The 57,671-nt window shown below is 49.8% G+C and carries 46 protein-coding genes (1 of these 46 running past the window's edge); 30 read left to right on the top strand and 16 right to left on the bottom strand.

Translation table 11 applies throughout. The features are described 5' to 3' along the window. The 8 genes from N7387_RS03365 to N7387_RS03330 form a co-directional block, all read right to left on the bottom strand. Positions 1-1,051, bottom strand: the 5' portion of a protein-coding gene (locus N7387_RS03365) for an SGNH family hydrolase (protein WP_262881806.1). It extends 140 nt beyond the left edge of the window; the window shows 1,051 of its 1,191 coding nt (coding positions 1-1,051); its start codon is at positions 1,049-1,051; the stop codon falls past the left edge of the window. Beyond that, complete coding sequence (locus N7387_RS03360; RefSeq protein WP_279796893.1) at positions 1,038-2,456, bottom strand: MBOAT family O-acyltransferase; 1,419 nt, start codon at positions 2,454-2,456, stop codon at positions 1,038-1,040. Before N7387_RS03360 ends, N7387_RS03365 begins: the two co-directional genes overlap by 14 nt. Before the next feature lie 163 nt (positions 2,457-2,619). Then, positions 2,620-3,411 (bottom strand): protein bax, encoded by a 792-nt coding sequence (locus tag N7387_RS03355; protein WP_279796892.1) that lies wholly within the window; start codon positions 3,409-3,411, stop codon positions 2,620-2,622. 298 nt (positions 3,412-3,709) lie between these two features. Continuing rightward, positions 3,710-4,777 (bottom strand): fimbrial protein, encoded by a 1,068-nt coding sequence (locus N7387_RS03350; RefSeq protein ID WP_279796889.1) that lies wholly within the window; start codon positions 4,775-4,777, stop codon positions 3,710-3,712. 14 nt (positions 4,778-4,791) lie between these two features. Continuing rightward, positions 4,792-7,281 (bottom strand): fimbrial biogenesis outer membrane usher protein, encoded by a 2,490-nt coding sequence (locus N7387_RS03345; protein WP_279796887.1) that lies wholly within the window; start codon positions 7,279-7,281, stop codon positions 4,792-4,794. A gap of 11 nt (positions 7,282-7,292) precedes the next feature. Then, complete coding sequence (locus tag N7387_RS03340; protein ID WP_262881803.1) at positions 7,293-8,006, bottom strand: molecular chaperone; 714 nt, start codon at positions 8,004-8,006, stop codon at positions 7,293-7,295. A 35-nt stretch (positions 8,007-8,041) separates the two neighbouring features. Next, positions 8,042-8,596: a fimbrial protein gene (locus N7387_RS03335; RefSeq protein WP_262860111.1), complete on the bottom strand. Its 555-nt coding sequence runs from the start codon at positions 8,594-8,596 to the stop codon at positions 8,042-8,044. 697 nt (positions 8,597-9,293) lie between these two features. Continuing rightward, a complete protein-coding gene (locus N7387_RS03330; protein ID WP_025152541.1) occupies positions 9,294-9,476 on the bottom strand; it encodes a hypothetical protein in 183 nt (60 codons plus the stop codon). Positions 9,477-9,549: 73 nt separating this feature from the next. On the opposite strand from N7387_RS03330, the gene N7387_RS03325 reads away from it, so the two are divergent. Then, on the top strand, positions 9,550-10,005 hold the full coding sequence (locus tag N7387_RS03325) for a regulatory protein RecX (RefSeq protein ID WP_274370707.1): 456 nt from the start codon (positions 9,550-9,552) through the stop codon (positions 10,003-10,005). 12 nt (positions 10,006-10,017) lie between these two features. Here N7387_RS03325 and N7387_RS03320 read toward each other — a convergent pair whose 3' ends face one another. Then, positions 10,018-10,389 carry a DnaJ family domain-containing protein gene (locus N7387_RS03320; RefSeq protein ID WP_262860109.1) on the bottom strand — a complete coding sequence of 124 codons (372 nt, stop codon included), beginning with the start codon at positions 10,387-10,389 and terminating at the stop codon, positions 10,018-10,020. Between the two features lie 1,190 nt (positions 10,390-11,579). On the opposite strand from N7387_RS03320, the gene N7387_RS03315 reads away from it, so the two are divergent. After that, positions 11,580-18,866, top strand: a complete 7,287-nt coding sequence (locus tag N7387_RS03315; protein WP_279796881.1) for an autotransporter outer membrane beta-barrel domain-containing protein — start codon at positions 11,580-11,582, stop codon at positions 18,864-18,866. A 112-nt stretch (positions 18,867-18,978) separates the two neighbouring features. Here the strand turns inward: N7387_RS03315 and N7387_RS03310 are convergent, their stop codons facing one another. Continuing rightward, a complete protein-coding gene (locus tag N7387_RS03310; protein ID WP_262861592.1) occupies positions 18,979-20,382 on the bottom strand; it encodes an MFS transporter in 1,404 nt (467 codons plus the stop codon). 562 nt (positions 20,383-20,944) lie between these two features. Here N7387_RS03310 and N7387_RS03305 point away from each other — a divergent pair. The 4 genes from N7387_RS03305 to N7387_RS03290 all read left to right on the top strand — a co-directional run bounded on the left by N7387_RS03305 (position 20,945) and on the right by N7387_RS03290 (position 26,954). Then, positions 20,945-22,165 carry an ABC transporter substrate-binding protein gene (locus N7387_RS03305; RefSeq protein ID WP_262861597.1) on the top strand — a complete coding sequence of 407 codons (1,221 nt, stop codon included), beginning with the start codon at positions 20,945-20,947 and terminating at the stop codon, positions 22,163-22,165. After that, the gene (locus N7387_RS03300; RefSeq protein ID WP_279796878.1) at positions 22,162-24,165 is read left to right on the top strand and encodes an ATP-binding protein; all 2,004 of its coding nucleotides are present in this window, start codon (positions 22,162-22,164) and stop codon (positions 24,163-24,165) included. The genes N7387_RS03305 and N7387_RS03300 overlap by 4 nt, the downstream gene beginning before the upstream one ends. Continuing rightward, entirely contained in the window at positions 24,158-25,405 is a 1,248-nt protein-coding gene (locus N7387_RS03295; RefSeq protein ID WP_262881796.1) for a sigma-54 dependent transcriptional regulator, read from the top strand. The genes N7387_RS03300 and N7387_RS03295 overlap by 8 nt, the downstream gene beginning before the upstream one ends. 400 nt (positions 25,406-25,805) lie before the next feature. Further along, positions 25,806-26,954 carry a porin gene (locus N7387_RS03290; protein WP_025152549.1) on the top strand — a complete coding sequence of 383 codons (1,149 nt, stop codon included), beginning with the start codon at positions 25,806-25,808 and terminating at the stop codon, positions 26,952-26,954. Between the two features lie 427 nt (positions 26,955-27,381). On the opposite strand, the gene N7387_RS03285 is transcribed toward N7387_RS03290, so the two are convergent. Further along, a complete protein-coding gene (locus tag N7387_RS03285) occupies positions 27,382-28,332 on the bottom strand; it encodes a nucleoside hydrolase (protein WP_279796874.1) in 951 nt (316 codons plus the stop codon). A 179-nt stretch (positions 28,333-28,511) separates the two neighbouring features. Next, positions 28,512-29,075, bottom strand: a complete 564-nt coding sequence (locus tag N7387_RS03280; RefSeq protein WP_262861211.1) for a tyrosine-type DNA invertase — start codon at positions 29,073-29,075, stop codon at positions 28,512-28,514. Positions 29,076-29,728: 653 nt separating this feature from the next. Between N7387_RS03280 and N7387_RS03275 the strand changes: the two genes are divergently transcribed. The 9 genes from N7387_RS03275 to N7387_RS03235 all read left to right on the top strand — a co-directional run bounded on the left by N7387_RS03275 (position 29,729) and on the right by N7387_RS03235 (position 37,183). Continuing rightward, the gene (locus tag N7387_RS03275; protein WP_025152552.1) at positions 29,729-30,256 is read left to right on the top strand and encodes a fimbrial protein; all 528 of its coding nucleotides are present in this window, start codon (positions 29,729-29,731) and stop codon (positions 30,254-30,256) included. 69 nt (positions 30,257-30,325) lie between these two features. After that, positions 30,326-30,883, top strand: a complete 558-nt coding sequence (locus N7387_RS03270) for a fimbrial protein (RefSeq protein WP_045138877.1) — start codon at positions 30,326-30,328, stop codon at positions 30,881-30,883. Between the two features lie 21 nt (positions 30,884-30,904). Continuing rightward, entirely contained in the window at positions 30,905-33,562 is a 2,658-nt protein-coding gene (locus N7387_RS03265) for an outer membrane usher protein (protein ID WP_279796869.1), read from the top strand. Further along, positions 33,559-34,317: a fimbria/pilus periplasmic chaperone gene (locus N7387_RS03260; RefSeq protein ID WP_262862377.1), complete on the top strand. Its 759-nt coding sequence runs from the start codon at positions 33,559-33,561 to the stop codon at positions 34,315-34,317. Before N7387_RS03265 ends, N7387_RS03260 begins: the two co-directional genes overlap by 4 nt. Before the next feature lie 18 nt (positions 34,318-34,335). Beyond that, the gene (locus N7387_RS03255; RefSeq protein WP_279796867.1) at positions 34,336-34,872 is read left to right on the top strand and encodes a fimbrial protein; all 537 of its coding nucleotides are present in this window, start codon (positions 34,336-34,338) and stop codon (positions 34,870-34,872) included. Between the two features lie 11 nt (positions 34,873-34,883). Continuing rightward, a complete protein-coding gene (locus N7387_RS03250; RefSeq protein WP_025152557.1) occupies positions 34,884-35,366 on the top strand; it encodes a fimbrial protein in 483 nt (160 codons plus the stop codon). Between the two features lie 10 nt (positions 35,367-35,376). Further along, the gene (locus tag N7387_RS03245) at positions 35,377-35,922 is read left to right on the top strand and encodes a fimbrial protein (protein ID WP_262861206.1); all 546 of its coding nucleotides are present in this window, start codon (positions 35,377-35,379) and stop codon (positions 35,920-35,922) included. A 19-nt stretch (positions 35,923-35,941) separates the two neighbouring features. Then, complete coding sequence (locus N7387_RS03240) at positions 35,942-36,760, top strand: adhesin (protein ID WP_279796862.1); 819 nt, start codon at positions 35,942-35,944, stop codon at positions 36,758-36,760. A gap of 66 nt (positions 36,761-36,826) precedes the next feature. Next, positions 36,827-37,183: a helix-turn-helix transcriptional regulator gene (locus N7387_RS03235; RefSeq protein WP_262861204.1), complete on the top strand. Its 357-nt coding sequence runs from the start codon at positions 36,827-36,829 to the stop codon at positions 37,181-37,183. A gap of 150 nt (positions 37,184-37,333) precedes the next feature. Here the strand turns inward: N7387_RS03235 and N7387_RS03230 are convergent, their stop codons facing one another. Continuing rightward, a complete protein-coding gene (locus tag N7387_RS03230; protein ID WP_025152572.1) occupies positions 37,334-37,669 on the bottom strand; it encodes a zinc ribbon domain-containing protein YjdM in 336 nt (111 codons plus the stop codon). 388 nt (positions 37,670-38,057) lie between these two features. On the opposite strand from N7387_RS03230, the gene nikA reads away from it, so the two are divergent. Genes nikA through nikE form a run of 5 tightly spaced genes read left to right on the top strand, consistent with a single transcriptional unit; the run spans position 38,058 to position 43,041 of the window. Then, a complete protein-coding gene (nikA, locus tag N7387_RS03225) occupies positions 38,058-39,632 on the top strand; it encodes a nickel ABC transporter substrate-binding protein (RefSeq protein ID WP_279796853.1) in 1,575 nt (524 codons plus the stop codon). Positions 39,633-39,645: 13 nt separating this feature from the next. Beyond that, a complete protein-coding gene (gene nikB, locus N7387_RS03220; RefSeq protein WP_025152574.1) occupies positions 39,646-40,590 on the top strand; it encodes a nickel ABC transporter permease subunit NikB in 945 nt (314 codons plus the stop codon). Between the two features lie 5 nt (positions 40,591-40,595). Further along, positions 40,596-41,450, top strand: a complete 855-nt coding sequence (gene nikC, locus N7387_RS03215) for a nickel ABC transporter permease subunit NikC (protein ID WP_197539461.1) — start codon at positions 40,596-40,598, stop codon at positions 41,448-41,450. Then, the gene (nikD, locus tag N7387_RS03210) at positions 41,441-42,235 is read left to right on the top strand and encodes a nickel import ATP-binding protein NikD (RefSeq protein WP_262881791.1); all 795 of its coding nucleotides are present in this window, start codon (positions 41,441-41,443) and stop codon (positions 42,233-42,235) included. Before nikC ends, nikD begins: the two co-directional genes overlap by 10 nt. Further along, positions 42,232-43,041, top strand: a complete 810-nt coding sequence (nikE, locus tag N7387_RS03205) for a nickel import ATP-binding protein NikE (protein ID WP_262881790.1) — start codon at positions 42,232-42,234, stop codon at positions 43,039-43,041. Before nikD ends, nikE begins: the two co-directional genes overlap by 4 nt. A 57-nt stretch (positions 43,042-43,098) precedes the next feature. Here nikE and N7387_RS03200 read toward each other — a convergent pair whose 3' ends face one another. Beyond that, positions 43,099-44,031: a VWA domain-containing protein gene (locus tag N7387_RS03200; protein ID WP_262861200.1), complete on the bottom strand. Its 933-nt coding sequence runs from the start codon at positions 44,029-44,031 to the stop codon at positions 43,099-43,101. Between the two features lie 182 nt (positions 44,032-44,213). Further along, positions 44,214-44,552: a helix-turn-helix transcriptional regulator gene (locus N7387_RS03195; RefSeq protein ID WP_262881788.1), complete on the bottom strand. Its 339-nt coding sequence runs from the start codon at positions 44,550-44,552 to the stop codon at positions 44,214-44,216. Between the two features lie 960 nt (positions 44,553-45,512). On the opposite strand from N7387_RS03195, the gene N7387_RS03190 reads away from it, so the two are divergent. Next, positions 45,513-47,387, top strand: a complete 1,875-nt coding sequence (locus N7387_RS03190) for an autotransporter outer membrane beta-barrel domain-containing protein (protein WP_279796847.1) — start codon at positions 45,513-45,515, stop codon at positions 47,385-47,387. Then, a complete protein-coding gene (locus tag N7387_RS03185; RefSeq protein WP_279796845.1) occupies positions 47,381-48,199 on the top strand; it encodes an autotransporter outer membrane beta-barrel domain-containing protein in 819 nt (272 codons plus the stop codon). The genes N7387_RS03190 and N7387_RS03185 overlap by 7 nt, the downstream gene beginning before the upstream one ends. A 74-nt stretch (positions 48,200-48,273) precedes the next feature. Here the strand turns inward: N7387_RS03185 and N7387_RS03180 are convergent, their stop codons facing one another. Further along, positions 48,274-48,519 carry a YmjA family protein gene (locus N7387_RS03180; protein ID WP_045137977.1) on the bottom strand — a complete coding sequence of 82 codons (246 nt, stop codon included), beginning with the start codon at positions 48,517-48,519 and terminating at the stop codon, positions 48,274-48,276. Between the two features lie 361 nt (positions 48,520-48,880). On the opposite strand from N7387_RS03180, the gene N7387_RS03175 reads away from it, so the two are divergent. From N7387_RS03175 to N7387_RS03140, 8 genes are all read left to right on the top strand, one after another. Then, entirely contained in the window at positions 48,881-49,660 is a 780-nt protein-coding gene (locus tag N7387_RS03175) for an arylamine N-acetyltransferase (RefSeq protein ID WP_279796841.1), read from the top strand. A gap of 11 nt (positions 49,661-49,671) precedes the next feature. Continuing rightward, on the top strand, positions 49,672-50,244 hold the full coding sequence (locus N7387_RS03170; protein WP_262881785.1) for an alpha/beta hydrolase: 573 nt from the start codon (positions 49,672-49,674) through the stop codon (positions 50,242-50,244). Then, complete coding sequence (locus tag N7387_RS03165) at positions 50,237-51,418, top strand: MFS transporter (protein ID WP_279796838.1); 1,182 nt, start codon at positions 50,237-50,239, stop codon at positions 51,416-51,418. The genes N7387_RS03170 and N7387_RS03165 overlap by 8 nt, the downstream gene beginning before the upstream one ends. Before the next feature lie 30 nt (positions 51,419-51,448). Further along, complete coding sequence (locus tag N7387_RS03160; RefSeq protein ID WP_279796836.1) at positions 51,449-52,354, top strand: diiron oxygenase; 906 nt, start codon at positions 51,449-51,451, stop codon at positions 52,352-52,354. 359 nt (positions 52,355-52,713) lie between these two features. After that, positions 52,714-53,979 carry an ATP-grasp domain-containing protein gene (locus tag N7387_RS03155; RefSeq protein WP_279796834.1) on the top strand — a complete coding sequence of 422 codons (1,266 nt, stop codon included), beginning with the start codon at positions 52,714-52,716 and terminating at the stop codon, positions 53,977-53,979. Between the two features lie 654 nt (positions 53,980-54,633). Beyond that, entirely contained in the window at positions 54,634-55,152 is a 519-nt protein-coding gene (locus N7387_RS03150; RefSeq protein ID WP_025152584.1) for an Hcp family type VI secretion system effector, read from the top strand. A gap of 110 nt (positions 55,153-55,262) precedes the next feature. After that, the gene (gene tssI, locus N7387_RS03145) at positions 55,263-57,317 is read left to right on the top strand and encodes a type VI secretion system tip protein TssI/VgrG (protein ID WP_279796830.1); all 2,055 of its coding nucleotides are present in this window, start codon (positions 55,263-55,265) and stop codon (positions 57,315-57,317) included. After that, on the top strand, positions 57,310-57,612 hold the full coding sequence (locus N7387_RS03140; RefSeq protein ID WP_279796828.1) for a DUF4123 domain-containing protein: 303 nt from the start codon (positions 57,310-57,312) through the stop codon (positions 57,610-57,612). The genes tssI and N7387_RS03140 overlap by 8 nt, the downstream gene beginning before the upstream one ends. Positions 57,613-57,671: the final 59 nt, after the last annotated feature.

The following is a 57,671-nucleotide window of genomic DNA, read 5'->3' as shown; positions in this document are numbered from 1 at the left end:
TAAAGTGAATACCGTCGCCGCTGCGCAGCTTGATAGTGCTGCTGCCGTCACCGGGGTAATCTGAATAGATCTTATCCTGATATTTGAAAATGGTATTGGCGGACAACCAGATTTCACCGGCATTATTAATTTCCGACTGATAGATCCCGCTCAGATAGTGTACACCACCTGACAGCTTGTCTTTGCGCATATTCGGCGGTCCTATCCAGATGACGTCCACATCCTGTATCCGGGCCGTTAACAGAATATCCTGAATCCGTTTGCGATACTGCGCTTCCCACTCCGGCGACATAAAGCGCAGATAGCGCCCGCCGCCTTCCGGCGGCATGTCCCACGGGTCATTCGGGCCAAGGAAAACCACCATCAGGCGGATATCCGGGTTGGCGGCCAGCGTGGTTTTGATAGTCTCCGGCCAGTTGAAAAACTTCGGATACGTCAGGCCGGTACTCTGTTTGCTGAGGTTGATACTTTCAATGCCGTAGGTTTTGGCCAGACGGGATTGTAACACAGGCGCAACCCCCTGCATGAGGGAATCGCCGACGAAGAAAACTTTATCACCGGCGTCCAGAGCAATTCGTGATTTCGGTGCTTTTTTCGTCAGTATGTGTTCTGCAATCTGTTCCGGATTCAGCTTCAGCACCGGACTGCCGGTTGCCGGACGTTCCCGGTTCAGCAGTTCAGGGAAGGTCACAGACAGTGCGGCAGCCGGATAACGGTAGCCGTTGATAAAATGCAGCCCGACCGGAAACTCCTCCGGAAACGCGGTATTGCCCGGAACAGCCTCTTCCGTTTCCTCAACGATATGGTTGCCCTGAGCATAGGCCCACAGTGTCTCTCCGGCCGCCACCACGCCTTCCTGAAGGTAACCCCCGAGCTCCCATCCGTAATGCCCTTCCAGCTTCGCCCACGGCGCAGGCTGGTGGTAAGTCTGTTCCCAGTACCGGGCAAGCGGGTTCTGGTTCAGCCAGACCAGTGCCACTGCTGCTGTCAGCACAATAAAGACGACCTTCAGTGCCCGTTCGAGATTTTCGGTAAAATCAAAAATTCGCATAGATAAAACCCGGCATGCCTGAAGGAGAGAAAATAAAGACCAGCGTCATAAAGAGAGCCAGCGGTAAAGGATACCAGAACCACGGGATCCGCCGGTAATAGTGTCCGGCACGGTGATACAGACTGACACACTGCGGATAAATAAACAGCAGCAGCCAGAAGGCGATAATCAGCGGCGCACTGGCCATGACAGAGGCAATAAAGCCGTCAGCGGTCAGTTGTGTCAGCATGGTGACGGCATCACTGAGCGTGGCGCTGCGGAAGAAAATCCAGGTCAGACACAGCACATGAAAGGTGAAAATCCGGGCGGTCCAGACTCCGGTTTTCTGCCACAGCGTTTCCGCCGGATCGGTGCGCGGCGGCAGCAGTTTGTGTTTGATATTCATCAGCACAATCCCCAGCCCGTGCAGTGCCCCCCAGATGATAAACGGCAGCCCGACACCGTGCCAGATCCCGGAAATCACCATGGCGATAAAGGCGTTGAGGTTCATCCGCAGCCAGCCCTTGCGGTTACCGCCGAGCGGGATATAAATATAATCACGGATGAAGGTCGACAGACTGATGTGCCAGCGTGCCCAGAACTCTTTCAGGTTGGTGGCAAGGTACGGCGCATTGAAGTTCAGCGGTACCCTGAAACCGATCAGCATGGCAATCCCGGTGACCAGGTTGGTGTAACCGGAGAAGTTGAAATAGATATTCCAGGCATAGGCGTACACCGCCACCAGAATCTCACCGGCGCTGTAATTGACCGGCGAACTGAAGACCGGGTTGGCGAAATTTTCTGACAGATAGGCACTGAATAAAAACAGTTTCACCATCGCCAGGATGATCAGTAACAGGGCTTTTTTGTAATCAATAATTTCCCGTGAAACTGCCTGTATTTGCGGCATGAATGCTTTGGCGCGGTTTATCGGGCCGGCGACAATGCTCGGGAAGAAGCAGAGATAGAGCACCACATCCAAAAAGGGCGCTTTTTCAATCTCCTTGCGGCAGACCGACACCACATAACTGACGGAATGGAACGCGTAGAAGGATAAACCCAGCGGTGCCAGTACCGAAAGTACCGGCAGCTCAGCCTCCACACCGGCCTGCAGCAGCGCACTTTGCAGTGATTCCTGCATAAACCCGTAGTATTTGAACACCGTAAAACAGCCGATAATCCCTGCTGCCAGCAGGGTGTATACCGACTGGGCGGACAGGCGGCTGCTCAGAACATTCGTCAGCAGATAAATAAACAGGGTATACCCGGCCAGCACATACGCGAAGCTTGCCTGAAATGAGAAAACAAACAGATAACTCGCCGCAATTAAAAGGATATTCTGTAAACGGGTCTTTTTTTGACAGAGCCAGTAAACCAGAAAAAAGGCAGTAAAGGAGGCAAGAAATTCAAATGAAAAGAAATTCATATCAGGCTCTGTGCAGGCTTGTTGGGAATATCATAATTAGCGTGCTGAGTATAATATAAGTTATCAACCACGATTCAATAAGAATGATGATAAGCCATAAAAAAACCCGCGTAATCTTCAGATTAGTGCGGGTTTCCGGTGTCTGCCACAGTGAACAGAACGATTAGGTGTTTTGGGCGACCTTCTGTGCCGATGTGATCAGTGTTTTGTTACTGTCGTACATCTGGCGGAGGTAACGGTTATAGGCATCTCCCTTTTGCGAATAACCTTCCAGCTGACTGATAAGTTCCGGTGTGCTCAGTGAGTCATCATCACCCAGACGCTGTTTTGCCCTTTCTGAACGCAGTGAATTATAAGCACGGTGCGTATTCAGATTTTTCATATAGGACGTGACACTATCCTCAATAGTGTTGTATGCGTAGTAGCCCTGAACCTGTCCGGCTTTGGCACTACAGCCCCGTCCGCAACGCATACCAAAAAGGTTGTTGTTGGACTGAGCCAGTTTTGATGTTCCCCAGCCTGACTCGGTTGCCGCCTGTGTGGCAACGAAGTGGGTGGGCAGGATATCGACACGGCTCAGCAGCGCGTTCCAGTCGGTGCGCTTAGGCGAGCTGCATGTCATATCATAGCTCCGGCAAAGCTTTCCGAGCTTTGCAATATCACTCTGTGACCAGTGTTTGGCATTCCGGCGTTCCAGTAACCAGGTGCGGTCATTCATGATTTCGCGATTCACTTTGTCAATCGCGGGGACAATGGCATTTAAAAACGCTTTCTTACGGGGTGTACCTGACGCGTATTTTTTCAAATCAGGCAGCGTTTTTTGTAACTGCTGCGTGTTTTGATGCGAATACGGCAAGCTTGTCGTGGTACTGGTTGAGGCAAAGCCTGAACCGGTAAAGAATAGTAAAATCAAGAAAGCGAAGACTGCATTTGTCCTCATCGAAAGAGAGGGCATTGCTTTTTCCTCGTTTTATTGTCTGAACAAAAATCGAACGAATACTAGCAAAATATAAAAACCAAGGCCAGCCTTATTATCCATCGTTTAATATTAATCGGGTATGTTTTGGCAGGATAAAATTCTGTTTTTTGATTTTATGTATGACTATTAGTAAGTTAAAACGGACATTAAACGATAGCGGATTTCAGCAAAAATGGCGGAATTATCCGGAAAATTAATGTTTTTCACGCGGTGACCGGCCATTTTTCCCCTTTTTTCTGCGGTTTTTACCGGTCATGTTTATCCGGATTTGCCCTCAGTAGTACTCGAAATTGAGGATTGCCGTGGTATTGATGCGGCCGGCACTGAGCCGGGCAGCATCATACACATAGTAGTAAGCCCAGAGACTGAAGCCGTTGTTTACTTCAATAAATTTGTCCTTTCCCCATTCAAACAGATAGGAATCAGCGTGCGGCTGTCGTCCCGGCGGATTGATGACCAGCGCACTGTTGTCATTGGTATCCGCATAACGACCGACCCGGATCCCGACTCCCTGAGCCGCACCCTGTGAGGTATCAATGAGGGTTTTCATATCCCGCAGCCAGACCTGATTGCTGGCCAGATAGGCTTTTACCGGACGGCTGGCGCGACCGTTCAGGCGATCCCGGCAGGAGATATCCAGATAAAAGCGGGTCATTCCGGCGGTTTTGTTGCGTACCAGCTGCGCTCTGTCCACCTGCGGCAGTTCGACTAATAAATCTGCGTTATCAAAGGTGCAGGTGGTTTCACGCGGCTGATAAATGACATCCAGCGGCTGCAGGAACAGATCTTCATTGTGCTCCGGCCAGTGTCCGCTCAGCAGATAGGTGAGGATATCCAGCCCGAGACGGATAACGAACTGAAAGATCCCGACCCGTGTGGTGTCGGCGGCAATCACTGCGCCGTCAAAACGGTACTGGCTGCCGGGTACCGTCACATCACTGCGTGAGCCCTGCGGCATCACCCGGGCGCTGAGAGTAAAACGTGCCTGAAGGTTCCCCGCCGGATACGGATTTCGGCTGTAACCGAATTTTTGGCTGCCGCCGGGCTGGAGGTCAATCACCCTGAACTCGACCGGATAGCGCCCGTTCTGAAAACCGACCACCACGGCGCGTTTTTGCAGGTAAGAGGCGTTGGAAACACTGCTGCTGTAGCCGTTACAGCTGAATTCCCCGCTGTAGCGGGTATTTAAATAAAGCGTGGTTTCCGTCTGACGGTAAAAGGTTTCCGACAGATCAGCTATCAGCGGCGGTGCCTGTTTGTTGCCGTCGTTGGTACACTCCGCCTGCGCATAACCGGCGATCAGCATCAGCAGGCCGGTAAAAAGAGGGGTTTTTCTGAGCATCGGTGATGTTTCCTTTATTCTGTACAGGGCAGCGGCGTACTCTGCGGATCCGGTGTGAGTGTGATGCGGCAGTAGCCGTTGTCCGTATCCGTCAGGCGGACATTGATCTGTTCCGGCCGTGTTTCGCTTCTTATATAAATGAGGCTGTTCTGCCCGACATAGCCGATGCTGTTATTGTTCCCGTCAGTGACTTCTGTGCCGAACGGCAGTGGTTTACCGTTTTGGCGCACGGCATGCAGATAAAATTCCTGCCGGGTATCCGTTCTGAAGTTCACGAGTGTCACCGCCCCGGCGTAAGGCACGATATCCTGCACATTACCCAGCAGTTCCGCTGCATTTTCCGGTGCCTGTGAGGCATCCAGGATCAGCGCATTTTTGCGGTAGGCGGACAGATACGGCACCAGAACCTGACCCTGAGTGTTGGTGGTGACATTACGGTCATTGTTTACGATGGCATTGGCGGTGCCCGGCACATTCACCACCGCAAAGGTTTCCCCCGGCTGATTGGCGGTGAGAATACCGCCGGACCAGGCCACCACGCTGCCGGTGGCACCGGCTCCCAGCTGGCGGTAACGGCCGGATTCACTGTAAGAGGCATTCAGTGTCGCCGGGGCTGCCCGGTAAGCGGCGCTGGTGCTGAAGGTGGTGCCGCCGGATTGCTGATGCGCGGCATTGACGTTATAACTCAGCGCGTTGCCCTGCCCGGCGGTGCCGCTCAGGCCGATATTGCTGCTCTGATAGCGGCCTTCTTCTGTCATGCTGTTTGCGGTCAGATACACCTTGTGCCCGGACAGGGTCAGCGGAACGGAGAGGGTCAGATTTATCCGCGTTTCTTCATTATTACTGTTTGCCGGATTGTTGCTGTCTTTGCTGTAACGGGTCCGGCCTGCGCTGAGAGTGTAATTGATATCCCGCCAGTTATTGGCATAACCCAGCTGATATTCGCGGGTGCTGCCCTGGCCGCCCCAGTAATCACGCAGCGTACCGGCGAGATAAACCGATCCGTAATCCGCACCGATCCGCTGGTTGATGTTGACATTAAAGGTACTGCGCTGGCGGTAACTCTGTGACTGCGGGGAGAGATCGCCGGTCAGATCCTGCCGGTTAAGCAGTTCCTGATACTGCACCGCATCTGCCAGACTGAAATAACCGCTGGTGGAATAACGGTAAGCCGCCAGCGAAAAATTGGTATTGGTCTGATGAATGAAACGGCTGTAGGCCACCTTGTAGCTCTCGCCCCGGTAACGCGACATGTCCTGTCCGAACTGGGCATCGGAGTGCGTAACATCCACGGATAATGCACCGATCGGCAGGTTAAACCCGCTGCCGAGCAGAAACGCCTGATAATTTTCCGCCGCAATCACACCGCCGTAGCCGGTCAGCGTGTTATTAATGCCATACTGAAGATTCAGTTGTGCAAAATCCGGATGGTAAGCGGTATCCGTCAGACGGACTTCACCGGTATTCAGCTCATATTTGAAGAGGCCTTCCTTTAACATATTCGGCACAGCGGAGAAGGGCACCATAAAGCGGTTGATTTGCCCGTCCGCTTCATTCACTTCCACCTGCAAATCCCCGCCGGATCCGGTCGGCAGCAGGGAATCGACCACAAACGGACCGGGCGGAACACTCTGCTGCCAGATTAGCTGTGCATCCTGATAGATTCTGACCAGGGCATTGGTCTGTGCCACACCGCGCACGACGGGAGAGAACCCCTGCCAGGCATCGGGATACATACGCATATCTGTTTTCAGGGTTGCGCCGCGGAAACGGACAGAGTCGAACAGTTCGCTGGAGGTATAGCTGTCCCCGGCACGGAAATCCGATTTAATTGCCGGGAAACCGCGCTGAAGGTAACGGGTATTGGTATTCCATTGCGTGCTCTGTCCGCTGCTGTAGGTCACTGAGGATTGATCCCGCAGCTGCCAGCCCGCCAGATTCAGACCACTGTTCAGGGTCAGATACGCATTGTCGTTATCACTGCCGTCACGTTTATGGGTGGCGTGATAGTAATTGGCATTATAACTGACTATCGCAGCATTAACGCCCTGATCCCACCGTGACGGATCGACATACCCTTTCAGGACGGTATTCAGCATTGCCTGCGGCACATTCAGTGCCAGCTGAAATTGCCCGGTATTCAGGGTATAGCTGTCCGGCGGCACCAGACTGCTCAGTGCGACATAACCGTCTTCATCGGCCTGCGGCGGCGGTGCGCTGTCACGCAGTCCCAGTTTCGGCACATCCTCCTGCGGGATCAGAATCGTGTGTCCGCTCTGTTGCAGACGCAGCGGAAAACGCCCTTTCCATTCCCCGTTCACACTGATTTCAACGGTGTATTCACCGTCAGGCAGGGTATCGTCGCGATCAAAGCGTGACAAATCCGCTTTGGCGGAATCGCCGTAAAGGAAGTTGGTGTTAAATCCGGCCCCGGCTGCCGGTGTGCTGAGCAGCACCGGCAATAATGAAATCAGGGCGGAAAAACGGCGGACAGGGCGCGGCATCAGGCTGCTGTTCAGTTCAGGGACAGCGGATAGGTATTGATGGCACCGAAATCGTCGATCAGTGTCAGCGAATAGTGATTTCCGGCCGGTAATCCGGCTGCGGCAGGCAGCGTGAACTGAGAATAAGGGGCAATCATCGTGCCTTCTTCCGCCAGATCACGGCTGTTCGCGGTCTCTTTCAGGCCGAGAATATTAATATGATACGGAGAGTCATTTTTCAGAATATAGTGCTGACCGTCACGGGTGAATGTCAGGCGGGTATGGGCTTTATCCGCACTCAGGGTCAGGCCGGACGGGCGGTAAAACAGTTTGATACGGGAGCGGATAGCAATCTGCATCATGTTTTTATCCGTACTGCTGTCCGGCAGCGGCGGAATATCCAGTAAATTCAGATAAAACAGGGACTCTCTGTCTGCCGGAAGCTGTACCGGCGTCATTTTCACCCGCAGTTGCTGACCATTTTTACCGTCAATTTTCACCACCGGCGGTGTCAGAATAAACGGAACATTGGCGGTCTCCGGGGTGGAATCAGGGTTGCCGTCATCAATCCACGCCTGGACTAATGCCTGCTGTGTCCCGGTGTTAAATAATTGTACCGGAACCTCTTTACTTCCCTGCGGATAAATAACACGGGTGGAGTTAATAATAACATTCGCCCGGCTGACAAATGTCACCGCCAATAATAATAATGTTAAGATACTTTTTTTCATGATAGGTATTTTCAAAAATCAGGCCCCTGAATTAAAGAGGCCTGAAAATATCAGAAGTAAGACAGGTTATATGTCAGCATGGTATTGATTTTACCCGGCTGAGCGGGTTCACTGCCGACTTTGTAATATTTTGCATAAAACTGCATAACACCATTATCAGCCATAATTTTTGTATCGTATGGTGTATTTAAATTAATGACTTCATCACTTTTTTGTGATGTTAACGCAATCCCGACATTTTTATGATTGCCTTTCTCATCCGTTTCCTGGTTGATCAGGTAATTACCGTTATTGGCAATCAGATTGGTGGATGCGAAATTAATGTGCAGTGATTTTTTATCTTTGTCGCTGGCGTTACAGTCTGATAATTCGAGAGAAAATGCTTTCTTCCCTTCATCTATTGCGCCCGGATGATTGATTTGATTAACCGTAATCGGATCTAATAATACCGACATGTTTGCATTACCATTATTAATGGTACAGGTAGCATCTGTAATGAAGCCGGTAAAATTGATGGAACCACCGGATGCGGTGGTCGCCGCAGACGCAGAGTTAGCAACAAAAATAAGGGAAAGAGACGCTGCAAGAGCGAATTTTTTATTCATTATCCTCTCCGGGATGGAATATATAATAAATCCGGCAACGGAATTAATTACGTTACCTGTAAATTTATTTTTAGTCATAGTGATTTTTAGCGGATTCTGAAAAAACAAATCAGCAGGGTTTATTTAGTTAGTAGCATCAATAAGAAATAGTTTTCCCCAGCAATTTTTTATTACCGTTAACAGGAAAGAGGTTTCTTATACATCAGAATGGAAGGCATAACTAAAACGAAACAGATTATATAGTCACGAAATGATTAATTGAAGTATTTTTCTGATTTTAGAATTAAAAGGTGGGTTTTATCTGTAATATCCGGATACAGACAGTTACTTATGGATTTATATACTGTCTTTTTATGTTATTACGATGTTATGCATTGATTGTTGTTAATATTTTTAAATATTCATTTAATATATGTTAAAAAATGCAGTATTTAATATTATTTTTTCTTTATAATGATTGATTGCAACAATTAAGAATAATTATCATTAACGGTATTAACAGCGAAAAATCAATCACTCAGAATGATCCTGCTATTCATTATCGGCGCAATCACAGAGAACTTTAATTGTTTTCAACTTTATTTTAGGTACAGAAGGATAACTATCAGAATCAACTGATAACGAGTGTAACTGTTTATATGGCGATTATTTCAGGCGGGGGACAGCGGCGGGCAGCGTTGCGGCTGCCCGGACAGAATCAGTTTTTGTTCTGTTTATGGAAAGCCAGACGTTCTTCAAAATAGGCTTTCAGATGAGATGCCAGCCCGTGAATTTTGTCATCCAGCTGACGAACCAGAAATTCATCGCTGTTCATATCATCAACCCGCTGCATAGCGAGGTCATCAACATATACTTTTTCCTGCGGGGTCAGTTGTGCCATTGTCTGTCTCTCTGAATATAGTGGGAATATGGTATGTTATCACGATTTTAACGGATAACACGCAGGTGTCACGATGGATGAAAAACAACTTTATCATTATGCCATATGGTTGCTGGGACGGCGGGAATATGCCGGCGCAGAACTGGCCCGCAAACTGAAACGGAAAATAGCCGAAAAGCAGGAAACCTCCCCGACGGAAGAGCGTGTTCTGCCCCGGGTGATGGCGCGGCTGACCGACTCACAGTATCTGGATGACACCCGCAGTATCGCGCTGTTTTTTCAGGCCGGGGTGAGAAAATTGCACGGGCCGGTGCGGATCCGCCAGGAATTACGCCAGAAAGGGTTTGACGGTGAACTGATTGATGCGGTTTTTTCCGCGCAGGAGACTGACTGGTTTGAGCAGGCCCGTGAGGCAAAAATGAAGAAATTCGGGGAGATTATACCGGCTGACTATAAAGAGAAGCAAAAACAGATGCGTTACCTGATGTACCGCGGTTTTACCTCTGATCAGATTTATGAATTGTACTGACGCGATCAGGAATTATTTATTTTTATTCAGTGCCTGCTGTATGGCCTCATGGTAGCGGTGATACAGAAAATCCGTATTGAGCCCCGCCTGCTGTAACTGTATCGCCAGCAATCGTAACCGCTTATTTGTCTGTTCATATTCTGTGCTGTCCGGCGGCAGAACAGACAATAATTCCGCCAGAGAAACCGCCTCCTGCCGGGCCAGTAATGCCGGGGGAAGATAGCCGGCATTCTTCAGTAAACGGTAGCCGACCCGCAGTTCCGGCGGAACATGGCTGTCATCATCCAATGTGAGCGGCTTACCTTCTCCGGCCAGTCCTTCTAATTCCCCGCTTTCAAGCGCCGCCTGAATATGGCGTTCTGCCAGTGTGTCAAAAATCGTCATAGCGCTTTTGTTCCTCCTGTCACCGATTCATTATAGCAGTGTCTTTCCCCCGCATAAATCACCTGTTTCAGTCAAAAAATCCGCATTTACCGCTGAATGATAAATGAATTATATCAGGGGTATGTGTGCATTAATATTCACTTCAGGGATATCCGGCACCTGTCAGACGTGCTGTCTGAGTCACACCTGTCAGTTGTTTATAATTACACATGGAATACCTGTTTTATCGCTCTGCTGCTTATTTTTTGTTTTTTGCTCCATTGCGATATTTCACTGATATTTTCAGTTATCAAGCATAAATGTCGTAAATAACCCGGTTAAAACAGGCGATAGAGTCGATGAAAACACATAAAATAAGTAATTTATCTTAATGGTAACGTGGCGGACTACCCGGAGGTAATTATATGTTGTTAAGCAAATACACAATAAAAGTATATTTTATGATGCTTGAATTGTGGTTTTTTGTATTGTCGTTGTGTTTTTTGTGTTTTTTGTGTTTTTTGTGTTTTTTGTGTTTTTTGTGTTTTTTGTGTTTATTTTTATGTCATCTGAACACGTAAAATGAGTTATTTGTGCTTTTTGTCAAAAAAAGACGAGAAAAAGTTAATGTTTTTTAAATTCATATTTTGTGAATAAATATTCTTTATATTGCGTAACTGAATTTCGCATTTAGTTATGATTTGAAATAAATTGTATGAATTATATGTTTCAACGTCATTAGTTAATAACTCTGGTAATAAAAATTTAAATCAATTTAAATTCTGTAAATTTTATGCATTATGGTCATTTATTTTGTTTTGTGGCGACATTCTGGTAGGATGAAAAAAGTGGTGCAACGTGATTACCTGCCAGTTTTAACGCATTTTTTTTGTAAAAAAATGGTTATTTATCACATTGTGATTATTTTGCAGTTAATTTGACTTAGGATGATTCTTAAAACCCCTGTAGACATCTGTAATCGCCTCCCTATAATACGCCGCCGATTTCTCCATAAGTAAAATTTTTTCAGTCCGGATACAGGACAATTCAGGTGAACGTTAAATAAATTAATTAAATAACCCGGCTATGCAGATAGCCGTCAGCCTTTCCGGTGACGGCTCATTTTTTTCTGTGACGCATTAAATGGTGTCAGGGGTTGCTGTACCCGGAATTTCCTTATTCACGTCTTTCAATTTTGAGAAAAATAAACAATGAATAAAATATTCAAAGTCGTAAAAAATCAGCGGACAGGGAATTCTGTTGTCGCATCTGAATTTGCAAAGGGTGCAAAAAAAGGGAAAAGACTGGCACTGTTATCACTGGTCATGCTGACGGGATGCGGGCTGTGTATATCAGTACAGGCCGCAGAACCGGCGGTTTCTGCAGAACCGTGGTTAGAAACGGAATATCTCCCGGGACAATATAACAGCACAACTAAAACATGGGTAAATAATTCAAACGAGAAAGAACAATCCAGGGTTATTAATAATGGTGGTGTTAAAGGCCTTAATTTAAATAATGAAAATACCAAGTTCACGAATCATCTTGATTACCATGAAACCTGGCTTTCATTACAGGAATTGTGGGGAAAGAATACAGATGAAAATAAGGTTATTTCAATTACCGAATACCGTAACGGACAGGCGGTTCCCGGTGATGCTTCCCTGAATACTATTGAAGACTGGCAGATCCCGGATAACCCGTCAGCAATGGAAGAGATTACCTGGAAGAAGGAAGACGGGGAAATTGCGGTTATGCAGGCGTATAACACCGGCGCTTTCAAAAAAAAGATCGACCCTCAGCTGGGCGTGTATCTGCTGGAAAAACAACCGGCATTATCACCGTTCTACCATCTGACACTGGCAGAGGTCAACGATGGTACCCTGAATATGACTGCAGCTGACAATGTTGACTGGAATATTAATTTTATCAAAGACAGTTCACTGTTTGTGGCGGCAGCAGACAACGGGAAATCCGCAACTATTGATACCACCAGCAAGCTGCATGTTACGTTCGGTGAAGCCTATGGCATGCATTTATCCTCCGGTGAGTATAAATACCGTTTCCAGCCGCAGAATGAACTGGTTGAGAGAGTCACTATCCCGGAAGAACTGAACGGGTTTGTCTCAAACGGCAGAACCTATGCCCTTGGTGATACTTTTGCGATCGGGAATGCCCGGGGACTGGCGGATTACAATGCGTTACTGATAGACGCGGTAAAACACAACATATTACCCGGAGCGGCATATAAAGCGCTGATTGAAGCGACGGTTGTCCCGCGCCCGCAGGACAAAGATTATTTTGACGTTAATATCGATCTGAAAGGTCTGGAAGATAAAGATATCCGGCTGAATGAGGCCATTACCGCCGACATCGGCAGGCGATCTATTTTTGAGGCCGATGGTGAAGGCAGTGTGCTGAATATTAAGGACGGTGCGGATATCCGTGGTGAAACGGCATCAGATTCAGGCCGTTATCGTGCTTATCATATTTTTGCGCATAACGGCGCGAAAGTATTCCACGATGCCACAACCTCTGTCCCGAATTATAAAGGGCAGAATGCGTTAATCGATAATGCGGAATTTACCAACACCGGCACGTTACTGCTGGGAGACGGCAAAACCCGTATCCACGGTGATCAGGTCACCGGGGAAAATGCACGCTATACCAACGCCGGCACCATTGCGGTCGAGGCTTTCAACCTCGCCAATAATGACCCGGCGGATAAAGATGAAATTGCCAACACCGGTGTGACTGCATCCGGCGGTTCACTGGTCACCAACGAAAAGGGCGGCAAACTGCTGCTGGGGCAGAAAGGGATCGGCGAAAATGAAGGAACGGTGACCGGTGTGCAGGTCAAGGGGGCTTCGTTTGTCAATAACGGCGATATTCTGATGGGTAAGGATGGCGTAAGTCTGTCCGGCGGCCGTGAGGATGATACCTGGGATATGAGGATTATGTCGAACGCCGTGGCCGCTCTGCTGGATGAAACCGCCAAAGCGGGTGAGAGTTATCATATTGAAAATAATGGAAAAATTGAGATTAATAACGGCGTCAGTAATGCTGTCGGTATTAACGTGTCATCGACACCGAACCGTCATGCAGATTCACAGCTGACGGTCGTTAACAAAGGTGAAATCGACGTGGCGGGCACCAATACTGTCGGTATGCGGGTGTCAGGTACTAATCGTGATAAGGATATTATTGAAAATAACGGCACGATCAATGTTTCCGGTTCCGGTTCGGTCGGATTGCTGGCTCTGGGCGACAGCACGATCATCCATCACGGGAAAGTGATCGCCACCAACAACGGAACCGCAGACGGCACAACCAAACCATCGCATACCACCGGGGTGCGGGCGGATGATGCGAAAGTGATTATCGACGGCGGAACTGTTGAACTGAAAGGCAATAACACCGTCGGGGTCTTTGCCCGTGTGGGGGGGATCATCGATCTTAAGAAAGGTCATGTTATTTTTGATAAAAACTCGGTCAATCAGACCGGTTACTGGATCGCCGGGCGTAAAGGCGCAGACGAAACCTTCAGTTCGCGGATTAATTTCGGGGCAAGTGATGTGGCGCTGACTCTGGATAACACCGATTCGACGTTGTTCCGCGTTGATCAGAAAGCACAGTTCCTGGGGGACAGCAGCAAAGGCACAACGTACACCTTTGATATCAACGGTGAAAAAAGCCGGGGTTTCTATATTGCGGATAACGGTACCGAAGTGAAAACCGGCAATATGCAACTGAATGTCAACGGAAAAAAGGCGACCGGGCTGTATCTGGCCAGTGGTGCCGGGGCGGACGGTCAGGTTGTGCTGGATAAAGAGACGACCATTAATGTTACCGGCGAAGGCGGAACCATCGCGGTGATCGACGGCAACTATTACGATATCAACGGTAATGCGATCGCCAAAGGATCGGACAAAACCACACTGACCTCAAAAGCGCACCTGAAATCAGGCGGAACCGATGACAATATCGCGAAAAACGCCATCGGTTATAAGCTGATCAACGGCGGTGTGCTCAATCACGACGGTAATATTGACTTCAGTAAAGCAGACAACGCCACCGGTATCCGTGTGGAAACCGGAACGGTGAATAACACCACCGATATTACTGTGAATGGAGTGGGTGTTGATATTTACGGCAAAAATTCCGTGGTAAATAACACCGGTAATATTACCGCCAATAGCAGCACCGCCGCAGTCCGCCTGAATAAAGGTGCCTCAATGACTATCGGCGGCAGCGGTAAGATCCTCGGTGAATATTCGGCGGATGCGGTACGGGCACATTCCGGTTCAAACGTGAAACTGGATAAAGCCAATATTGACGTCACCGGCAGCGGCAGTGGTCTGCATCTGCTGAATACCGATGATGACAGCGGCGCGTTTAAACTGTCCGGCAGCGGCACCATCAATGTCAGCGGTGAGAATGCCTCCGGCCTGAAACTGGAAGCGGATGACGGCAAAGGCGGGGTGACGATGGCGAAAAGCAATCTCGACACCTCGGGTGCCAACGGCACCACGATCAATGTGAAAGATAAGGGCGGCAACGGCATTGTGACCAATACCTCCGGTGATGTTATCAGCGGAATGAATGTGAATATCGAATCAGCGGAAGGGAAATCCGCACTGGTGGTGCTGGGTGAGACTAAAAACATCACACAGAGCGGCAAACTGACCTCAAACGCCGATCACAGTGTGGTGGATCTGACCGCGCTGAAAAATGATTTCAGCTTCACCAACCGCGGCACCGTGACCGCCGGTACCAACGGCATGGCGGTGGATGCACATCAGAACAGTAATATCCGCTTTACCAACAGCGGCACGATCAGCGGAAAATCGCTGCTGGGCAGCGGAAATAACACCATTACGCTGAGCGGTAACACCCGTGATATCGCGACAGGTCACGGCGATAACACCATTGAAATGACCGGAAAAGCCAAAACCGGCATTCTGACAGCCGGTAACGGCAACAATACCGTGACACTGAACGGCGGCACGGAACTGGTGAGCGGGACTGTCGGTAATGGTCAGAACAATGTGATTCTGAAAAATGTTTCTGAAGCACAAAGTGATGCCCTGTTCGGCAATCTGACCGCGGGCAGCGGCGGACAGGATACGCTGACGCTGACAGGCAAAAAAAGCCACTATGTGTTACAGGACAGCAGCAAAATCAGTGGTTTTGAAAAACTGAATGTTGAGGAAGGCCGTTTCGAACTGCGCAATACCGACATCACACTGAATGAACTGACGGTGGATGACGGTATCACCGTGAAACAAGGCGGTGAGCTGTTTATCAATCAGAATAACGCCCATACCTTTGCTCATCAGTTGCAGGGGGATGGTCTGGTCACTACCTCAACAGCGGGTCAGGCATTTAACTTTAATAATAAGAGCGCAGCTTTTGCGGGGGATAACTTCACCGGCACGCTGCGTCTGACAAACGGTACCTTTGATATCGCCGGTGACAACACCCGTGCGCTGCAAAAATCCCGCCTGGATATCGGTGATAAGGCTGTGGCAACCGTCCGCGAAGGGGTCGGTACTCAGTCATTTGATCGCCTGGCAATGAGCGGCGGGACACTGGCCTTTAACGACAATATCACCGGCAGCAGCAAGGCGGATGGTCATATCAGCGTGAACGCCCTCGAACTGGACAACGCGAAAGGCAACGTTCAGGTGAAAGCGGACGGGTTTGATAATCTGCCAACGCCGTCAGCGGATAATAAAGTGCCGCTGCTGGAGCAGGATGAAGGCGATTCCGTGGTTCAGCTGGTGAATGCCGGTAAAGCCTCGGATTATACCGGCGGACTGAATCTGCAGCTGACGGATAAAGACGGCAATGTGATCCCGTCCAATACGAAGACAGAGCAGGATCTGCGCCAGGACGGCAAAGTGGTGGCGAAAGGCACTTATGATTACGGCTTACAGACCAGTAAAAATGCCGGTGGTAACGCGGACGGGCTGTATGTGGCTTATCGGCTGACCGAAGTGGATCTGCAGGGCAAAGGCAGTGATGCGCTGGTACTGGCGGCACAGTCCGGGAAATCCGGTTCAGCCGCTAACCTCGGGGCGAAAATCACCGGACAGGGCGATCTGGCAATTGATACCGCGAGTGAATATGTCACGCTGTCAAATAACAACAATGATTACACCGGCAGCACGTTTGTCCGTCACGGTAAATTACGGGCAGAAGCTGACAATGTATTAGGGAATACGCAGTTGCTGGATCTGGCGTCCGGGACGGCGGTTGAACTGACCAGTAGCGCCGGTGCCGGTACAGAGCAGACTACCGGGAAACTCACGTCTGCGGAAAACAGTCTGGTGGCGCTCGGTAACGGCAAACTGACGGTGAAAAATGGCGGTGAGGTGAATGGCTATCTGAGCGGTACCCGCGAGGGTCAGCTGGTGGTGAATAATGACACGCTGACGGTTACCGGGGCGAATACTGGGATGCATTCCGCAGTGACTATCGATCAGCCTGCGCAGGTGACTATCCGCAATATCGCCGGTCTGGGCGACAGCCTGATCGCGGTGGCGGGTACACTGCGCACGGAAGGGGCACAGGGGCTGCTGCGTAATCAGCTGACCGGCAGCGGCACCACCGAAATCGCGCAGACATCGGATGCACAACTGACGGCGGATAACAGCGGGTTCAGCGGACGTTTCACCACGGATGCAAACAGTACACTGCGTGCCTCACGGGCAGAGCATATCGGCAGTGCGGCGATTGAAAACGCCGGTACGCTGGTGCTGACGCACAATGACGGCAAACAGCCGTGGGATCTGACCAACAGTGTCACCGGGACGGGAACTCTGGTGAAACAGGGCGCGGGCCGCATTACGCTGACCGGTAAATCGGCGCAGTATACCGGTACCACGGAAATTCAGAACGGTACATTACAGGCGGGAAGCTATGATTCTGCACTGGAAATGAACAGCCGTCAGGTGAATATCGGCACTCAGGGAACCTTTGCCGGTCAGGGCACACTGAAAGGCAGCGTGAATAACGCCGGTCAGTTCTATGTCGGTGAATTGGACAAGAAAGATCTCGGACAGGCAACGGATTACCGCGTTGACGGCGACTTTGTCAACAACGGTGGCCGCATCTGGCTTGCGGGTCAGAAAGAGACCGAAAGCCGTCTGAATGTCGGCGGGAATTTCACCGCAAACGGCGGTTCGATCACACTGAACACGATACTGAACAAAGGTCATGAGGAAACCATGACGGATCAGCTGGTGGTGGACGGAAATGTGTTTACCGGGAAAAACGGTGCGACCACGCTGAACATTAATAATGTCGGCGGCGAAGGTGCGGATACCCTGAAACAGCCGGATGCGATTAAAGTAGTGGATGTCGGCGGAAAATCGGATAAAGATGCGTTTAAACTGGGCGGGCCGGTTGCCATCGGGGTGTACGAATACCTGCTGCACAAAGGGTATAAAGATGACAGCTGGTATCTCGATTCTTATGATACCAATGTTTATCCGCCGGATGAAAACGATGACAAACCGGATCATAACGTGAACCCGGGTGGTGGTGGCTATATGGCGAACCGTACTGCGGCACTGGGTATGTTCACCATGACCCTGCATGATCGCCTGGGCGAACCGCACTATGCTGACAGCTTTAAAGGGGAAGAGAATGCCTCTTCTGTCTGGCTGCGCATCACCGGTGACCGTCAGCGCCATGATGCGATCAACCGTTCCATGCGTATTAAAGGGGATACCTATACCACGCAACTGGGCGGCGATATCATCAACTGGAACAATGATGCACAGGACACCACAATCCGCGGCGGTATTATGGGGGCTGTCGGTAAATCGGATTACACCAGCAGCGCCAAACGAACCGGCACCAAATCCGATGCCAAAATTGACCGGGCTTACAGCGTTGGTTTATACGGTACATGGTATCAGAACCGCGAAGACGAAAATAATGCCTATGTCGATGTCTGGGCGCAGTACGCCTGGTTTGATAACCACGTCTCTGTGGCGGGTCATTCATCTGACTATAAGAGCAACATAATCAGTGCCTCTGCGGAAGCCGGTTACAGCATGGCGGTATACAAACCGGATGCGGATAAACAGTGGCTGCTGGCACCGCAGGCACAGGTTATCTTTAATTCTTATGATGCTGATGACAGCAGCAACGGCACCGGACTGAAAATGAAAGGTGAGCGCAGCAACAGTGTGGATACCCGTCTCGGCGCCCGCCTGACTTATGCAAATCAGAAGCAGTCCGATCAATCCGCGCAGCCGTTTGTTGAAGTGAACTGGCTGTACAGTAATGCGAAAAGTGATATGACCTTTAATGAACACTACACCTTCAGTGATGATATGCCCGCCAGCCGGGTGGAAATCAAAGCAGGTGTGGAAGGGCAGATTTCACCAAACTGGAGCGTCTGGGGTAATGTCTCTCATCAGATGGGAGCGAATGATTACTCCGGTGACCGTGCGATGATCGGCGTGAAATACCAGTGGAAATAAGCTGAACTGCTGAGATAAAAATCCCCCTGTGTTGCCACAGGGGGATTTTTTTTATCAATAACGTTCCTGATGTCAGCGCCGCGGCGCGAAAGGGTAAACGAACAGGGTGAAATCAGTTAGCAGAAGCAGGTTCTAATGTCACTTTTTTGGTTTTTTCTTCTGACAGTGCCTGCTGACGGTTACGTTCCAGTTCCAGCGCACCGAAGTGAGACAGAATACAGAAGATGATGCAGCAGACGATACCGCCTAACAGCAGATAGAAACCGCCGTGCCAGCCCATACGGTCAACAATGAAACCGAACAGGGTGGTTCCCAGGGTTGCACCCAGGATGTAGCTCATGAAACCGCGTAAACCTACCGCAGAACCGACCGCGAAGCTCGGGACGATTTCCATGGTCTGCACGGATGCCAGGAACTGAGGCACATAAATCAGGCAACCGACAACCGCCGCAAAGAAGGTGACAACGGCCAGGGACTGGCTCTGCCAGTAACCGATCAGGCAGAAGAAAATCAGGGTCATACAGACGATCGCCAGCGGCATTCTGCGGCCTTTGAACAGTTTGTCTGTCAGCCAGCCTGCCAGCAGGGTGGACGGAATCGCTGCCCATTCGAAGAACAGGAAAGCCACACTCATCTGATCTTTACTGAAGTTTTTCTCGGTCAGCAGGTAAATCGGCAGCCAGCTGATGATCCCGAAACGCACCATGTACACGAACACGTCAACAAACGAGACATACCAGGCGTTTTTGTTTTTCAGCACATAGGTGCAGAAAATCTGAAATGCAGACATATTTTCCGGAGACTGCTCTTTCTGCGCGTCAGATAACACCACTTTTTCTTCCGGCATCATTTCCGCCAGCGCCGGTAAGCCTTCCTGTTCCGGAGAACCTTTACCCAGCAGCAGGACGATCACCGCGAAGATCACCGCGATAACCGCCGGAACCGCATAGCTGGCCGCCTGCCAGTGCTCAGTACCGAGAACCGCGAAGGCTGCCCCCACGATTGGCGCAACGATACCGCCGCCGACGTTGTGGGAGATATTCCAGAAAGCCCCGATACGACCGCGTTCACGGCGCGGGAACCATTTGGCGATAGTAATAAAAGAAGGACCGACGCCCATGCCCTGGAACAGGCCGTTGAGGGCAACGAAACCGACGAACAGCCAGAATGCGCCGCTGAAGCCCATACCGAGGTTAACAACGGCACAGAGGATCAGACCAAAGGCCATAAACGCTTTCGGGCTGGCTTTATCCGCCAGGCTGCTCATAATTCCTTTACTGATCCCGTAAGTGATCAGCATGCAGCTGGTTAACATACCGATCTGCGTAGTGGTCAGATCGAGGTTTTCTTTCAGATACGGCGTGGAGAGCGTAAAGTTATTGCGGACAATATAATACGCTAAGTAACCGAGGAACACGCTGAGCAATGCCTGAACGCGATAGCGTTTGTAAGTGGCAGGCACTTTTTCAGGTGCGACTTTATTTTTTGCCATAGCCGGCTTTAAAAATGACAGCATAATTTCACCTGCAGAAATGTATTTTAAAATAGGATTACTGTGTGTATGGTCTTTTTTTTTCTGACAGGGCCATCATGTTCCGGCTGAATAAATATCTCAATATCATGGTTTTGAGTCACTTTTGACTCAATATGAAATAGAAGAGGTATAAAATGACACAAATAGGTTTATGGGTATGTTTGTTTTGTATCACTATGAAAAACATTGTGAAATTAATAAGGTAAATGATAAGTAAAAATGAATGAATCGCTTTTATATTGAACGTAAAGGCTTTTATTCTTATTTTGTTGTTGCGGTAATTTATTGCTATTATTGTTTCCTGCATTGTTATTATCTGTTTATGGCGATGATTTAAAATATCACGTCAATTACCGTGCCTGTTTGTTATTTTCTTTACTATCTGCCGCGCAGATGCCGGTAAACAAACGGGTAATATTTGTCTCAAACGGGCTTTTGCGACAAACTGAAAAAGATGTCATTTTTTTGATGTGAATCACACCCCGCAAACGAATACAGAACTCAGCTTATGCCACAACGCCGAATCCGCCGCTTTGCGGCCAGTATGATAACCGCCGCCTCACTGATATTCAGTCTGTCAGCATCCGCGAAACCGGATGAGCTGGTGATTGCCACCACCCTTTCACCGGAAGCGACTGCTCATATTATCAGCAGCTGGCAGCAGCAGCCCGGCGCCGTCCGTATCCGGACCATTAACCGCACCAGTGCGGCACTGGAGCGTCTGCTGGATACCCCGGCACTGGAAAATGTTGATCTGGTGGTGACATCGTCGCCGATGTTATTACAGCATTTACAGGAGCATGACCGGCTGGCAGAACTTCCGGATCTGCCGGATGTTTCCCGGCGTCTGGTGCCGCTGCGGCTGCGCGATAATGCGGCTGCGGTGGCATTTTCCGGTTACGGCATTCTGGTGAATAAACGGCGGATGACGGAAAACAATCTGCCGGTGCCGGCATCGTGGGATTCCCTGACCGACAGCCGCTATCAGGGGTTGCTGCTGATGAGCAGCCCGTCACGCTCGGACACCTATCATCTGATGGTCGAATCGCTGTTACAGCAGCGCGGCTGGGATGAGGGCTGGGCGCTGCTGCTTAATGTTTCCGGGAATCTGGCGACTATCTCATCACGCAGTTTCGGTGTGGCGGACAAAATCAAAGCCGGGCTGGGCGGGGCCGCACCGGTGATTGATAACTACGCTTGGCTGCTGCTGGGTGACCCGGAGCTGGCTTTTAATTATCTGCCGGATTCCGCCACATCCCCGACCTTTGTTGCAATAAGCCGCCACAGCCTGAATAAAGAGAAGGCCCGCGCCTTTATCCGTTTTCTGCTCAGTGAGCAGGGGCAGAACGTGCTGGCAGACAGCAGCACCGGTAAATATCCGGTCACACCGCTGCCGCAGGGAAATCCGCGTGAGCCGGTGCAGCGCCGCCTGCTGAATTCCCCGCATCAGATGGATGAGAATCTGGTGCTCAAACGTCAGCGTATGGTACAGCAGCTGTTTGATACCGCGATCACCTTCCGTCTGACGGAATCCATCGATGCCTGGCGTGCCCTGTATACCGCCGAAGCCCGGGTGAAGCATCCGCTGCCGCATATCCGTGCGCTGCTGACCGCCATGCCGGTCTCTGTGCAGGCGAGTACCGACCCGGCTTATTATTCGCGTTTTGACGATAACCGCAAAGCGGAGGAAGAGTATATCCGCTGGCAGAAATTCTTCCGCGAACAGCAGCGCAAAGCGATTGCTGAACTGGAGAAAGTCCGGTGAAACAACGTATTGCCCGTTATATCGGTCGTTTCAGTATCAGTGCTATCCTGCGCGGCGCGTTTGTGATCGGCACACTGATGACACTGATTGTCAGCTGTGTGAGTCTGTATGCCTGGCAGGCGCAGAACCGGCAAATACGCTACGCGCTGGGCGATTATTTTCCGCGTATTCAGGCGTCGTTTCTGATCGAGGGACAACTGAACACGCTGGTGGATGAATTGAATGAGTTTCTGAAAGCGCCGGATACGGCGGCCCGTCTGCAACTGCGTAACCAGATCACCCTGCATCTGTCGCAGATTGAAGCGATCAACCGGAAACTGAGCGGTCAGGATCAGGCTCAGATAGCGGCGATTGTGCAGCAGGGGCAGGCACTGTTGCAGCGCCTCGATAATGCTCTGTATACCTTGTTTCTGGCGCGGGAAAATGTAAACACACTGTCCGCGCGGATCGCCTGGCTGCATGACGATTTCAATACCGAACTCAGTTCGCTGTCACAGGATATCAGCTGGCAGCAGGGATCTCTGCTGGATCAGATAGAGCAGGAGCCGTCCCGGGCTATCGCCTTACAGGGCAGCCTGCGCAAAGTGCAGGGGGAGTTACAGCTGATCTATACCCTTGCCCGGCTGGAGGGGCAGATTATGGACGATCTGACCGGGCGTCTGCGTGACGAGCAGAATGAAAACACGGAAAGCAGCGCGGATTCGCACAGTTATGTCCGCTATCTCACCTATCTGAAGTCCGGTGCGGAATCAAACGAAACGGCGCTGGATATGTATCCGAGCACCGTGACACTGAGTCAGACCATTGATGAGCTGCTGGATATCGGCCTGGCTGACAGCAAAATGCCCGGTGTGCTGAAAAATTACCGCGCGGCAAAAGCGGAGCTGGCGGCTGCCACAGCAGAAAAGGATCGCATTCTGGAGCGGTTCCGCACTCAGCTGGATGTGCAGCTGGATAACAGCCACAGTCAGTTACAGACTCTGAATCATCATCTCTCCGGTATTATGAGCTACAGCGGCACCATCATTATTATTACCGCGCTGCTGGCATTATTACTGGCGGTGATTTTTAACCACTATTTTATCCGCACCCGGCTGGTCCGGCGCTTTACGGTGCTGAACCAGGCGGTTGCACGGATCGGACACGGGGATCTGACGGCGGATATTCCGGTTGAGGGGCGGGATGAGATCGGTCGTGTGGCCATGCTGCTGCGTCAGACCCTCAATCAGATCAACCGGCAGAAAGCACAGCTGGAGCAGGAGATCACCGACAGAAAAGCCATTGAGGCTAATTTACGCGCCACACAGAATGAGCTGATCCAGACCGCCAAACTGGCGGTGGTCGGGCAGACCATGACCACCCTGGCGCATGAAATCAATCAGCCGCTGAATGCATTATCCATGCACATTTATATGGCGAAGCGGGCACTGGCGGCAGACGGAAACACTCATGCCGTGAATGCCCTGAATAAATCCGCGCAGCTGATCACGCGCATGGACGGTATTATCCGCTCTCTGCGTCAGTTTGCCCGGCGGCGGGATGACGGCGCGACATTACAGCCGATTGATTTGCACCGGAGCATTCAGGATGCGTGGGATATCCTGGCACTGCAGAACAAAATGCGTGATGTCACTCTGCATCAGCCTGACTTTCTGCCGCAGGTGCAGGGAGATACCATCGGTATACAGCAGGTGCTGGTCAATATGCTGTCCAATGCGCTGGATGCCTCACCGGCAGCGGCGGAAATTGTTATCGATTTTGCGGAATCCGGTGATGAAATTTCCCTCTTTATCAGTGATAACGGCAGCGGCTGGCCGATAGAACTGGCGGATTCACTGATGAAACCCTTTACTACCAGTAAAGAAATCGGTCTCGGGATCGGCCTGTCGGTCAGCAGTTCGATCATGCAGCAGCTGGGCGGCAGTCTGCGGATCGCATCCACACTGACCGGTAACGGATGTGTGATCCTGAGTTTTAAAAAGGTAACTGAATATGCTTGATGATAACTACGATATCTTATTAATTGATGATGATACGGATGTGCTGGAAGCTTATTGCATGCTGCTGGCGCAGGCCGGATATCGTGTTTATGCCTGTCATGACCCGCTGGCGGCAAAAGAGCTGGTTCACCGCGACTGGTGCGGCATTGTGCTCAGTGATGTTTGTATGCCGGGATGCTCCGGTATCGATCTGATGGCGTTATTCCTGGAAAAAGACAAATACCTGCCGGTACTGCTGATCACCGGTCACGGCGATGTGCCGATGGCCGTGGAAGCCGTCAAACAGGGGGCATGGGATTTTCTGCAGAAACCGGTGGATCCGGAGCATCTGCTGACCCTGACAGAAAAAGCCCTGGCTGCCCGCAGGCAGCGGGTCACCCAGCGCCGCTGGAGCTCAGAACAGCTGACACTGAATCTTGCCGGAGAAAGTGAATGGACAGAACATGTCCGTCAGCAGCTGCGCGGACTGGCAGAAACCCATGCAGCGGTCTTTTTGCACGGTGAGCCGGGGAGCGGCCGCACCTATCTGGCGCGTTACCTGCATCAGATCAGCAGCAATAAACGCGGGCCGCTGGTGATCAAAACCCTGCTCAGTGATGAAGCGATCCCGCTGGATGCCTGGCTGGATGAAGTGACGGACGGCACACTGGTGATCAAAAATATCGATCTGATGCCGCTCAGCCAGCAGCGCTGGCTGGTACAGCACATCCGTCAGGAGCAGCGGACATTCCGCCTGATCGGGATTGCTGACACGCCGCTGATTATGCTGACTAAACAGCAGAAGATTATTGCCGAACTCTATTACTGTTTCTCGATGACACAGATTACCTGCCTGCCGCTGTCCCAGCGCAAAGCCGATATTGCACCGATATTCCGCTATTATCTGGAACAGGCCTGTTCCCGTCTGAATCATCCGCTGCCGAACCTCGCGGAACCGCTGGTGAAAAAACTGACCCGGCGGCACTGGCCGGGCAATGTCAGTGAACTGGCGAATGCGGCGGAGCTGTATGCGGTCGGGATTATGCCGATGGGCGATACCGCGAACCCGCTGCTGCCGTCCGTGGCCCCCACTGCGCTGGATCAGCGGGTGGAGAGCTATGAGCGGCAGATTATCACTGAAGCGCTGAATATTCATCAGGGGCGGATTAACGATGTATCCGAATATCTGCAAATCCCGCGTAAGAAACTCTATCTGCGCATGAAAAAATACGGGCTGGATAAGCATCATTACCGTATATGACATAAACTAATCTGATGATTTTTTGCCTTGAGCCGGTTTATGCAAAATAAACCGGTTTTTTTGTTTATTTTCACCGCTTTTTAATTTAAAAATTTTGAATGATTTATTCGTATTATTTTAACGATACGGTTAATCGTCAAATATAGCGCCTATCACCAATGTAATCATCATGATTAGCGATTCGTGCGCTTTCTGTGGCTGTTATTTAACAATAAATGCTTTGTGTTTGACACTGTTTGTCACATTATGCATGCAATAAGTGCTTTTTTTGACATATATTGCTATTTATCGCCAAATGAAGCTGTAATCGTGTTGTAATATGAACTTTCAGGGTGAATAATCTACAAGGCTTTATGTCAATAGAGTCAGAGAGTAGTGGTTAATATAATAGGAATATAAAATGAAAAAGACATTATTAGCTGTATTAGTCCCGCTTGTTGCATTAAGCGGCGCTGCAAACGCGGCAGAGATTTATAACAAAGACGGTAATAAACTGGATCTGTACGGTAAAGTCGATGTTCGTCATTTATTCAGCGACAATGACCACTATGGCGACAGCCAGAACGGTGATGACTCCCGTTTCCGTATCGGTCTGAAAGGTGAAACTCAGATCACTGATCAATTAACCGGCTTTGGTCGTTTCGAAAACGAAATCAAAACCAACGGCACTGAAGGCGAAAACAAAAACCAGGTTCGTTTAGCTTACGCGGGTCTGAAATTCGCTGAGTTCGGTTCACTGGACTACGGCCGTAACTACGGTGTTATCTATGACACCAACGCATGGACCGATGTGCTGCCAATCTTCGGTAACGACACCATGACCCAGACCGACGTCTACATGACCGGTCGTGCTGCAAACCTGCTGACTTACCGTAACTCTGATTTCTTCGGTTACGTTGACGGCCTGAGCTTCGCATTACAGTATCAGGGTGCGAACGACGATAACTCTATCGCTAACCGTGGTTCTCACAACACAATCAACGATACCTACAGCTACGACAACACCGCTAACGGTGACGGTTTCGGTTTCTCCACCGCGTATGACATCGGCTGGGGTGTGAGTGTTGGTGGCGCATATTCAAGCTCCGCACGTCCGCAGGGTCAGAAAGACAACCTGGCAAGCGGCGCGCTGGGTGACCGTGCAGAAGCATGGAACTTCGGTGCTAAATACGACGCTAACAACCTGTACCTGGCTGCAGTTTACGGCGAAACCCGTAACATGACTCACTACGGTAATAACGATGACAACCGTGGCTTAACTGCTAACAAAACTCAGAACATCGAGTTAGTGGCTCAGTATCAGTTCGATTTCGGTCTGCGTCCGTCCATCGCTTACCTGCAGTCTAAAGGTAAGAGCCTGAGCGGCGGTTATGGCGACGACCAGGATCTGGTTAAATATGTTGATTTAGGTGCGTACTACTACTTCAACAAAAACATGTCTGCACTGATCGACTACAAAATTAACCTGTTAGACGAAAACGATTTCACCCGTGGTACCGGTATCAATACCGACAACGTACTGGGCTTAGGTTTAGTTTACCAGTTCTGATTTAATTCAGAGAACATATAATGAAAAAGGAGGCGAAAGCCTCCTTTTTTTATATCTGAAGATCAGTGAAATAATCACTTAAAAAACTGTCATGGCGGGAAGTATTATTATTTTACTTTTCTTCAGACGGTAAAAAAGGAGGCGGTTGCCTCCTTTTTTGGCTTATTGCTTGTAATTTGAATCGACACAGACAAATCACCAATAAGAATTTGTTCGAACGCTGTAATAATAGTTCATATCAGGATAAAACATTTAACTATTGATGTGATTTTGGGTTTTTTATTTGTTCATTTTGTGCTTATGATTAATTAAGACAGAATGTAAGGAAGTATGAATAATATTTTTGATGATTTGTGCTTTACCGCCGGAGGGGGGAACGATCAGATTGTTTTATATATTGTGCCGGCGAACCGGCACATCTGCAGGGTCATGCGACCCGGACATCTCCGATCCGGCGCAGGGCATCAGTGACCAAATCCCAGAAGCGGGTATGATCCAGTTTTACGGCGACTTGTGTCAGACAATCCGCAGGAGCCGGTGCCCGGAAATCCGCAACGGTCATACCGAGCGTCAGTGTGCCGGTCAGCTCTACGTCCAGCGGCACTTTGCAGGTGGTCATGACGGACGGATCGATCACATACGCAACTGCACAGGGGTCATGTACCGGCGGGTAATCAAATCCCTGAGCGCTTTTGTACATGGTGCCGAAGAATTCCAGCAGTTCGAGCACAAACTGCGCCGGCGCTGTGCCGACAGCCGCGATTTTACTGACAACTTCCGGGGTTGCCAGTGCCTGATGTGTCAGATCCAGCCCTACCATAGTAAGCGGCCAGCCCGCATTAAACACAATGTGTGCCGCTTCGGGATCTATTTTGATATTGAATTCCGCAACCGCACTCCAGTTGCCGGTGTGATAGCCGCCGCCCATCAGCACCACCTCGTTGACCCGGTCAATAATGCGCGGCTCCAGCCGGGCGGCCAGCGCAATATTCGTCAGCCCTGCCGTCGGCACCAGGGTAATGGTTTTCGGCGGATGCGCCATAATGGTATCAATGATCAGCTGCACCGCATGGCGCGGATCCAAAGCCAGTACCGGCTCCGGTAAAACCGGCCCGTCGAGACCGGAATCACCGTGAATATCCGGTGCGGTTTCAATCTCCCGGATCAGCGGGCGCGGGCAGCCCGCCGCAAACGGAATACCGGTAATCCCGGCAATACGGGCAACCGCCAGTGCATTGCGTGTCACTTTCTCCAGTGTCTGATTGCCGACCACCGTGGTGACCGCCAGCAGATCAATCTGCGGATTACCGTAAGCAAGTAAGAGTGCGATGGCATCATCATGGCCGGGATCGCAGTCAAGAATGATTTTTTTCTTCACATATTCCTCTTTATTTTTCCGTTTACATGCACTGCTATGTTACACACTCTGTACCCGGAAAAATAATAACCCGCCCGAAGATCTGAGCGGTGACCGGATAATCACAGGAACAACACAATAACAGCGGAAAATAATGCCTGTTTTCGGGAACAGAGAAAGTTCAGAGACGGGTTACCGGATTATCCGCGGAGAGGATCCCAGATTTGCTGAAAACGTTTTGAATTACTGGCGGTATAAATAACAGTATGAGAAATATTCCGGTGCCCCAGATAATCCTGAATCAGACGGGTATCACGGCCGAGATCCGCAAGGGAATAGCCGCAGGCATGGCGCAGCATATGCGGATGCGGTGCCACGGAAATATTGGCCGCCTTGCCGTACTGTTTTAATAAGGTATGCACCTGCTGACGGGAAATTGCCCCGCTTTTCTGCGATAAAAATACCCACTCCAAATCCCGGTTACGCCAGGTATTTCTGATATTCAGCCATGCGACCAGCGCATTATATTCAACATCGATAAGCGGTTGTGTGGTGGAAAGCCCGCCTTTCAGACGCCGGACATAAATAAGGCGGCTGTCCAGATCAATATCAGAAAGTGACAGATGACATAATTCACTGACGCGGAAACCGTGCAGATAGCACATTAAAATCATGCAGTAATTCCGTTCGGCATACCGGCTTTTCCCGGCTTCTTTCAGGATGGCGTCAACCTCATAACGGGTCAGAAACTTACGTTTGTCCATGATTTATTCCTGTTTATTGTCCGATAATTTCATAAAAACCAGAGATATCACTATAGCAAGTAATAAAAATGAATAAAGACAACGGACAGGAAAGAAAGTACTACAAAGTGTTTACGTATTGACAATATATTCATAAAAACCAATCAGGAATTGGCCTTTTTTAATCTGAGAGTGATCAGTTTAAGACTTCTGTAAAGAGGTAAATATTCTCAATTTAAAAAAAGACAAAATACATCAAATTGTTTGTAATTATCACTAAAGGTTTCACCTTAGTCAAATACTGATGGGTTAGTCAAATTATCAACACATAACTCATTAATTTTTAAAAGGTTAATATTTTATTCTGCCGGGTGGCGGCTGTCTGCTTCAGGGCCATCATTATTTTTTACAGCGCTTAAAAACAGAGAAGGGTAGAAACGTGATATTCACCTGTTTTACGTGATAAAAAAGAACAGCTTTCTTTATTTTTTTGCGATAACAGCGATTCATTCTTAACGGGACAATTTGATGTATTTTGTCCCGTTTTTTTATATATCCGTATAACGGAACAGACATATTCATCAAATAACGATAACGCCGCGCGGTTTCATATTTCCGCGTGTGACTGCGTTATTTTTAATATCAAAAAAGCAGAACGTAATATAGGAAATAACATGACTTTGAATAAATTAGCATTAGTGCTGGGCTTTGGTATGTCTGTGGTTGCAGGTGCGGCGTCTGCTGCTGATCAGGGACACGGTACTGTTAAATTCACCGGCTCAATTATTGACGCACCTTGCTCTATTACACCTGATACCGAAAACCAGACTGTTCCGTTAGGCCAGATCTCCACTGCCGCACTGAAAGACGGCGGCCGCAGTAATTCCCGTGATTTTAAAATCGCATTAGAGAATTGCACAACAGAAACCTACAAAACCGTACAGACCACATTCACCGGTTCTGAGGCCGCTGATATTCTGGCCGGTTCCCTGGGTATTGAAGGGATCGCCAAAAACGCAGCCGTTGTTATTACCGATGCGGGCGGAAAACAGATCAAATTAGGCACACCAAGCGCGGCGCAGGCACTGCGTGATGGTAATAACGATCTGAACTTCGCGGCGTATTTACAGGGTTCTTCTGCTGAAGCAGCGGTCCCGGGTGACTTCACCGCTATCGCGACATTCGCACTGACTTATCAGTAATTAATGCCGGTGCGGTTCAGGGATGAGCCGTGCCGCTTTTCAGTTGTGTGCGTTCAGCGGAGGCAGGAAATGGTGAGCAGAGTCATCCCTCAGGGAGTGCTGATAACAATAGTGTGTTTTTCCGCTTATACAGCAGCAGGCGAAACGAAACAGGATGCAAAAACCAGTCTGCGTTTCGGTGCGGTACAGATGCAGGGCACAATCCTTGAGCCGGTCTGTACGATTTCCACTGCCAGCCGTGAGCAGGCCGTGGCGCTGACCGATGTTTCCGTTCCGCAGCTGCGTGATGAAGGGCAGGGACCCGCAGACTATTTCTGGATCAGGCTGACGGAATGCACCGTGCAGCCGGTGAAAGGCGGTACGGCGGATAATCTCCGTTTCCGGGTCACGTTTGAGGGCGCTGAGCAGGACGGACGTTTTCAGCTGACCGGCTCCGGCAAAGGGGCTTCCTTATCGATTTCAGACCGCAACGGGAATGAGGCGGTTCCCGGCAAACCCTTACCGCCCGCAGATATTGATCTCAATAATATGGCGCTGCGATATCAGGCGCGTCTCGTGAAAAACAGTGATGAACTTCAGTCCGGTTATTACCGGGCAACAGTGGGTTTCAAGCTGGAATATTATTAAACCGAGCTGACTGGATCCATTATGGTAATTCCGCTGAGTACCGTCTCCCGCCGGAGACTGACAGTGCTGATTTCATTTATTCTGACCGGTATCCCGCAGGCAGCTTATCCGGATAATCAGGATGTTGAATTTAATACTGATATTCTCGATGTAAACGATAAACAGAATATTGATCTGTCTGATTTTTCCCGTGCCGGTTATATCATGCCCGGCACCTACGACTTTTTTATCCGGGTGAATAACAGTGAGTTACCTGATAGTTATCCGGTCTCCTATATTGCGCCGCCGGATGATCCGAAAGGCAGTGTTGCCTGTTTATCGCCGGAACTGATGGCACAGACCGGGCTGAAACCGGCGTGGACAGAACGTATGCGCTGGTGGAATGACGGCAAATGTCTGGATACCGCGTCACTGCCCGGTATGTCGGTGTCACCTAAACTGGCGGACAGTGAGCTTATCCTGACACTGCCGCAGGCTTATCTGGAATACACCGCCGCTAACTGGGATCCGCCTTCCCGCTGGGATGAGGGGATTTCCGGCGTACTGTTTGATTACAACGTGAATGCCGGTATTAATGACCCGGCACAGGGCAAACAGACGCAGCAGGTCACCGGGAACGGGACTGCCGGGGCAAACCTCGGGGTCTGGCGTGTCCGTGCCGACTGGCAGGCCAATCTCCGTCACACCACCGGTTCCGGGGATCGCTCCGAACATAACTGGACATGGAGCCAGACCTATCTCTACCGGGCGATTGCCTCATTACAGGCAAAACTGACGATGGGGGAAACCTTCTCGCGCTCGGATATTTTCGACAACTTCCGCTATATCGGGGTCAATCTGGCCACTGATGACAATATGCTGCCGCCGAATCTGCGCGGCTATGCACCGGAAGTGACGGGGGTGGCGAAAACCAATGCCAAAATTACCGTCAGTCAGCAGGGACGGGTGATTTATGAAACTCTGGTCGCGCCGGGACCGTTCCGTATTCAGGATATTAATGATGCGGTCAGCGGCAAACTGGATGTCCGGGTGGAAGAGCAGGATGGCTCTGTACAGTCATTTCAGATGGATACCGCCAGCATTCCTTACCTGACCCGCCCGGGCCGGGTGCAGTACAAACTTGCCGCCGGGCAGCCGTCCGAAATCGGCCGCCACGGGAAAGGCCCTGTTTTTGGTATGGGGGAATTCTCGTGGGGGATCAGTAACGGCTGGTCATTATACGGTGGCTCCCTGGTTGCCGGGGACTATAACGCTGTTTCTCTTGGTGTTGGTCGTGATTTGATGGCCTTCGGGGCCATCTCTTTTGATGCTACCCAATCTTTTGCCCGTCTGCCGCAGGAAGACAAACAGTATCGCGGCGGCTCATACCGCCTGAGTTACTCCAAACGGTTTGAGGAGCTGGACAGCCAGGTCACCTTCGCCGGATACCGTTTCTCCGAACGCGACTTTATGAGCATGAATCAGTATCTGGATCGCCGCTACAGCGATAACCACGCGGATAACAATAAAGAATTGTACACCATCATGTTCAGCAAGCAGTTCCCGGATATCGGGCTGAGCACCTATCTGAACTACAGCCACCAGACTTACTGGAACCGGCCGGATAACGACAACTATAACTTGTCGCTGGCGAAGTACATGGATATCGGCAGTTATAAGAACATCAATATCAGCGTATCCGCTTACCGCAATAAATATCAGGATAAGAATGATGACGGGGTGTATCTCAATATCAGCATGCCGCTGGGGGATCGCGCCACGGTCAGCTACAACAGCATGATCAACCGTCATGGTAATTCCCATAATGTCAGTTATTACGATCGTCCGGATGATAACAACAGTTACCGCCTCGGCACCGGTCTGAGCAGCAACGGCAAAGCTTCCGTTGACGGCTATTACATGCACTATGCCGACAGCGCGCTGGTCACTGCCAGTGCCGGACATATTGACGGGGAATATACCTCAGCATCACTTTCGCTTCAGGGCGGGGTGACGATGACACCGCAGGGCGGGGCATTCCACCGCATCAATATGCCGGGCAGCGCCCGCCTGCTGGTGGATACCGGCGGCGTTGCTGATGTGCCGGTCAGAAGCACCGGTGCACTCAGCTATACCAACCGCTTCGGGAAAGCCGTTCTGCCGGATATGAATAATTATTTCCGTAACAGTGCCGCCATCGATATCAACAAATTGCCGGAAAATGCGGAAGCACGCCGCTCTGTTCAGCAGCTGACGCTGACCGAAGGCGCTATCGGCTACCGTCAGTTTGATGTGCTGTCAGGACAAAAAGCCATGGCCACTATCCGTCTGGCGGACGGCAGTGCGCCGCCGTTCGGTGCCGTGGTGACCTCGGCGGATAACCGCGAACTGGGAATCGTCAATGATGGCGGGCAGGTGTATCTCAGCGGTATCAACAGCGGGGATATTCTGACGCTGCGGCGCGGCAGTGAGGCTGCATGCCGCATGACGGTACCGGAACTTGCACCGGGACAGGCGCTGTACACCCTGTTGCTGACCTGCGGCGCAGAGCCGCAATCCGTCCCGGAAAAACCGCAGCCGGTTGCGCTGCCGCCTTCCCCGCCGCCGGCTGACCGCCCGCAGCAGGGAAAATGGCTGAATATCACAGGCCGGGCAGACCCGGTATCTTCCACACGTAACGCAATGAGTGATTCATTATGATGTCAGTTAAACAAACCCGTCTCTCTGTTCTGGCTGTTGCCGCTGTATTGCTGGCCTCAGCACAGTCGCACGCGGCGATTGCGCTGGACAGAACCCGCGTCATTTTCAACGGAGCGGAAAAATCGGTCAGCCTGAATGTCAGCAATCTGAATAAAGAGCTGCCGTATCTGGCGCAGGGATGGATTGAGGATCAGAACGGAGAAAAAATTTCGTCGCCGCTGGTGGTTCTGCCGCCGGTGCAGCGTATTGAGCCGGGTGATAAAAGTCAGGTAAAAATTCAGGCGTTACCGGCGATCGCCGCCCTGCCGCAGGACAGGGAAAGTGTCTTCTATTTCAATCTGCGGGAAATTCCGCCGCGCAGTAACCGGCAGAATGTCCTGCAAATCGCCCTGCAGACCCGCATCAAACTGTTTTACCGCCCGGAAGCTATTTATGCCTCACAAACGGATCTGACGAATCCGTGGCAGGAAAAAATCACTCTGACGCGCCGTGGTGATCACTATGAAGTCCATAACCCGACCGCGTATTACGTGACGATTGTCGATGCGCTCAGCGGGCTGGGCGGCAAAAGCCTGAACGGGTTCTCCCCGCTGATGGTGGCACCGAAAAGTCAGGGCACACTCGGTCTCAGTGCATCTGCGCTCGGCAGTGCGCCGGTGCTGAGTTATATCAATGACTACGGCGGCCGTCCGCAGTTGCAGTTCAGTTGCAGCGGCACAGAGTGCCGTGTGACAAAAACGGCAGCCGGTAACTGAGCAGACAGGGGATAAACCATGGATGAGCGGATCAGAAAACAGCGTTTCCTCCGGCGGACACTGGCGGTTGTGCTCTGTATCTCTGCGGGAAGTGCGGCTGCACTGCCGGAACGGGTATCCGGTATCCGGGGCGTGCCCGGGATCACCTATATCACTATCCGCGGCAATGTGATTGCGCCGCCGCCGTGTGTCATCAACAACGGCAATACCATCCTGGTGGATTTCGGGGAGGTGATGAGCACCCGCATTGACGGTCAGCGCTACAAACAGCCGGTCAATTACACGGCGGAGTGCGCAAAGATGCCAACCAATGCCATGACGCTGGCTATCACCGGCAATACCGCCGGGTTTGATGCCGGATTACTGCAGACCGAAATCGCCGGGCTGGGGGTGCGCATGCTTTATCAGGGGCGGCAGCTCAATCCCGGTGAGAAAGTGAAATTTACTTATCCGGTCTTTCCGGCGCTGGAAGCGGTACCTGTCCGTGATATGACGGCGGTGCTGACCGGCGGGGATTTCTCGGCGGTGGCAACACTGGAACTGGATTATCAGTAAGGAGCCTGAACATGGCAAAACATTACCGGCGGTTACTGATACTGCTGCTGTGTGCCGCAGCGGGCAGCGCAGCCGCTCCGAACATGAAGCTGTTTGGCACTCTGCTGGTGCCGCCCGCCTGCACAATCAGTGACAACGGCGTGATCGATGTGTTTTTTGGTGACAACGTCGGCGTGCATAAAGTGGATGGTGTCAATTACACCCGGGCGGTCAATTACACCCTGGTGTGTGAGGATAATATCAAGGGCTGGGATCTGGGATTATCGGTCACCGGCCCGGTCAGCGGGTTTGATGATGCGGCTTTACAGACCAACATCCCCGACCTGGCGATCCACCTGACGCAGAACGGAAAACCGTTCACGCTCAACAAACGCATAGCGGTATCACCGGACAACCCGCCGGTGATTCAGGCGGTGCCGGTAAAACGGCCGGGCAGCACACTGCCGGAAGGTGCATTTGATGTGACCGCCACACTGCTGGCGGAATATCAGTAGGAGCAAGGCAATGAATGAAACAGTAAGACGCTTTTTTATCAGTACCTGCGGTGTGCTTCTGTTATCTCTGCCGGGGGCGGATGCCGGAGCTGTCCCTGACAACCTGTATTTTCACGGCACGCTGGTGGATGAACCCTGCACGATACATCCGGGGGATGAAACCGTGGAACTGCCGTTCGGCAATATCCCTGATAAAAACCTGTACGCCTATCAGCGGACACCGTCAAAAGAGTTTCAAATCCGGCTTTCGGAGTGTGATACCTCCATCGGCAAGCGGGTCACGGTGATGTTTGCCGGGGATGAAAATCCGTTTATCGGCGGGGCGCTGGCCATTAGTCCGGGCAGTCAGGCGGAAGGGATTGCGGTCGGGCTGGAAAATGCGGACGGCACGGCGCTGGCGGTCAATGAAGTATCACCGCAGATCACACTGAACGACGGACTGACGCTGCTGAATTTCCGTGCCTATGTGCAGGGCGAACCGGATGCATTGGCAAACAAAACCATTAAACGCGGGCCGTTCAGTGCCATTGCGACATTTCATCTTAATTATGACTGACGGGTAACCGGGACTCGCTATGAACAGATTTATCAAAATAACAGTGGCGGTTGCGCTGCTCTGGTCCGCTTCGGCGGGGGCATCCATCTTCTCTTATATCACGGAATCCTCAGGGAAACCGACGGATGCGGTTTACACCTACATTATCGAACGCTGGGATCCGGAAGACCCTTCTGCCCCTAATCCCTGCTACGGCTGGTCTGTCTGCTGGATCAATATCAACCACAAACATGATGTGGATGGTTCTCCCGGCTCCTCCACCAAATCCATTGTCCGCGTGGAAAAGCTGAAAACGCTGGCGGAAGTACGCGATGCGGTTTTGAATAATATCTCGCTGCCCTACCAGGGAAAAGCAGAACACAGAGGGCCATCGCTGAATTCTAATCAGGAGTGTGTGGGGCTGTTCTATGAATCCGCATCAGGCGGCTGGTCGAAGAACGGTCGTCTGCTGCCGGGATCATTGTGCGGTATCGCGCCGCCGCCGGTGGGGGCCTGTGAGGTAACCAGCGGCTCAGTGATTCTGGATTACGGAGATATTGATGAAGTCAGTCTGCCGGATGCGGCCCGCAATCAAAATATCACCGTCACCTGCAATCTGGATATGAATATCCTCGTGATCGCCTCCGGCTCAGACAGCGGTCGTGTCCCGCTGCGACCGGATAACAGCCTGTATGCGGATCTTTATCTTAACGGCAATCCCGGCGAGCGGGGTGCGCCCATTCATGTCCCGGCCGGTGGTGCGACTAAGGTGGATGTGAAATCGGTACTGAAAGTGAACGGACGGGTTGCCCCCGGGGCTTTTGAAGGATCCGGATCCATCATTCTTGTTATGCCGTAATTTCTTATTTTCTTTCATGGTGCTGCGGAACCCGGCAGCATTGTGAGCCCGGAAGGAGACTGAAATATGATTACAGAAGATACTGATTTAACCGTGAATAAATCTGTCGGCTACCGGATCTTCCGCAAGCGGAAAGAACTGGGCTGGTCCGGCAGCCGCCTGGCAGACCATCTCGGGATCAGCCAGCAGCAGTTCTCGCGTTATGAGCGGGGATGCAGCCAGATTAATGTCAGCCTGCTGGTCAGGGCGGCTGACGTTTTACAGACACCGGTCAGCTGGTTTTTTGCTGATTGTCCGGATACGCGTTCATACCGCGAATGCGTCCGGGGGAAAGCGGATATTTATACGGCGGAATCTGTTCCGGAATATGGATTATCCGTACCCTCCCGGTACAAAAGGAAACCGGATGAAATAAAGCAATAAATAATCTATCTGATTATTATCAGCGATTGTGTGTATTTAAACAGAACAGAAAAATAAAAGCGGCTCCGCCGGTATGGCGGAGCCTCAGATTGTTGGCAAAGTCCGGGAAAAAACAGGCCGGGATTTTGTCAGCAATCTTATATCAGGCAATCAGTTCTTTTTCACAAACTCAGATTTCAGTTTCATCTGACCAAAGCCGTCGATTTTACAATCGATATTGTGGTCACCTTCCACTAAACGGATACCTTTGACTTTTGTGCCGATTTTCAGCATGGATGAGCTGCCTTTGACTTTCAGATCTTTAATGACTGTCACGGCATCACCGTCCGCCAGTAAATTACCGTTGGCATCTTTGACAATCAGCTCATCACTTTCTGCTGCCGGTTCGGCATCATTCCACTCGTGGGCACATTCAGGGCACACATACATTGCACCGTCTTCATAGGTGTATTCAGAATTACATTTCGGACATGAAGGTAATGACATAATGAGACTCTCAGATTTTCACAATGGGGAGCAGCAAATCGTCACACGATGAGGTGATATTTGCCCGTGTTCAGGCGCACTGTCTCCAGTGCGGCCGCCAGTATAGCGGGATTGGCACTTTTTTGCAGCTTTTACCGGATAAAGCGTGTGGTTATCGCTTTTTCCGATCTGCGGACAATAAACAGGTAACTCACGCAATAACAGCCTCCGGTTTCCTGAAAAAACCGTCAGTACTGAAAATAACCGGAGTTTATCTTTTTTTTCAGAATAAGTACTCAGGGGGAGTACATAATTACGCAACAGACTCTTATATATTGAAACTGCATTATTTTAATAACCGGTTTCTGACTTTTTTATTTATTTGTCTGTGGCACATCAGGAGTGAAATATGCGTAACGTTGTCCGTTCTTTATTATTGTTTGCGGCGCTTGTGGCCGGGTCGCTAAATACCGCGTTTGCCGATCCGCATTTAAATTTTGCCTGGCCGGTGAATGTGGGGCCGCTGAATCCGCATCAGTACGCGCCGAATCAGATGGCCGGACAAACCATGGTGTATGAGCCGCTGGTCCGTTATATGAATGACGGAACCGTAAAGCCCTGGCTGGCGGAATCATGGACGGTATCGGATGACGGCAAAACCTATATTTTTACATTGCGTGATGATGTGAAATTCTCTAACGGTGAGATATTTAATGCCGCTGCGGCTAAAGCAAACTTTGATGCCATTCTGGCAAACCGTGAACGCCACGCCTGGCTTGAACTGGCCAATCAGATTACGGCGGTTGAGGATGTCGCCCCGAATCAGTTAAAAATTACCCTGAAAGATGCTTACTATCCTATTTTACAGGAGCTGGCGTTGCCGCGTCCGTTCCGCTTTATTGCGCCGTCACAGTTTAAAGACGGCGGCACCAAAGACGGCATTATTAAACCGATTGGTACCGGCCCGTGGGTATTAACGGAATCCCGTCTGAGCGAGAAAGATGAATTTATCCGCAACGAATTGTACTGGGGTAAAAAGCCGGTGTATGAATCCGTCACGTTTAAAGTGATTCCGGATCCGAATACCCGTGCCGTGGCATTTGAAGCCGGTGAGGTGGATTTATTATATGGCACGGACGGCATTATTTATCCGGACACCTATCAGCGCTTTAAAAATATGCCGGGCTATACCACCAAACTCTCAGCGCCACTGGAATCACTGGTACTGGCTATCAATACCAAAACCGGTCCTACCCGTGATGTAGCTGTGCGTAAAGCCATTAATCACGCGGTTGATAAAGATAAAATGATTGAAAAGGTACTGTATGGCACGCAATTAAAAGCGGACACCCTTTTCTCAGAAAATGTGCCGTATGCAGACGCCGGCTTAACACCGTATGCCTATAACGTTGAGCAAGCGAAATCCCTGCTGGAAAATGCCGGCTGGAAAGCGAAAACCGAAAACGGTATCCGTGAAAAAGATGGTGAGCCGCTGGTGGTGGAGCTGAATTTTGTCGGTACCGATGCGGTGGCGAAGTCGATTTCTGAAGTGGTTCAGGCCGATCTGCGTCGCGCCGGGATTGATGTGAAGCTGGTCGGGGAAGAGGAAAGCAGTATCTACTCGCGTCAGAAAGATGGTCGTTTCGGGATGATTTTCAACGGCACCTGGGGTGCGCCGTTTGACCCGCACGCGTTTGTCAGTTCCATGCGTATTCCGTCCCATGCTGATTACCAGGCACAGCAGGGACTGGCGGATAAAGCAGAGATCGATGCCAAAATCACACAGGTGCTGACCACCACGGATGAAAAACAGCGCCGCGCACTGTATCACGACATCCTGACCCGTCTGCATGAAGAAGCGGTTTATCTGCCGCTGACTTACATCACCGCCATTGCGGTGGCAAAACCGGAAATCGGCGATGTGCCGTTCAGCGCAATGTCGAATGAGATCCCGTTTGACCAGCTGACACCGGCTGCGAAGTAACAGGTCTGCGATTATGATGCGATTTATTTTCCGGCGGGTGCTGCTGCTGATCCCGATGCTGTTCGGCACCTCGCTGTTTATCTTCCTGATCCTGCGCCTGGGGCCGTCTGATCCCGCGCTGGATTATCTGCGGTTATCCAAAATTCCGCCGACCCCGCAGGCAGTGGAAAGCGCCCGCGAGCTTCTTGGTCTCGATAAGCCGGTCATGACCCAGTATTTTCACTGGCTGTCTGACGCGCTGCATCTGGATTTTGGTATCTCTTATGCCACACAGAAACCGGTGCTGCCGGATCTGCTCTATTTTCTGCCCGCCACGCTGCAACTGGCGGGGCTGGCACTGGCGCTGACCATTATTCTGTCTGTGCCGATGGGGATGCTGGCGGCACGTTACCGCGAAAAATGGCCGGATCAGCTGGTGCGGGTGATTGCGTTTATCGGGGTTTCCATGCCGAATTTCTGGCTGGGGTTCCTGCTGATCCTGCTGTTTTCCATTCATCTCGGCTGGCTGCCGCCGATGGGCAAAGGGGAAGCAAAACATCTGGTGATGCCGGTCATTGCTATCTCGCTGATGTCACTGGCAATTAATGCACGATTACTGCGGGCAAGCATGCTCGAGGTCGCCGGGCAGCGCCATGTCCGTTATGCGCGGCTGCGCGGGTTATCCGAAATGACGGTGGAGCGTTCGCATATTCTGCGTAACGCCTGGCTGCCGGTGATCACGGCTATCGGCATGCATATCGGGGAACTGCTCGGCGGCGCGCTGATTATCGAGAGTATTTTCAGCTGGCCGGGTGTGGGGCGCTATGCGGTCTCTGCCATTATGAACCGGGACTATCCGGTGATTCAGTGCTTTACCCTGCTGATGGTGGTGATTTTTGTCCTCTGTAACCTGATTGTGGACATTATTTATGCGATTGCGGATCCCCGCATCCGTCTCTCTGCGGAGGGTATCGAATGAGCGATATGATACTGAAAGCCCCGTCCGCCTGGCGGACACTCAGCCGCAATCTTCTGCTGTGGTTTGCGCTGGCTGTGGTGGCGCTGCTGGTACTGGCTATGATTGCCGGGCCGTGGATCTCCCCGCATGACCCGGATCTGGTGGAGCTATCCAACCGGCTTCAGGAACCGGACAGTCAGTACTGGCTCGGTACCGATCATCTCGGGCGTGATATTTTTTCCCGCCTGATTGCCGGGGCGCGGATTTCTCTCGGCACTGTCGCTATCACGCTGGTGATTATTATGACGCTCGGGCTGGTGATCGGCGGTATTGCCGGGTTTACCGGCGGGCGGACGGATCAAATCATCATGCGGTTTACCGATGTGTTCCTGACGTTCCCGACACTGGTGCTGGCACTGTTTTTAATCGGCATCCTCGGTACCGGGCTGACAAACGTGATTATCGCGATCGCACTGTCACACTGGGCATGGTATGCGCGGATTGTCCGCGGGATCATCCTCTCGCTGCGTCACCGGGAATTTCTGCTGGCCGCACGTCTGAGCGGCGCCGGGAATGTGCGGATCTTTCTCCGGCATCTGTTTCCGGCCACCATTTCCCAGCTGATCGTGCTGGCGACCCTGGATATCGGTCATATGATGCTGCATGTCTCCGGGCTGTCATTCCTCGGGCTGGGCGTGGCGGCTCCCACCGCAGAGTGGGGCGTGATGATCAGTGATGCCCGCCAGTTTGTCTGGACATCACCGATGCTGATTTTCTGGCCGGGTTTGATTTTATTTTTCAGTGTGATGGCGTTTAACATCCTCGGGGATGCACTGCGTGATCGTCTGGATCCGACACTGAGGGCCGGGACATGTCATTAAATCATTCTGTACTGGAGGTCAGCAATCTGTCGGCAGGGTATCTGCATAACAACCATGCTCATTTCCTGCTTTCTGATCTGTCCTTTTCATTGCGGCGCGGCGAAGTGCTGGCGCTGGTCGGCGCGAGCGGCTCCGGTAAATCCATGACCTGTTCTGCGCTGCTGGATGTGCTGCCGCCGGGCGTGCAGAAAACACAGGGCACTATTCTGCTGGACGGGCAGCCGGTCACCGGACAGGCCCTGCGCGGCAGGGAAGTGGCATCGATTATGCAGAATCCGCGCAGTGCATTTAACCCGGTGCGGACCATGCATCAGCATATTACCGAAACCCTGAAAGCCACCCGGCAACCGCTGCATAGCATTGATAAACGCATCCGTGATGTGCTGGCGGAAGTGGAACTGGGGGACAGTGAACATATCCTGAAGCTCTATCCGTTTGAGATGAGCGGCGGCATGTTGCAGCGGATGATGATCGCGATTGCGATCCTCAGCGATGCACCGTTTCTGTTTGCCGATGAGCCGACCACTGATCTGGATCTGGTGGTGCAGATGAAAATCCTTGATTTGCTGGAGCATGTTGTGACTGACCGGCAGACCGGACTTCTGCTGATCACCCATGATATGGGCGTGGTGGCGCGTCTTGCCGACCAGGTGGCGGTGTTGTCAGACGGGAACATTATTGAAGCCGGCCCGGTGGAGGATATTTTTTCCCGGCCGCGCTCCCCCGTGACCCGCAATCTTATTTCTGCACACCTTTCACTGTATGGTCTGGAGCTTTCCGTATGACACTGATCTCTGTTGAACACCTGAGCAAAAGCTACCAAAGCCATTCACTGATGGGGGCGGGAAAGCCGCGCTGTATTCTTGATGACATTTCCCTGACCCTGAATGAGGGGGAAACCGTTGCGCTGCTCGGGCGCAGCGGCTGCGGAAAAAGCACCCTGGCGCGTCAGATCTGCGGGCTGGAATATCCGGAAAAAGGCGATGTTTTTTACCGCGGAATACCGGTGCGTAAACTGGACAAAACACAGCGGCAGCAGTTCCGTTCGGAGATCCAGATGGTTTTTCAGGATCCGCCCGGTGCGGTTGATCCGCGTTTTACCCTGGAGCAGATCATTGCCGAACCGCTGAAGCTGCTGACCTCACTGGATGAAAAACAGCGCAAAGCCCGGACTGCGGAACTGCTGGACATGGTGGAGCTGCCGCTGTCGGTGCTCGGTAAACTGCCGTCACAGATCAGCGGCGGTCAGTTGCAGCGTATCTGTATTGCGCGGGCGCTGGCCCCGGATCCGCGTCTGATCATCCTGGATGAAGCGGTATCAAACCTGGATATTCATCTGCAGGCATCGCTTCTGACACTGCTCGGGCAGTTACAGAAAACGCAGGGAATCGCCTATCTGTTTGTCACGCATGATTTGCGGCTGGTCAGCCGGTTTGCCGCGCGGGTAGTGGTCATGGACGAGGGGAAAATTGCGGAGACCTCACCGCAGGGATGTATTGAACAACTGCGCCATCCGGCATCGCTGGCACTGAAAAATGCGGTGCTGCCGCCATTCCCGTCTTCTCACCGGCGAAAACCAGTATCTGTCTGATAAAAATAAAAAAAGCGCCATGATATTAACAGGGCGCTTTTACTCATTATTTACGATTTATACTTTATCGGAGCAACTGCACCTGGCGGGAGTCTCTTTGTGATGATGAACATCAGGGCCGCAACAGGCATCAATAGCTTTATTGATAATATCCGCCAACTTATTGACAGTGGAAATAATTGAAGAAAGTTGTTCGCACACGTCGCGGCAGTCTGCATGTGAATGACCGTTATCCGGAATCACCGGCGGCGTCAGACTGTCACAGAGAATTTCCTGTAATACCAGCAGGAAGTTCGCGATACCGGTGGTGTAGATATATGAGCGCCCGCCGGTCTGCTCTGCCAGCCGCTGATACTCCTTTGTCACTTTGTCTCTTTCCGCAATCGACGGGAAGCGGTCAAGATTTTCCGGACGATCATCCGGGGTTCCCTGATAGGTATACACTTTGACACCGTGAAGCTGCGCGACACCAATCGCTTCGCTGTTTTTCGCGACCGCAGCATTGGTCAGTGTTCCGCCGCCGCCTTCCATCCCTTCATCACCCAGCACAAAAATGGCACGGCGGGCACCGGGACGCCAGTCAAAATATTTACTGGTATCAATAACCGCACGGCATAAATCCTCCTTATTCCCGGCATGGTCACGGCCATCGGCCTCCGTAAACGGCTTTCTGGCCTGTAAATTCCCCTCATGTGCACCTTTGCCAACCAGATAATCACTCACGGTCTGATCAAACTTTGTGCCGGTCCAGGTGCCCTGAATACCCAGGAACGTTGCCCGCAGCTGAGACGGGCAGCGGGCAGCCGCTTTCTCTATCGCCGCGTCTATTTCACGACTCAGATCGGCTGATTCATCTGACATTGAGCCGCTGGTATCAATAATCACCACCAAATCCAGAGCGATATCACTGTTGCCGCCCATGACCTGTACTACCGGGTCAATACCGGTTGCCGGTACAGACATATCCTGTGTGTTGAGATCCTGATTCATTATTTTTCCTCTGTGTTTATTGCAGGTATATGTGTTCTGTGCAATCTGTTGCGCAGAGGAGCAGTATCTTTTTATTTTTCAGGGAAGTATTTCCTAAAAAATAACAGCGTCAGGCTATTTATTGAGAGGGATGATGGCCCCGGTGACAGTGGCATGGCCGGGGCTGGAAGGCGGGATTATTTTTACAATATAAAATCAGATTTATTTAAATTTTTATTTAAAAACAATATATTATCTATATCCAGCAAGGTGTGAACGACATCAGCGGAGTCATATTGTTTTCTGAGTTCGTTGAGAAAAACGATCAGTGAAATATCCAGTGCAGTGAGTACCCTGAACAGCAGACTGACCGTCAGATTTCCTTTACCCAGCTCATAGCGGGAGACCTGCTGCTGACTGATTTCAAGTGTAAAACCTAACTTCTCACCGCTTATTTTTTTCAGCTTACGAAATCTGTACAGTACCTCCCCGATATTTTTATTGAGTAAATCTGAATCTATGCATTGATATTTCTGCACCATTTATCTCCGTAGATTAAATCTGTCATAGCAGGAATGGTTGTTATTACCGGCAAATAATTATCGGTTGTGTTTTTTAGTCTTATTAACATGTCTGGTGTTTTTTTTAAAAAAAAGGAAGTTTGTATCTGATGATTAAAATTAAATAACACATGTTATTTTTTGATGCAAATATAATATTGGTATGTTTTATTATTTTCATAAATTTACAAAATGGATGCGTAATTTAATCACTTTTATTTAATACAGCGCAAAATATAAAGAATATCTCATGTTTTACATGATTTTTTTGTTGAAATTTTTTATTCGATCTTTTCTGTGTATCGTCAGGTAAGACTTATTAAGCAAGAAGAGGTAAAAAAGGGCATTATTTTATCTGCAGTAAAGCGTTTTTTCAGTCGAATTCGCTGTTATGACAATAAAATAATATCTTACTACTTCTTATTTTACAGGTGGTTATGTTGTTTTTATCTTCTCAGGAGTGTCATTGCAGTGACATTGAATGTGAGTTAAGTTTTTGGTGGGAATATGTTATAAAAAATAACGTTTGTAACAAAATAGTGTTTGTTTTGATTTCAATGCATTAAATTTTATGTAAAATGCAATATTTTGGTATTTTATTCTATTGTTAATCCAATTGTAGATAAATAAAGAACAAACATTCCGGGTTTTTTGTTACCAAGTAATATCTGCTTACATCTTTCATATTAATTCATTGAAATATCAGGCAAAAATAATGAAAACAATTTATTAACACAGTAATCATAAAATTATCTTATCTATCATCGTGGTTGTAATAATATATAAATACACGTAGTGTTACTCATAAATATAACCTTAGTTATTACTGATAATAATATTACTACGCTGACTTTTTTATTTTAATAAAGACAGCTGGAATGCCTTTAATTAATTTCTGCATTTGTATCCTGCTTTTATTTTTACGCTGGGAGGTTTTCCCTTATGAAAAAATATAAATCTGTAAAAAAATTTGCATTACCGATATCGGTTATACTGGGAACGGGATTATATTCATTTCCCGGTATGGCGGATCCCTGTACATCGGTGACAGACGGTGACGGAAAAAAACACCTGACTTGCACCTCAACCATCTATTATTACAGTGCCGGTGAGCACGGCGGAACCCCGTTATCCGATTACGCGAGTGTGACCATCAACACGACGCAGGACGCGTCACTCTCGCCACTACAGGGTTGGGCGGTTTACGGGAACAGCAGCACCTATAATTTTAATGAACTGAATATTGCAACCAGCGGCGCCAAAGCTGACGGTATTGTGACAAAAAACGGTGCCAGTAAAATCAATATTGATAAATTGACCATTAAAACCACCGGTTCTTCCGCAGATGGTCTGAACGCCGGTAAGGAAAGTAACGGCACAGTGATTACCGTGGGTGACGATGCCTATATTGATGCATTCGGGATGGGGGTGCGTGCTAATTCATCAACCACCGGCACAAGCGAAAACCTGATCACACTCGGAAAAAATGCGGTCATTATTTCTCACGAAGCCGGCAGCAATCTGGAAATATTCGGGCGTGAATTCTGCACCGGTTATGCCGTTTATGCCGGGAACACCAACTCTGCGGCAACCGGGGATGCCCGTGTGGTGATCGGCGACAACAGCACCATTGTGGCAAACGGCGGGTCAGCCCATGCGGTTTATGCCAACAAAGGCGGCATTATCGAACTGGGTTCAACGGATATCCGCGCCGAAGGCACAACGGCACACGGTATTTATGCGGAAGCCGGATCGAAAAAGGCCGGTGGTACAACGGTCACTGCCGGCAGTCAGGTGTATCTCGGCGGTGATACCACCATTAATGTGACCAGTGACAGCCGGAAGTTTGCCCTGTATGCCAAAGGGGCTGATTCACAGATATCCTCTTCTGATCGCCTGTCCGGTAACAGTATCCGCAGTGTATTCACCGTTGACGGTGATATGAAAGCGGAGACAAAAGGGAGTGTTGACCTGCAGATGGCGGATAACAGCCGGTTTACCGGCAGTACCAATTCACTGGAATATAACGTGGCAGGCGCACCGAATACGACTACAAACGGTACCATTAACCTGGATATTGCCGGTACAAACAGTCTCTGGAATATGACCGCCGATTCTGTGCTGTCAAACCTGACACTGACCGGTGCGACACTCCGTTATAACTCTCCGGACGATCTGACCGATCCGGACGCCTTTGTACCGAAAACACTGACCGTGGCTGGTGACTATACCGGTAATGGCGGGCACGTAATCCTCAATACCGTATTGAATGACGATAATTCACTGACGGATAAACTGCGGATAAAAGGTAATTCTGCCGGCACCACGACGGTCAGTTTTGTGAATATCGGCGGGCAGGGCGGGCTGACCATACTCAACGGTATTGAAGTTATCACGGTTGACGGTATTTCTGACGGTATATTCACTCAGAGCGGGCCGATTGTTGCGGGAGCATATGATTATTCTCTGGGACGCGGTAAAAACGGTAATGAAAAAAACTGGTATCTGACATCAGAATATACCCCGTCAAAACTGGATCCTGAGCCGGAACCAGAACCAGAACCAGAACCAGAACCAAAACCCGAGCCGGAACCGAAACCAAAACCTGATCCCGATCCTGAACCGGAAAAACCCATTATAAAGCCGCCGGTCAATCCGGCTATCCGCCCGGAAGCCGGGGGATATATCAGTAACCTGCAAATGGCGAATACCTTGTTTAATGTGCGCCTGCATGATCGCCTCGGTGAAACCCAATATACCGATGTGCTGACCGGTGAGCGTAAAGTCACCAGTCTGTGGCCGGGCACTCAGTGGTGAAAAGTGGCAACGGCCAGTTAAGAACCGGGACAAACCGGTATGTGGCACAATTGGGCGGCGATATCGCACAGTGGTCTGATAATGATCTTAACCGTTACCATATCGGACTGATGGCGGGATATGGCCGTATCAGCGGTAAAACCGCAAACAGTGTAAAAAGCACGGAATCAACCTCACATGCTGACGGGTACAGTGTCGGGATATACGGTACTTACTATGCTAATGAGGCGGATAAAACCGGCCTGTATGTTGACAGTTGGGTACAATATAACTGGTTTAAAAACCGGGTTGAAAGACGGGGATTGGCAGAAGAAAAATATAACTCTGACGGTATCACACTTTCTGCCGAAGCCGGGTACAGCGTCCTGATCAATGAAACACAGGGCAGTGAAGGCAGTATTAATCGCTGGTATATCCAGCCGAAAGCGCAGGTAACCTATATGGGTGTGAAAATGGATACCCACACAGAGCGGGGCGGTACCCGCGTATCGGCGACCGGTGAAGGAAATATTCAGACCCGTCTCGGGGTAAGGGTATATGGACTGGGACGGGCATTGCAGGATAACGACAATGATCGTCACTTCCGGCCGTTTGCTGAAATTAACTGGCTGAATAACAGTAAAATGGCGGGTGTCTCCATGGACAGTGCTCATGTCAGTCAGTCAGGCACCCGTAATATCGGTGAAATTAAAGTGGGGGTTGAAGGACAACTGACCCGCAATGCGGACATCTGGTTTAACGTGGCACAGCAGGCCGGCAGTGATCACTACTCGGATACGCAGGGTATGTTAGGCCTGAAATACCGTTTTTAACGGTCAGTAACATCCCGCCGGGATAACAGGAATGCGGTTATCCCGGTTTTTTTGTATCCGGCGCTGATAGTGACTTAATCATTACCCCAGCGGTTGAGAAATTCAGCAATATCATCGATACGCTGTTTATCGATACCGGCTTCAGCCGCCATCTTTTTCTGGGCTTCCTCACTGATCTCTTCATTGTTTGTCAGACAGGTGATCAGTAACTGAAAATAGTGTGCCAGTCCGTCATATTCCTGTTCTTCAACCGGATCTTCCGATTCCAGCGCGTACTCATCAGCGATATCGTAGTATTTATCCGGTACTATATTTTCCATAAATCCCTCCGGGGTTACGCCGGTGTCAGTGGTGTGTATCGTAGCATTGTATCCGATCCGGCTTCGTTTTCGCACCTTACCCGGCGAATTATTGTATTTTCTGCGTGAATGGTTGGGTGGAAATAATTTCCGTAAAGATTCTTTTTTATTTTTTAATATAAAATTAAATAAAAAAATCACTCATACCATCCTGTTAATTTTTCTGTATTTTATATTTAATTAGAGAGGTGAAATTATTTTTCTGATGATTTTAATTTTCAGTTTATCTTGTTTTATAGCATCTTGTGTTTACTATTTAAGAACAAAGGCAAAATCATCATATCAACTCAACCGGCAGGCGGGTTGATTGCAGGAGCGCGGCGTGAAGGATATTTCATCTTATTTAACACGTTTAAATATAAACGAAAATATTAAAGCTGATAACTATTCTCTTTTTCGGTTTCATCATGCTCATTTTTATTCGGTTCCGTTTGAAAATTTCAGTATGAATGAAAATGCGGCATCCGGATCTTTCAGCAAAATAATTGCAGATAATATAATATTTAATAAACGTGGCGGTATTTGCTTTGAGTTTGCGGCATTACTTGCACCTTTTTTCAGTTATACCGGCTTTGTGTACCGTACGCGGTTGGCCAGAGTGCTGATCCCGTTGCTGACACCGGCAACACATCAGTTATTTATTATTTCTGTTGCGGGGGAAGAGTGGATTTTTGATGTTGGTTTCGGTGCCAGAGGGCCGCGGGCACCTCTGCGTATGGTGGATGGTTATGTTCACGAGCATGCTTTTTTATCATCAAAAGTAAGCCGTCATCCTGCATATGGCTGGGTCGTGTCTGTCAGAGAAAACAGCAGGCTCAATGCTGACTGGGAGGATATTTACGCTTTCCATGATACAGAAACGTTTCCGCCGGATATCAGCATGGCGTATTTTTATACGCTCCATTCTCCTGAAAGCCTGCTTAATATACATAAAGTGGCCAGCCTGCCGACAGAAAACGGCAGAATCAGTATCCGGGATACTGTTTTTACCGAAGTGAACGGTTTGTCTTCCTGTTCTGCGGATATTACGGATAACGAAGAACTTTCACAACTACTGTCCGGAAAATTCGGGATCAGTATTCATCCTCAGCAACGTCAGTGAAGCAGGTATCAATGAAAACGACTTATCTCATCGTTCCGGGTTATACGAATTCAGGGCCTGAACACTGGCAGTCCTTTATGGAAAGAAAATACCGCAATGTTTTTCGTGTACAGCAGGGGGACTGGAATAACCCGTCACGGGAAATCTGGATCGACAGCCTGAATCAGGCAATTGCGCACACAGCAGGGGATATTGTTCTGCTGGGTCACAGTTGCGGAGCGGTAACCGCCGCCCAGTGGGCTGCACAGTATTCCTGCAGCAGGGTTAACGCCCTGATTTTAGTGGCACCGGCGGATGTTGATGCCGAAACCGCGATAACACCGATCCGGCAGCAGAGCCCGTTACCGTCCGGTTTACTGAAATACCGTGCGATGCTGATATACAGCAATAATGATGAACACCTCAGTGAAGCCCGTGCGCAGATACTGGCATCACAATGGGGATGTGAAACACATTTTGTCCCCGGTGCCGGGCATTTTAATACCGCTTCCGGCTATGGCGCCTGGCCCGGCGGTGAACGGGTGTTTGAAGACTTTACGGGAAGGGGATTGCAGGTTGCCGAAGCAGGGACGAAATATGTTTGAAGATATTAAAAAATTCAGTATTACCGCCCGTTATTTTCTGATAGCCACCTTCCTGATGGGACTGAGTAACGGCATGTTTGACGCGGTGTATAATTTTTACCTCGAAGCGCGCGGTATCGATAAAACTGCAACGGGATTTATTTATGCGGTGGCAATGTCGATGATGGCAGCAGCCGTGGTTCCCCTGATTTATCTGAGCAGAAAAATCGCGCAGAAAAAACTGCTTCTGATCGCCGCCTGTCTTTATTCACTGCCTTTTATGCTGCTGCCGGTATTGTCTTCGGTGTGGGCGAGCGCCGTCACTCTCGGGCTGATCCTTTCCGGTATGATTGCACTATTATCTCTGGGTAATTCCCTTATGGGTTCACATATTGATCCGAAAAGCAGGACAACATTATTCAGCTGGTTTTTTGTTTCCTATTTGGGTGCCGCGATGACCGGCTCCGTCGTGGTGAGTATTGTCACCTATTTTTCGGAGACAGCAGCATTACGTCATTATCAGTGGATCCTGACAGCATCATTTATTTCATCTCTGCTGATGATCGGCTTTCGTGTTAAATCTGTTCAGGGGATTTCAGAACCAGAGAAAGATAACCGGCATTTTTCAGGTATAAAGAGTACTGAATGGCTGAATTTCATTACTCTTTTTATTGCTGCTTTGCTTCTTGGTGCCTCAATTACACTGGTTTTCAGGTTTATAAATATTGTATTCCATCTTGCCTATACGATGAATATCAGTGAAATATCACTTATTATGGGGGCCGATAAAATAGTCAGTATTATTGGTGCTGTATTTGCCCCCCTCATTGTAAAACGATTCTCTTTAAAGATAGCAATAATCATTATTGGTATCATGACGTTTATCTGCCTGTACTTACAGTCATTACCTATTTCAGTGGTGCTGTTTATCTCTCTTTATTTTATCCGGCTTTTTCTCAATTATTGTCTGATGCCTCTTTTGGATACATTAGCGATTACCGGATTCGCAGAGGGAAAAACATTGTTATCAACCAGTATAAGGCAGCTTTCGTTTTATATGGGAAGTGCATTATCTGCCATTTTGTACGGCGATTTGCTGGATGCGGGTCGCTGGGAGGAAACACTGGTGATTTCGTCTGTATTTGCTTTGGCGGGCGCTGTTTTCATGAGCCTGATCCGTGTAAGGAAAGAATAAAAACTGACATCAGATAATGGAGGGTGGTGAATGGAAGCAGGTATTGTCATACCGGATAGTGAAAATGTCGCTTTTATGCTGAAAAAATTATCGGCGTTATGGAAAAACCGGGCTGCCGTTAATAACGTGCAGCCGGAATATCCTGAGTCTGAATTTGATTCAGCCAAACAGGATTTCAGTGAATCATTGCTGCCTTTCAGGCAACATGATGCCTGGCGGGAAGCATCGGATGAAATTAAAAATACCTGCCTTTCTTATGCATGGGTTATGTACAATCTTAAGACTATCTGTATCGAATGCGACATTGTGACGCCGGCCTGTGAGGACATCATAAAATATCCGCCGGTTAATTCCCCCAACAGAGCGGGGTTGCAGGATGTGATGTCAGAAACATTGCTGGATGAAGCGCTTCATACAAGGATGTCAGTAATAGCGTGTAATTACATCTGTGATCAGCGTAAGCTTGAGCCACTCAACTATACTGACTTTAACCTTATAAAATGGAAGGACAACATTCTGGCCGATTGCGGTGCAGAATGGCAAAGGCGTTTAACCCGTTTTGCCATTGCGTGTGCCAGTGAGACGCTGATAACGGATTACCTGAAAGTTATGGCTGAGGATAATGGTATTCAGAAAATATGCCATGACGTTACCCGGATTCATGCTGAGGATGAATGGAGCCACTCAAGTGTTTTCAGTTATGTTGCGTATGACATTGTACGCGATCTCAGTTTAAGTGAACGCCGGTACCTGAGAAATACCATGCTGAAAACAGCGCATTTTTTTGCCGATAATGAACTCGGAGCCTGGGATGCAATCTTTAAGCTGACGAAAATGCCCTGTGCCGGCGATATCATTTCTGAAACTGAAAACAGTAATGAAATAAACATTTATCTTGATTCAGCAGAACTGATTATCTCAAGAATTGGTCTCTGAATATATACGGCGACGTTAAAATGACATTCACTTCAGCACAGAAAACGGAAAAATAATGATGGATTCATATGATTCGCAGAGTATTACCCTTCAGGTATTAAACAGAAATCAAAAAATAAGCGTGGATACAAATAAAACCATTCTGGATAATTTATTACTGCACAATATTTTCATCAGAAATAAATGCCGATCAGGTATTTGCGGGAGTTGTAAATTCAGACTGAAAAACGGATATATCCGCAGTGAACCGGATTTCTGTTTATCGGTAAAAGAGAAAGAACAACACATACATCTTGCCTGCTGCTCTTTTCCTGAGAGTGATACCGTTATCGATATTCTCTGAGCCGGAACGGAGAGAAATGATGGAAAATAAATATGTACTGATTGTTGATCCTTTCTCCAGCGGTGCTGTTTTTGCAAACAGAATAAGAACGCTTTTTGGCTATGATGTTGTTGCTCTTATTACGAATCAGGCACTGCCTTCAGCGGTAATGGCGACCTTTCGTCAGGAGGATTACTCCGCTGTTTTCAGTTACCACTCTCTTGGCAGGACGGTACAGGATATTGAGTCTGTCATTGGGCGTGCGCCTGATTTCATTGTCTGTGGTTCAGAGCCGGGTGTGCTTATCTTTGATAAACTTTGCTATCACTGGGGATTACGCCCTAATGTGCCTGCGCGCAGTACTGCCAGACGGGATAAATATCTTATGCAGCAACAACTTATGCTGGATGGTATTCGCTGCATTCCTCATTATCAGTCCGGTGATTTGGCGCATATATTACACTGGTGCAAGGAAAACCCGTTTGATGAATATGTGATCAAGCCGGTTAACTCCTTTGGCACTGACAGTGTTTTGTTCTGTAAGAATACCGCTGAAATTACACATGCATTCCATTCTCTGATAAACACAACTGACTATGCCGGCAATAACAACACTGTTGTTCTGGTTGAGCAAAAAATTCATGGCACTGAATATGTGGCTGATGCAGTCAGCTGTGACGGAAACCATTTTATTGTGAATATATTCAGGTATGTTAAGCAGGAGATTAATGGTGTTCCTGTTTATCATCAAATGGTGACTGAGCCGGTTGATGAACATCCGGTATTAATCAGCTACGTTAAAGAGGTACTGGATTCCCTCGGTATTCGCAACGGCGCATCACATAATGAAGTGATTATGTCTGACGGCGGACCGGTTTTGGTTGAATCCGGTGCCAGGATGCATGGCGGATTAGGTCCGCAGCTTGCGGAGGAATGTAATTCGCACTCTCTGATTGACCTGAGTCTGCTGGCCCGGATAGCCCCCCGTGAATTTGAGAATAAGGTACAAACCCCCCCTGTTCTGAAAAAATATGCGGCAGAATACTTTCTCAGCTCACCGCAATCCGGTGTCCTGAATACACTGAATATTGAGTCACAGTGCTCATTTCTCGAAAGCTACGGATTTTGTGTATGCAAATACCGCCCCGGGGACTGGCTGGAAAAAACAACGGATTTGGTGACATCGTATGGCAGGATTGTGCTGTTTAATTCCGATAAAACGAAACTGATTGCGGATGTACGGGTTATCACTGAACTGGAAAAAAAGGGCATGCTTATGACATTACGATATCCGCCGGCATGATGACACATAGCGCCTCCGCACCAACAGCGTTAATGTCCGGCGATACACCTTTACCCGGGGCGCAGATCCCGGCTGAAGCACAGATGTGCAGTTTGGCTGCAGTGGCGGGCGATTTCCTGTCTTTTTAATATATTGAAATACTTGTATTATTTTTCTTAAAAAGGAAAAAATAAAAATAAAACAGCAGAATATAGTGTTTTCGGCCGGTTATGTCGCACCGGACAGAGTGAAAAATACGGTATTTTTGTAATATTTCCCTGGAATTTCATTTTTATTGTTATTATTCATATTGTTATTGATGCTTTGTATTTTGTTACATATTTTATTTCTGTGATCTGAAAAAAAATGACTTTTTTCTTATTTTTTACAATACGTTAGATAGTTATGTTAAAAAACGTAGTGATTTGTTTCTTTTGTGATCTGAATTATTGCACCTACTCACTCTTAATCAGCCCTTTTCTGTAGTCATATATCCTGTTTTTGCAACGATTTTAACTTAAGTGACGGATCCTGTGAGATACAAACGTCTTTCTGGTCTTTACAGACCGGTAAGTGAAATTTATTATTTCGCGGCTTACCACCATGCGCATTGGCTGATGGCAACATATTGTCAGATAACTCATTGTTATCATTTTATATTATAAGGAATTTACCATGCCAACTCCGTGCTATATCTCCATCGAAGGCAAAACCCAGGGCAACATCACTGCCGGTGCCTTTACCGCTGAGTCTGTCGGCAACATCTATGTACAGGGTCACGAAGATGAGATGCTGGTACAGCAGTTTGACCATATCGTCACCGTTCCGACAGATCCGCAGTCCGGTCAGCCGTCCGGTCAGCGTGCACACCGTCCGTTCAAATTTACTGTGGCAATGAACAAAGCGGTTCCGCTGCTGTACAACGCCCTGGCGGCCGGTGAAATGCTGCCGAATGTCGAACTGAAATGGTACCGCACGTCTGTTGAAGGTAAACAGGAGCATTTCTTCACCACCTCGCTGGAAGATGCCACTATCGTCAATATCGACTGCAAAATGCCTCACTGCCAGGATCCATCCAAATCGGATTACACGCAGCTGATTGAAGTCTCGCTGTCCTACCGTAAAGTCAGCTGGGATCACACCGTTGCAGGCACCTCCGGTGCTGATGACTGGCGTGCGCCAATCGAAGCGTAATGTACTGATTTACACCACAAATCCCGTCCGGGGTTTGTGGTGTTTTTGCTTTATTACGGAGAACACCGGCATGCCGGGCATTCATCCGTCAGACCCGTACCGGAGCCGGCATGCTTGCTGAAGATCCCAAAAAGAAGGCGGCAGATATTGCCGCACTGAAAGACTCCCTTGTTCAACAACCGGCGCAGACGGCGTTATCGCTGCTTTCCGGCGATTCGCCTTCCGGGCTGGTATTTACCTGTAAAATCGGCCGCTTACCGGAACAGACCTTTTTGGTCACCGAGTTTTCACTCAGTGAATCCCTGTCTTCGCTGTTTTCGCTGACCATCAGCGCAGTCAGCCTGCTGCCGTCGATCACCTTTGAGGATCATCTCGGCTCCGCCGCGTCACTGACCGTCACCCGTGACGGTGTTAAAGTGCGTACCGTGCAGGGACTGCTGGCCTCTGCTGAACAGGGCAATACTGACGGTAACAAAACCTGGTATCACTTTCTGATCCGTCCGGAAATGTGGATCATGACGCTCAACCAGGACAGCCGTATCTTTCAGAAACAATCGGTGCCGGAAGTCCTCGCCACCCTGCTGGATGAAGCCCACGTCAAAAATGACCTGAAATTTTATGACGGCGCACTGCACGGGAAGCGCGATTACATCACCCAGAAGCGGGAATCCGCCTATGATTTCTGGTGCCGTCTGGCGGCAGAAGAGGGGATTAACTTCTGGTTCGAGGAAGGCCCGAAACTGTTTTACAGCGACAGTCATCTCGGCATGACCGCCGGTATTCATCTGACCTATAACCCGCAGGCGGATACGGACACCCGTGACAGCACGGCGTTCTCCTGGCGCTATGCCGAACAGCTGTGCAGTGATATTCAGACTCACAAAGATTACAACCCGCAGAATCCGTCTTACCCTCTTGAGCATCAGCTGTCCGGGGATATACACCGGCAGCACGGAACGTTCGAGAGTTACGGCCGTTTTCAGCAGGATGAGCAGGGCGGCTACTTTACGATGCTGCGCTATGAACAATCCCAGAACGCGCGTCAGATCGGCACTGCAGGCACTAACTGTTTTGCGCTGATGCCGGGGAAAATTTTCACCCTGAAAAATCACCCGTCAGGGGCCATGAATCAGTCATGGCAGGTGGTCACCGTGACTCATCGCGGCCGCCAGCCGCTGGCGGATAACGGCGGCGGCGAGGGCACAACATTCAGTAATACCGTGCAGTTCATTCCCGGCACCCGCGAATGGCGCCCGCCATACCGTTTCCGTCCGCAGGCGGACGGTGACGAGCTGGCAACGGTGGTCGGCCCGGAGGGGGAAGAAATCTACACCAACGAGCAGGGCGCGGTGAAAGTCTATTTTCACTGGGATCGCCGGGGCAAACCGGATCACAGCGCCTCCTGCTGGGTGCGGGTTGCCCATGGCTGGAACGGGGATGGTTTCGGGTTTATGTCGATCCCCCGTATCGGGCAGGAAGTGATTGTTTCGTATCTCAGCGGGGACATCGATCGCCCGGTTATCACCGGCTGCACCTATAACGGGCGCAACCGCCCGCCGCTGAACCTGCCGAAGGAGAAAACCCGGACTATTTTCCGCACGAAAACCCATAAAGGGGACGGGTTTAATGAATTACGGTTTGAGGATTTGGCCGGGCAGGAAGAGGTGTATATTCATGCCCAGAAAAATCTGGCCATCAATGTCCTGAATTCACGCGGAGAGCGGATCCATTACGACAGAACTGCCAGCATCGGACATAACGATGAGCTGGTTGTCGCCGGAAACCGGACAGTGACGGTTGAAGGAAATCAGGCGCATAAAACGACCGGTAATTATCAGGAGCAGGTCGACGGAGACCGCCACCGGATTGTGGCCGGGGATCATGTGGCGCGTATACAGGGCGCGGTCAGCACTGATGCCAATGGTGACATCACGCTGCAGAGTCAGGGAAAAATCACCCTGAAGGTCGGCGGCAGTTTTGTGGTGATCCACAGCGGTGGTGTCGATATCAAAGGGCCGTTGATTAATCTGAACTCCGGGGGCAGTCCCGGAGAGCTGTTGCAGGCCACCAATCCTGCCGTGCTGAAAGCCGCAGCGGCCAGCGGGTCTGCGTTTGTGGCGCACTGCCCGCTGGAGGAGACGCCGGAGGAAACAGACAATGGCTAAACCGGAAACCGGTTACGCAATCATTGATGCGGCGTCAGAGCCGGACATTTTTTCATTGCTGGATGAATGCAATCCGCCGGCGTGCTGCCTGTACAGTGAGCCCCTGCAACCGGATATGGCGGAATTAGCCCCGTATCTGGTTGAAGTGACAGAGGATGTCAGAAAATGGCTGGATACACGTAATACGCCGTGGGGAATGGTTGTTTATACCACAGTGACGATGCGGGAATTACGGCACCATCTGCGGAAATTCACCATGGTGATCATTCCCGGTCAGGAAAAACCGGTCTTCTGAAGTGACCCCCGATAGTTGGACAACCGATTATCGGGGGTTTTTTGTGTCAAAATACAGCC

It is taken from the genome of Morganella sp. GD04133 (assembly GCF_029835375.1).
GTDB classification, from domain to species: domain Bacteria; phylum Pseudomonadota; class Gammaproteobacteria; order Enterobacterales; family Enterobacteriaceae; genus Morganella; species Morganella morganii_B.
This window is presented reverse-complemented; position numbering and strand designations above follow the sequence as displayed.

Coding starts and splice junctions, on each gene's coding strand:
- N7387_RS03315 (WP_279796881.1), top strand. CDS start 11,580: ATGAATAAAATATTCAAAGTCGTAAAAAATCAGCGGACAGGGAATTCT.
- N7387_RS03200 (WP_262861200.1), bottom strand. CDS start 44,031: ATGAATCAGGATCTCAACACACAGGATATGTCTGTACCGGCAACCGGT.
- nikE (WP_262881790.1), top strand. CDS start 42,232: ATGACACTGATCTCTGTTGAACACCTGAGCAAAAGCTACCAAAGCCAT.
- nikD (WP_262881791.1), top strand. CDS start 41,441: ATGTCATTAAATCATTCTGTACTGGAGGTCAGCAATCTGTCGGCAGGG.
- N7387_RS03325 (WP_274370707.1), top strand. CDS start 9,550: ATGGATGAAAAACAACTTTATCATTATGCCATATGGTTGCTGGGACGG.
- N7387_RS03275 (WP_025152552.1), top strand. CDS start 29,729: ATGACTTTGAATAAATTAGCATTAGTGCTGGGCTTTGGTATGTCTGTG.
- nikA (WP_279796853.1), top strand. CDS start 38,058: ATGCGTAACGTTGTCCGTTCTTTATTATTGTTTGCGGCGCTTGTGGCC.
- N7387_RS03270 (WP_045138877.1), top strand. CDS start 30,326: ATGGTGAGCAGAGTCATCCCTCAGGGAGTGCTGATAACAATAGTGTGT.
- N7387_RS03305 (WP_262861597.1), top strand. CDS start 20,945: ATGATAACCGCCGCCTCACTGATATTCAGTCTGTCAGCATCCGCGAAA.
- N7387_RS03335 (WP_262860111.1), bottom strand. CDS start 8,596: ATGAATAAAAAATTCGCTCTTGCAGCGTCTCTTTCCCTTATTTTTGTT.
- N7387_RS03170 (WP_262881785.1), top strand. CDS start 49,672: ATGAAAACGACTTATCTCATCGTTCCGGGTTATACGAATTCAGGGCCT.
- N7387_RS03155 (WP_279796834.1), top strand. CDS start 52,714: ATGATGGAAAATAAATATGTACTGATTGTTGATCCTTTCTCCAGCGGT.
- N7387_RS03330 (WP_025152541.1), bottom strand. CDS start 9,476: ATGGCACAACTGACCCCGCAGGAAAAAGTATATGTTGATGACCTCGCT.
- N7387_RS03350 (WP_279796889.1), bottom strand. CDS start 4,777: ATGCTCAGAAAAACCCCTCTTTTTACCGGCCTGCTGATGCTGATCGCC.
- N7387_RS03235 (WP_262861204.1), top strand. CDS start 36,827: ATGATTACAGAAGATACTGATTTAACCGTGAATAAATCTGTCGGCTAC.
- N7387_RS03265 (WP_279796869.1), top strand. CDS start 30,905: ATGGTAATTCCGCTGAGTACCGTCTCCCGCCGGAGACTGACAGTGCTG.
- N7387_RS03360 (WP_279796893.1), bottom strand. CDS start 2,456: ATGAATTTCTTTTCATTTGAATTTCTTGCCTCCTTTACTGCCTTTTTT.
- N7387_RS03355 (WP_279796892.1), bottom strand. CDS start 3,411: ATGCCCTCTCTTTCGATGAGGACAAATGCAGTCTTCGCTTTCTTGATT.
- N7387_RS03255 (WP_279796867.1), top strand. CDS start 34,336: ATGGATGAGCGGATCAGAAAACAGCGTTTCCTCCGGCGGACACTGGCG.
- N7387_RS03245 (WP_262861206.1), top strand. CDS start 35,377: ATGAATGAAACAGTAAGACGCTTTTTTATCAGTACCTGCGGTGTGCTT.
- tssI (WP_279796830.1), top strand. CDS start 55,263: ATGCTTGCTGAAGATCCCAAAAAGAAGGCGGCAGATATTGCCGCACTG.
- N7387_RS03190 (WP_279796847.1), top strand. CDS start 45,513: ATGAAAAAATATAAATCTGTAAAAAAATTTGCATTACCGATATCGGTT.
- nikC (WP_197539461.1), top strand. CDS start 40,596: ATGATACTGAAAGCCCCGTCCGCCTGGCGGACACTCAGCCGCAATCTT.
- N7387_RS03320 (WP_262860109.1), bottom strand. CDS start 10,389: ATGACGATTTTTGACACACTGGCAGAACGCCATATTCAGGCGGCGCTT.
- N7387_RS03240 (WP_279796862.1), top strand. CDS start 35,942: ATGAACAGATTTATCAAAATAACAGTGGCGGTTGCGCTGCTCTGGTCC.
- nikB (WP_025152574.1), top strand. CDS start 39,646: ATGATGCGATTTATTTTCCGGCGGGTGCTGCTGCTGATCCCGATGCTG.
- N7387_RS03250 (WP_025152557.1), top strand. CDS start 34,884: ATGGCAAAACATTACCGGCGGTTACTGATACTGCTGCTGTGTGCCGCA.
- N7387_RS03260 (WP_262862377.1), top strand. CDS start 33,559: ATGATGTCAGTTAAACAAACCCGTCTCTCTGTTCTGGCTGTTGCCGCT.
- N7387_RS03230 (WP_025152572.1), bottom strand. CDS start 37,669: ATGTCATTACCTTCATGTCCGAAATGTAATTCTGAATACACCTATGAA.
- N7387_RS03345 (WP_279796887.1), bottom strand. CDS start 7,281: ATGCCGCGCCCTGTCCGCCGTTTTTCCGCCCTGATTTCATTATTGCCG.
- N7387_RS03195 (WP_262881788.1), bottom strand. CDS start 44,552: ATGGTGCAGAAATATCAATGCATAGATTCAGATTTACTCAATAAAAAT.
- N7387_RS03280 (WP_262861211.1), bottom strand. CDS start 29,075: ATGGACAAACGTAAGTTTCTGACCCGTTATGAGGTTGACGCCATCCTG.
- N7387_RS03140 (WP_279796828.1), top strand. CDS start 57,310: ATGGCTAAACCGGAAACCGGTTACGCAATCATTGATGCGGCGTCAGAG.
- N7387_RS03295 (WP_262881796.1), top strand. CDS start 24,158: ATGCTTGATGATAACTACGATATCTTATTAATTGATGATGATACGGAT.
- N7387_RS03160 (WP_279796836.1), top strand. CDS start 51,449: ATGGAAGCAGGTATTGTCATACCGGATAGTGAAAATGTCGCTTTTATG.
- N7387_RS03180 (WP_045137977.1), bottom strand. CDS start 48,519: ATGGAAAATATAGTACCGGATAAATACTACGATATCGCTGATGAGTAC.
- N7387_RS03290 (WP_025152549.1), top strand. CDS start 25,806: ATGAAAAAGACATTATTAGCTGTATTAGTCCCGCTTGTTGCATTAAGC.
- N7387_RS03150 (WP_025152584.1), top strand. CDS start 54,634: ATGCCAACTCCGTGCTATATCTCCATCGAAGGCAAAACCCAGGGCAAC.
- N7387_RS03165 (WP_279796838.1), top strand. CDS start 50,237: ATGTTTGAAGATATTAAAAAATTCAGTATTACCGCCCGTTATTTTCTG.
- N7387_RS03310 (WP_262861592.1), bottom strand. CDS start 20,382: ATGCTGTCATTTTTAAAGCCGGCTATGGCAAAAAATAAAGTCGCACCT.